At 65.0% G+C, this 57671-nt stretch carries 44 protein-coding genes and 6 tRNA genes (1 of these 50 running past the window's edge); 43 read left to right on the forward strand and 7 right to left on the reverse strand.

Features of this window, described 5'->3' with window-relative positions:
* Positions 1 to 145: 145 nt before the first annotated feature.
* From prmB to miaE, 12 genes are all read left to right on the forward strand, one after another.
* A complete protein-coding gene (gene prmB, locus ACJMKZ_RS16025; RefSeq protein ID WP_405234233.1) occupies positions 146 to 1084 on the forward strand; it encodes a 50S ribosomal protein L3 N(5)-glutamine methyltransferase in 939 nt (312 codons plus the stop codon).
* 7 nt (positions 1085 to 1091) lie between these two features.
* On the forward strand, positions 1092 to 2195 hold the full coding sequence (aroC, locus tag ACJMKZ_RS16030; RefSeq protein ID WP_405234234.1) for a chorismate synthase: 1104 nt from the start codon (positions 1092 to 1094) through the stop codon (positions 2193 to 2195).
* Between the two features lie 59 nt (positions 2196 to 2254).
* Positions 2255 to 3277: an aspartate-semialdehyde dehydrogenase gene (locus ACJMKZ_RS16035; RefSeq protein ID WP_405234235.1), complete on the forward strand. Its 1023-nt coding sequence runs from the start codon at positions 2255 to 2257 to the stop codon at positions 3275 to 3277.
* 105 nt (positions 3278 to 3382) lie between these two features.
* Entirely contained in the window at positions 3383 to 6679 is a 3297-nt protein-coding gene (locus ACJMKZ_RS16040; RefSeq protein WP_405234236.1) for a FimV/HubP family polar landmark protein, read from the forward strand.
* 48 nt (positions 6680 to 6727) lie between these two features.
* Positions 6728 to 7513 (forward strand): tRNA pseudouridine(38-40) synthase TruA, encoded by a 786-nt coding sequence (gene truA, locus ACJMKZ_RS16045; RefSeq protein ID WP_405234565.1) that lies wholly within the window; start codon positions 6728 to 6730, stop codon positions 7511 to 7513.
* A gap of 31 nt (positions 7514 to 7544) precedes the next feature.
* The gene (gene accD, locus ACJMKZ_RS16050; RefSeq protein WP_405234237.1) at positions 7545 to 8417 is read left to right on the forward strand and encodes an acetyl-CoA carboxylase, carboxyltransferase subunit beta; all 873 of its coding nucleotides are present in this window, start codon (positions 7545 to 7547) and stop codon (positions 8415 to 8417) included.
* A gap of 31 nt (positions 8418 to 8448) precedes the next feature.
* Positions 8449 to 9822 carry a bifunctional folylpolyglutamate synthase/dihydrofolate synthase gene (locus ACJMKZ_RS16055; protein ID WP_405234238.1) on the forward strand — a complete coding sequence of 458 codons (1374 nt, stop codon included), beginning with the start codon at positions 8449 to 8451 and terminating at the stop codon, positions 9820 to 9822.
* 70 nt (positions 9823 to 9892) lie between these two features.
* Positions 9893 to 10606, forward strand: coding sequence for an SPOR domain-containing protein (locus ACJMKZ_RS16060; protein ID WP_405234239.1), 714 nt, complete (start codon positions 9893 to 9895; stop codon positions 10604 to 10606).
* Positions 10607 to 10692: 86 nt separating this feature from the next.
* Positions 10693 to 11301 carry a CvpA family protein gene (locus tag ACJMKZ_RS16065; RefSeq protein ID WP_405234240.1) on the forward strand — a complete coding sequence of 203 codons (609 nt, stop codon included), beginning with the start codon at positions 10693 to 10695 and terminating at the stop codon, positions 11299 to 11301.
* A complete protein-coding gene (gene purF / locus ACJMKZ_RS16070) occupies positions 11289 to 12848 on the forward strand; it encodes an amidophosphoribosyltransferase (protein ID WP_405234241.1) in 1560 nt (519 codons plus the stop codon). Before ACJMKZ_RS16065 ends, purF begins: the two co-directional genes overlap by 13 nt.
* Before the next feature lie 77 nt (positions 12849 to 12925).
* Positions 12926 to 14158: a serine/threonine-protein kinase gene (locus tag ACJMKZ_RS16075; protein WP_405234242.1), complete on the forward strand. Its 1233-nt coding sequence runs from the start codon at positions 12926 to 12928 to the stop codon at positions 14156 to 14158.
* A complete protein-coding gene (gene miaE / locus ACJMKZ_RS16080; RefSeq protein WP_405234243.1) occupies positions 14146 to 14811 on the forward strand; it encodes a tRNA-(ms[2]io[6]A)-hydroxylase in 666 nt (221 codons plus the stop codon). Before ACJMKZ_RS16075 ends, miaE begins: the two co-directional genes overlap by 13 nt.
* Before the next feature lie 239 nt (positions 14812 to 15050).
* On the opposite strand, the gene ACJMKZ_RS16085 is transcribed toward miaE, so the two are convergent.
* From ACJMKZ_RS16085 to folD, 3 genes are all read right to left on the reverse strand, one after another.
* The gene (locus ACJMKZ_RS16085; RefSeq protein ID WP_405234244.1) at positions 15051 to 15773 is read right to left on the reverse strand and encodes a UDP-2,3-diacylglucosamine diphosphatase; all 723 of its coding nucleotides are present in this window, start codon (positions 15771 to 15773) and stop codon (positions 15051 to 15053) included.
* Between the two features lie 16 nt (positions 15774 to 15789).
* Positions 15790 to 16386, reverse strand: a complete 597-nt coding sequence (locus ACJMKZ_RS16090) for a peptidylprolyl isomerase (protein ID WP_405234245.1) — start codon at positions 16384 to 16386, stop codon at positions 15790 to 15792.
* A gap of 82 nt (positions 16387 to 16468) precedes the next feature.
* Positions 16469 to 17323 (reverse strand): bifunctional methylenetetrahydrofolate dehydrogenase/methenyltetrahydrofolate cyclohydrolase FolD, encoded by an 855-nt coding sequence (gene folD, locus ACJMKZ_RS16095; protein ID WP_405234246.1) that lies wholly within the window; start codon positions 17321 to 17323, stop codon positions 16469 to 16471.
* Positions 17324 to 17405: 82 nt separating this feature from the next.
* On the opposite strand from folD, the gene ACJMKZ_RS16100 reads away from it, so the two are divergent.
* The 4 genes from ACJMKZ_RS16100 (at position 17406) to ACJMKZ_RS16115 (ending at position 18458) form a co-directional block, all read left to right on the forward strand.
* A tRNA-Pro gene (locus ACJMKZ_RS16100) sits at positions 17406 to 17482 on the forward strand.
* Between the two features lie 209 nt (positions 17483 to 17691).
* Positions 17692 to 18111, forward strand: coding sequence for a group I intron-associated PD-(D/E)XK endonuclease (locus ACJMKZ_RS16105; protein WP_405234247.1), 420 nt, complete (start codon positions 17692 to 17694; stop codon positions 18109 to 18111).
* Positions 18112 to 18281: 170 nt separating this feature from the next.
* Positions 18282 to 18357: transfer RNA gene (locus ACJMKZ_RS16110), tRNA-His, on the forward strand.
* A 25-nt stretch (positions 18358 to 18382) separates the two neighbouring features.
* A tRNA-Lys gene (locus ACJMKZ_RS16115) sits at positions 18383 to 18458 on the forward strand.
* Positions 18459 to 19032: 574 nt separating this feature from the next.
* Here ACJMKZ_RS16115 and ACJMKZ_RS16120 read toward each other — a convergent pair.
* Positions 19033 to 21684: an ATP-binding protein gene (locus ACJMKZ_RS16120; RefSeq protein ID WP_405234248.1), complete on the reverse strand. Its 2652-nt coding sequence runs from the start codon at positions 21682 to 21684 to the stop codon at positions 19033 to 19035.
* A gap of 713 nt (positions 21685 to 22397) precedes the next feature.
* Here ACJMKZ_RS16120 and ACJMKZ_RS16125 point away from each other — a divergent pair.
* From ACJMKZ_RS16125 to ACJMKZ_RS16170, 10 genes are all read left to right on the forward strand, one after another.
* Positions 22398 to 22482 (forward strand) — tRNA-Leu (locus ACJMKZ_RS16125).
* A gap of 87 nt (positions 22483 to 22569) precedes the next feature.
* On the forward strand, positions 22570 to 23871 hold the full coding sequence (tig, locus tag ACJMKZ_RS16130; RefSeq protein WP_405234249.1) for a trigger factor: 1302 nt from the start codon (positions 22570 to 22572) through the stop codon (positions 23869 to 23871).
* A gap of 130 nt (positions 23872 to 24001) precedes the next feature.
* Entirely contained in the window at positions 24002 to 24637 is a 636-nt protein-coding gene (gene clpP, locus ACJMKZ_RS16135; protein WP_405234250.1) for an ATP-dependent Clp endopeptidase proteolytic subunit ClpP, read from the forward strand.
* Between the two features lie 123 nt (positions 24638 to 24760).
* Complete coding sequence (clpX, locus tag ACJMKZ_RS16140) at positions 24761 to 26080, forward strand: ATP-dependent Clp protease ATP-binding subunit ClpX (RefSeq protein WP_405223988.1); 1320 nt, start codon at positions 24761 to 24763, stop codon at positions 26078 to 26080.
* A 191-nt stretch (positions 26081 to 26271) separates the two neighbouring features.
* Positions 26272 to 28707 (forward strand): endopeptidase La, encoded by a 2436-nt coding sequence (gene lon, locus ACJMKZ_RS16145; RefSeq protein WP_405234251.1) that lies wholly within the window; start codon positions 26272 to 26274, stop codon positions 28705 to 28707.
* A 131-nt stretch (positions 28708 to 28838) separates the two neighbouring features.
* A complete protein-coding gene (locus tag ACJMKZ_RS16150) occupies positions 28839 to 29111 on the forward strand; it encodes an HU family DNA-binding protein (protein WP_405234252.1) in 273 nt (90 codons plus the stop codon).
* 81 nt (positions 29112 to 29192) lie between these two features.
* Positions 29193 to 29268 (forward strand) — tRNA-Val (locus ACJMKZ_RS16155).
* 5 nt (positions 29269 to 29273) lie between these two features.
* Positions 29274 to 29350: transfer RNA gene (locus ACJMKZ_RS16160), tRNA-Asp, on the forward strand.
* Between the two features lie 64 nt (positions 29351 to 29414).
* The gene (locus ACJMKZ_RS16165; RefSeq protein WP_405234253.1) at positions 29415 to 31310 is read left to right on the forward strand and encodes a SurA N-terminal domain-containing protein; all 1896 of its coding nucleotides are present in this window, start codon (positions 29415 to 29417) and stop codon (positions 31308 to 31310) included.
* A 148-nt stretch (positions 31311 to 31458) separates the two neighbouring features.
* Positions 31459 to 32754, forward strand: coding sequence for a dicarboxylate/amino acid:cation symporter (locus tag ACJMKZ_RS16170; protein WP_405234254.1), 1296 nt, complete (start codon positions 31459 to 31461; stop codon positions 32752 to 32754).
* Between the two features lie 98 nt (positions 32755 to 32852).
* Here ACJMKZ_RS16170 and ACJMKZ_RS16175 read toward each other — a convergent pair whose 3' ends face one another.
* Complete coding sequence (locus ACJMKZ_RS16175; RefSeq protein WP_405234255.1) at positions 32853 to 33629, reverse strand: ion channel; 777 nt, start codon at positions 33627 to 33629, stop codon at positions 32853 to 32855.
* A 90-nt stretch (positions 33630 to 33719) separates the two neighbouring features.
* Positions 33720 to 34988, reverse strand: coding sequence for a DUF2254 domain-containing protein (locus ACJMKZ_RS16180; RefSeq protein WP_405234256.1), 1269 nt, complete (start codon positions 34986 to 34988; stop codon positions 33720 to 33722).
* A 155-nt stretch (positions 34989 to 35143) separates the two neighbouring features.
* Between ACJMKZ_RS16180 and ACJMKZ_RS16185 the strand changes: the two genes are divergently transcribed.
* The gene (locus tag ACJMKZ_RS16185; RefSeq protein ID WP_405234257.1) at positions 35144 to 35929 is read left to right on the forward strand and encodes an enoyl-ACP reductase FabI; all 786 of its coding nucleotides are present in this window, start codon (positions 35144 to 35146) and stop codon (positions 35927 to 35929) included.
* 402 nt (positions 35930 to 36331) lie between these two features.
* On the opposite strand, the gene ACJMKZ_RS16190 is transcribed toward ACJMKZ_RS16185, so the two are convergent.
* Positions 36332 to 37738, reverse strand: a complete 1407-nt coding sequence (locus ACJMKZ_RS16190; RefSeq protein WP_405234258.1) for a LysM peptidoglycan-binding domain-containing protein — start codon at positions 37736 to 37738, stop codon at positions 36332 to 36334.
* 349 nt (positions 37739 to 38087) lie between these two features.
* Here ACJMKZ_RS16190 and ACJMKZ_RS16195 point away from each other — a divergent pair, with 349 nt between their 5' ends.
* The 16 genes from ACJMKZ_RS16195 to ACJMKZ_RS16270 form a co-directional block, all read left to right on the forward strand.
* Positions 38088 to 38849, forward strand: a complete 762-nt coding sequence (locus tag ACJMKZ_RS16195) for a class I SAM-dependent methyltransferase (protein ID WP_405234259.1) — start codon at positions 38088 to 38090, stop codon at positions 38847 to 38849.
* Positions 38846 to 39286 (forward strand): ribonuclease HI, encoded by a 441-nt coding sequence (rnhA, locus tag ACJMKZ_RS16200; protein ID WP_405223970.1) that lies wholly within the window; start codon positions 38846 to 38848, stop codon positions 39284 to 39286. Before ACJMKZ_RS16195 ends, rnhA begins: the two co-directional genes overlap by 4 nt.
* Before the next feature lie 53 nt (positions 39287 to 39339).
* Positions 39340 to 40053: a DNA polymerase III subunit epsilon gene (dnaQ, locus tag ACJMKZ_RS16205; protein ID WP_405234260.1), complete on the forward strand. Its 714-nt coding sequence runs from the start codon at positions 39340 to 39342 to the stop codon at positions 40051 to 40053.
* 123 nt (positions 40054 to 40176) lie between these two features.
* Positions 40177 to 41454, forward strand: coding sequence for a Vi polysaccharide biosynthesis UDP-N-acetylglucosamine C-6 dehydrogenase TviB (tviB, locus tag ACJMKZ_RS16210; RefSeq protein ID WP_405234261.1), 1278 nt, complete (start codon positions 40177 to 40179; stop codon positions 41452 to 41454).
* A 37-nt stretch (positions 41455 to 41491) separates the two neighbouring features.
* Complete coding sequence (locus ACJMKZ_RS16215; protein WP_405234262.1) at positions 41492 to 42523, forward strand: NAD-dependent epimerase; 1032 nt, start codon at positions 41492 to 41494, stop codon at positions 42521 to 42523.
* Between the two features lie 4 nt (positions 42524 to 42527).
* A complete protein-coding gene (pgi, locus tag ACJMKZ_RS16220) occupies positions 42528 to 44186 on the forward strand; it encodes a glucose-6-phosphate isomerase (protein WP_405234263.1) in 1659 nt (552 codons plus the stop codon).
* Positions 44187 to 44319: 133 nt separating this feature from the next.
* Positions 44320 to 45846, forward strand: coding sequence for a capsule assembly Wzi family protein (locus ACJMKZ_RS16225; RefSeq protein ID WP_405234264.1), 1527 nt, complete (start codon positions 44320 to 44322; stop codon positions 45844 to 45846).
* 38 nt (positions 45847 to 45884) lie between these two features.
* Positions 45885 to 48587 carry an SLBB domain-containing protein gene (locus tag ACJMKZ_RS16230; protein ID WP_405234265.1) on the forward strand — a complete coding sequence of 901 codons (2703 nt, stop codon included), beginning with the start codon at positions 45885 to 45887 and terminating at the stop codon, positions 48585 to 48587.
* Positions 48588 to 48718: 131 nt separating this feature from the next.
* Positions 48719 to 49558 (forward strand): GNVR domain-containing protein, encoded by an 840-nt coding sequence (locus ACJMKZ_RS16235; protein WP_405234266.1) that lies wholly within the window; start codon positions 48719 to 48721, stop codon positions 49556 to 49558.
* 81 nt (positions 49559 to 49639) lie between these two features.
* On the forward strand, positions 49640 to 50716 hold the full coding sequence (gene rfbB, locus ACJMKZ_RS16240) for a dTDP-glucose 4,6-dehydratase (RefSeq protein WP_405234267.1): 1077 nt from the start codon (positions 49640 to 49642) through the stop codon (positions 50714 to 50716).
* Positions 50713 to 51594, forward strand: coding sequence for a glucose-1-phosphate thymidylyltransferase RfbA (gene rfbA / locus ACJMKZ_RS16245; protein ID WP_405234268.1), 882 nt, complete (start codon positions 50713 to 50715; stop codon positions 51592 to 51594). The genes rfbB and rfbA overlap by 4 nt, the downstream gene beginning before the upstream one ends.
* Positions 51584 to 52693, forward strand: a complete 1110-nt coding sequence (locus ACJMKZ_RS16250; protein WP_405234269.1) for a DegT/DnrJ/EryC1/StrS family aminotransferase — start codon at positions 51584 to 51586, stop codon at positions 52691 to 52693. The genes rfbA and ACJMKZ_RS16250 overlap by 11 nt, the downstream gene beginning before the upstream one ends.
* Before the next feature lie 425 nt (positions 52694 to 53118).
* Entirely contained in the window at positions 53119 to 53985 is an 867-nt protein-coding gene (locus ACJMKZ_RS16255; protein WP_405234270.1) for a TDP-N-acetylfucosamine:lipid II N-acetylfucosaminyltransferase, read from the forward strand.
* 78 nt (positions 53986 to 54063) lie between these two features.
* The gene (locus tag ACJMKZ_RS16260; RefSeq protein WP_405234271.1) at positions 54064 to 54894 is read left to right on the forward strand and encodes a sulfotransferase family protein; all 831 of its coding nucleotides are present in this window, start codon (positions 54064 to 54066) and stop codon (positions 54892 to 54894) included.
* A 42-nt stretch (positions 54895 to 54936) separates the two neighbouring features.
* Positions 54937 to 56424, forward strand: coding sequence for an MOP flippase family protein (locus tag ACJMKZ_RS16265; protein ID WP_405234272.1), 1488 nt, complete (start codon positions 54937 to 54939; stop codon positions 56422 to 56424).
* 125 nt (positions 56425 to 56549) lie between these two features.
* On the forward strand, positions 56550 to 57671 hold the 5' portion of the coding sequence (locus tag ACJMKZ_RS16270; protein ID WP_405234273.1) for an O-antigen polymerase. 351 nt of this gene lie beyond the right edge of the window; only the first 1122 of its 1473 coding nucleotides appear in the window; it begins with the start codon at positions 56550 to 56552; the stop codon falls past the right edge of the window.

Genomic DNA, 57671 nt, shown 5'->3' on the forward strand with positions numbered 1-57671 from the left:
TGATGCAGGGGTTTGACGCTTGAATTCGTTCGGGGTTCGGCCGCGGATTCTACCGTGTTCCCGGTCCCGCTTCGCGTTATCATCGCGGGTTACCGGTCGTCACCCGAAACGCCCACGCGCCAGCCACGTTCCAGGTCCACGTCAGATGAGCCCCGCCACCACGGCCGGCACCCCGGCCCTTGCCGCCGCCCGCATCCCGCGCAGGGTCGCCGACGCCATCCCTTGGCTGGCCGACTGGTTCGACGCGGCGGACCTCTGCTACGGCCACGGCACCGACAATTCCCTGGACGAGGCCGCCTGGCTGGTGCTGGCGGTGGCCGGGGTCGACTTCGACGACCCGTCCGCGCCGGAACGGCTGCTCGGCGATGCCGAGCGCGAGCGCATCGCCGAATTGGCCACGCGCCGGCGGCGCGACCGCGTCCCGCTGGCCTATCTGCTGGGCGAGGCCTGGTTCGCCGGACGCCGCTATTACGTGGACGAGAGCGTGCTGGTGCCTCGCTCGCCCCTGGCGGAGCTGATCCTGGAGCGCTTCGCGCCGTGGGTGCGGCCGGAGCAGGTGCGGCGCATCCTCGATATCGGCACCGGCAGCGGCTGCATCGCCTGCGCCCTGGCCCACGCGTTCCCCGACGCCCGCGTCGATGCGGTGGACGTCTCGCCCGACGCCCTCGCCGTTGCCCGCCGCAACGTGCGCGAGCACGGTCTCGGCGATCGGGTGGAGCTCCTGGAGGGCGACCTGTTCGCCCCCGCGGCCGGGCGGCGCTACGACCTCATCGTCAGCAACCCGCCCTACGTGGACGCCGACGCCATGGCCGCCATGCCGGCGGAGTACCGACGCGAGCCCGCCATCGGCCTGGCGGCGGGCGAGGACGGTCTGGCATCGGTGCGGACTATCCTGAATAATGCGGGCGCATATCTCGCGCGGGACGGGGTGCTGGTGGTCGAGGTGGGGGACAGCCAGCGGGCGCTGGAGCAGGCGCGGCCGGATCTGCCGTTCGTCTGGCTCGAGTTCGAGCACGGCGGCAGCGGTGTCTTCCTCCTGACCGCCGGGGATCTGGAGAGCGCCGGCGGCGCCACGACAACCTGAGCAGAGCATGTCCGGAAACACATTCGGCCGGCTATTCACGGTCACCACCTTCGGCGAGAGTCACGGCCGCGCGCTGGGCTGCGTGGTGGACGGCTGCCCGCCGGGCATGGCGCTCGCGGAAGCCGATATCCAGCACGATCTCGAGCGCCGCCGCCCGGGCAAGAGCCGTCACGTGAGCCCCCGCCGCGAGCCGGACCAGGTGCAGATCCTCTCCGGCGTGTTCGAGGGGGTGACCACCGGCACGCCCATCGGGCTCGTGATCGAGAACACCGACCAGAAGTCGAAGGACTACTCCGAGATCAAGGGCAAGTTCCGGCCCGGCCACGCGGACTACACCTACCAGCAGAAATACGGCATCCGGGACTACCGGGGCGGCGGCCGGGCGTCTGCGCGGGAGACCACCATGCGGGTGGCCGCCGGCGCCATCGCCAGGAAGTACCTGGCCGAACGGCTCGGTGTCGCCATCCACGGCTATGTCTCCCAGCTCGGCCCCCACGTGATCGAGGCGAAGGACCCGGCGGCGGCCGAGGACAATCCCTTCTTCTGCCCGGACCCGGACCGCGTGCCGGAGTTCGAGGCCTACATGGACGCGCTCAGGAAGGAGGGCAATTCCATCGGCGCACGGGTGACCGTGCGCGCCAGCGGCGTGCCCGTGGGCCTGGGCGAACCCGTGTTCGACAAGCTGGAGGCGGACCTGGCTCACGGTTTGATGAGCATAAACGCGGTAAAAGGGGTGGAATTCGGAGCGGGTTTCGCCGTGGTGGGGCAGAAGGGCAGCGAGCATCGGGACGAGATCGACGCCGGCGGTTTCCGCAGCAACCGGGCCGGCGGCACGCTGGGCGGCATCTCCAGCGGCCAGGACATCCTGGTGAGCATCGCGCTTAAACCGACCTCCAGCATCCGCATCCCGGGCCGCACGGTCGACCGGAGCGGGGCGGAGACGGACATCGTGACCAAGGGCCGTCACGATCCCTGCGTGGGGCTCCGCGCCACGCCCATCGCCGAGGCCATGGTGGCGCTGGTGCTCATGGATCATTACCTGCGGCACCGCGGCCAGAACGCGGATGTGACAAACAACGTAGGAGGGCCTTCAGGCCCGATTGGCGAATAATGGATCGGGCCTGAAGGCCCTCCTACACAGTCAGAAAGCAAAGGAGATAACCGAAACCCATGTCGAACACGTATGACGTCGCAGTCGTCGGGGCCACCGGCCTCGTGGGCGAAAACATGATCGGGATACTGGAGAGCCGGGGCTTTCCGGTGGGGCGGCTCTATCCGCTCGCCAGTGCCCGCTCGGTCGGCCGCACCGTGACCTTCCGCGGCGAGGAGGTCGACGTGGAGGACCTGGCCGAGTTCGATTTCTCCCGGGCGCAGATCGCGCTGTTCTCCGCCGGCGGCTCGGTCTCCGAGGTGCACGCCCCCCGGGCCTGGGATTCCGGCTGCGTCGTGGTCGACAACACCTCGTTCTTCCGCTACGACGACGACATCCCGCTGGTGGTGGCGGAGGTGAACCCCGAGGCCATCGCCGGCTACACCACCCGCGGCATCATCGCCAATCCCAACTGCTCCACCATGCAGATGCTGGTGGCGCTGAAGCCCATCCACGACCGCGCCCGCATCCTGCGTATCAACGTCGCCACCTACCAGGCGGTCTCCGGCGCGGGGCGCAGCGCCGTCGAGAAACTGGCGAAGGACTCCGCGGCGATGCTGAGCGGCAACCCGCCCGACGAGGAAGGGCCGGAGAAGCGGGTGGCTTTCAACGCCGTGCCCCACATCGACGTCTTCCTGGATAACGGCTACACCAAGGAAGAGATGAAGATGGTGTGGGAGACCCGCAAGATCTTCGACGACGACACCATCGAGGTGAATCCGACGGCCGTGCGGGTGCCGGTGTTCTACGGTCATTCCGAGGCCGTGCACATCGAGACCGAGGTGAAGCTGAGCGCCGACGACGTGCGCTCGCTGCTGGCGGATGCGCCGGGCGTGAAGGTGATCGACGGCCACGAGGCCGGCGCCTATCCGACGGCCGTCACCGAGGGTGCGGGCACCGACGAGGTCTACGTCGGCCGCATCCGCGAGGACATCAGCCACCCGTCCGGCATCGACCTCTGGGTGGTGTCCGACAACGTACGTAAGGGCGCGGCTCTAAATAGCGTGCAAATAGCTGAAATATTGGTCAAAAATTATTTATAGGCTATAGTTGGCCACGGATTAATGTTAAACGAGCTTGCTAATCTGACCCCGCAGCCTGCCCCCGTTGGACGGCTGCGGGTCAGTTTTATGAGCCGGAGAAGACTTATGCTCGGAAGACTCGCTGGCGCCACGCTGATTCTGCTCCTGGCGTGGTCGGGGACGGCTCAGGCCCTGGGCCTCGGGGACATCAGGCTCGAGTCCGCTCTGAACGAGCCTTTCCGGGCCGAGATCGAGCTCCTGTCGGTGACGCCGGAAGAACTCGAGGGCCTCACCGTCCAGCTGGCGCCGACCGAGACATTCCGCCGCTACGGCATCGACCGTCCTTCGTTCCTGAGCGGGTTCCGGTTCGAGATCCGGCAGCTGTCCGGCGACCGGGGCGTGGTCCGCATCACTTCCCGCGATCCGGTCACCGAACCGTTCGTGACCTTCCTGGCGGAGGCGGTCTGGCCACGGGGTCGCCTGCTGCGTGAGTACACCGTTCTGCTGGATCCGCCGACCTTCGCGAGCGAGGAGACGGCGGAACAGCCCGCCCCGGTGCGGGCGCCGGCGGCGCCGGCGCAGCGCAGCCCGGATGCGGGCAGTATCCGGCGTGCACCGGAGCCCCGGCAGACCTCGGCCGGGCTCGGCGCCGGCGACACCTACCGGGTGCCGCGCAACGAGACGCTGTGGGGCATCGCCCAGCGCGTGCGGCCGAGCGGCCTGACCATCAACCAGGTCATGGTGGCGCTGTACGAGAACAACCCGGACGCCTTCGACGGCAACATCAACCGGTTGCGCGAGGGCGCCGTCCTGCGTATCCCGTCCGACGATGCGATGTACGGCATCAACCGCTCCGAGGCGGTGGCCGAGGTCAGCCGACAGAACCAGGCCTGGCAGGGCGGCGAGTCCGGCAGCCTGCGCCTGGTACCCCCCGACGAGGCGCCGGAGACGGCACCGACGGTGGGCACCGCGGCCGGCACGACGGCTGCCGGGGCCGCGGGCGGCGCCAGTGCGGCGGAGGCCGAGCGGCTGCGCCGGCTCGAGGCGGAACTGGCCGAACGCGAGCGCCTGCTGGCCATCAAGGATCAGGAACTCGCCCGGCTGCGCGAGCAGCTGGCGAGCCGTGAGGAGGCAGCGGAAGCGCCGCCCGCGGCGGCCGAGGACGAGACCGCCACCGCGGCGCCTGGCGTCGATCTGGAGGCCGAGGGCGAGGCGGCTGCCGATGCCGGCGGCGACGAGATCTTCGCCGAGGCCGACCCCGAGTCCGATCTCGAGGGCGAGCCCGGCGCCACCACGGAAGCCGGGGAGACGACGGCGGAGGACGAGCAGCCGGCGGCGCAGGAGCCCGCACCCGCCCGCACGACGCCGGCGGTCGTGACGACCGGCCGCGAGGACGAGGGCGGCATCATGGGACTGCTGGGCGGCCTGCTCGGCAGCATCTGGACCTACGTGGGTCTGGGCGTCGTCGTCATCGCTCTGCTGTTGCTCGTGCTCGCACGGCGCCGGGGCGGCGAGGCCGTCGAGGACAGCACCGGCACCTGGGAGGCGCTGGACGACGACTTCCAGGACGACGAGGAGCGCGAGGCCACCGAGCGCCTGCGTGCGCTCGCGAGCGACGATGACTCCATCCTGGTGGTGGAGAAAGAAGAGCGGCCCTCGGGCACCGGCGCCGCGGCGGCGGCAGCAGGCGCCGGAGCCGCAGCGGCGGCAGGCGCGGCGGCCAGGGCCGACGAGCAGCCGGATACGGGGGCGAGCGGCAGCTATTCGCTGGAGGATACCTTCAGCAGCGAGACGGCGATCAATCTGGACCAGACGGATCCGCTGGCCGAGGCCGACTTCCACATGGCCTACGGACTCTACGACCAGGCGGCGGACCTGATGCGCAATGCCATCGCGGCGGACCCGGACCGCACGGACCTGAAGGCCAAGCTCGCCGAGGTGTACTTCGTCTGGGGCAACAAGGACGCGTTCGTGGACGCGGCCGAGAACCTGCATGACGCGCTCGGCGGCGACGCCGGCGAGAAGGATGCCGACTGGGACAAGATCGTGATCATGGGCCAGCAGATTGCGCCCGACCACGAACTGTTCGCGGGCGCCGCCGCGGCCGGCGGGGGCGACGTCGACCTGTCCTTCGACGAGGAGAGCGGCGTGGGCACGCTGGATGTCGATTTCGGCTCCGACGAGGAAAGCGACGTCGATCTGGCATTCGGCGGGGACGAGGACAGCGGCGAGGCCGACCTGGGGGGCACCTCGGGCGGCCTGGATTTCGTGCTCGACGAGACCGGTGAGCGCACCGGTACCAACGAGATGCTGCTGGATCCGGCGGATCTGGCCGAGACGGGCGAGTATGGCCAGCATGGGGCGTCGGACGAGAGCCTCGGCGGCGAGGAGCCCACCCAGGAATCGCCGACGCTGGAGACCCCGTTCGAGGAGGACACCCAGGAGTCGCCGACGCTGGAGACGCCGTTCGAGGAAGAGGATACCCGGGAGTCGCCGACGGTGGAGACGCCGGCCGGCGCCTCGGCGGACGAAGCGGCGGACGACGAGATCACTCAGGAGACCCCGACCATCGAGACCTGGGGCCTGGGCGAGGACGAGACCACCGAGTTGCCGGCAGGCGGCGAGGAAGAGCAGCGCCGCTCCGAGCAGACGGCCGAGATCGATCTGGACGACCTGGGACTGGATCTGGACGGCCTCGAGGAGTCCGGCGAGCGTTCGGCCACCGTGCTGCAGTTCCACGACGACGACAGCGAATCCGACGACGACCTGCTGGACCGCACCGGCGAGACCCAGGTGCTGGGCGACGACGACGTGACGATGCTCGCGCCGGGCGGTGCCGGCGCGGACGAGCCCATCGGTCATGAGTCCGGGGACGAGGAGTCCGGCGACGACGACGCGACCACCCTGGCGCCCGCGGCGGACAGGGACTTCGCCGAGACCGAGGCGCTGGACGAGCGCGACGATGACGACGACACGGGTGCCACGGGCCGCATGCCCCGCCTGGCCGCGGAAGACGTGGACGTCGACCTGGACGATCTCACGGCCGCCATCAAGCAGAGCGACCTCGGCGACCTCGAGACCCCGCGGGACGAGGACGACACCGTCGAACAGCCCGCCTCGGCCGACGCCTCCGGCCGCTTCAGCAGCGATGTGTTCGACGACGACGAGCTGGACTCCATCCTCGACCTCGACGTGGGCGAGGACCTGTCCGACGAGGACGATGCGCCCACCGAGACGGGCATGCAGGAGGCCGGCGAGGGCCGCACCCAGACCGAGGTGGGCACCAAGCTGGACCTGGCTCGGGCCTACGTGGACATGGGCGACCCGGAGGGTGCCCGCAGCATCCTGCAGGAGGTGCTCGAGGAGGGCGACGAAGGCCAGCGCCAGGAGGCCAACCGGCTGCTGGACGCGCTGCCCGATTGAGTGGCTGACCGGGACCGCCCGGCCGAACTTGTGGCCGAGCGCGTGGCCATGGGCGTCGAGTACGACGGCACCGCGTTCCACGGCTGGCAGCGCCAGTCTCACGGCCGCGCCATCCAGAACGCCTTCGAGGCCGCGCTGTCGGCGGTGGCCGACGGGCCAGTGGAAGCGGTCTGCGCCGGCCGTACCGACTCCGGCGTCCACGCCACCGGCCAGGTGATCCACTTCGAGCCGCCGGTGCGGCGCCGGCTGCGCAGCTGGCTGCTGGGCACCAACAGCAATCTGCCCGCCGACGTCAGCGCGAGCTGGGTGCGCACCGTCAGCCCCGACTTCCACGCCCGCTATTCGGCCGTGTCGCGCAGCTACCGCTATCTCATACTGAATCGGCCGGTGCGCTCGGCGCTGCACCGCCACCGCGCGTGCTGGGTGCACCAGCCCCTGGACGAGGGACGCATGGGCGAGGCGGCACGCCATCTCATCGGCGAACACGATTTCTCCGCCTTCCGCGCGGCCGGCTGCCAGTCCCGCTCGCCGGTGCGTAATGTCACCAGCATCATCGTGTCCCGGCGGGGCGAGTGGGTCGCCATCGACGTGAGCGCGAATGCGTTCCTGCAGCACATGGTACGCAACATCGCCGGTCTGCTGATCACGGTGGGCCGGGGCGAGCGCGAGCCGGCCTGGGCGGCGGAGCTGCTGGCCGGGAGGGACCGCACCGCCGGCGCCTTCGCCGCGCCGGCAGCCGGCCTGACGCTGATCGCCGTGGATTATCCGCCGGAGTTCGGTCTGCCGGACGGCCGTGATTTCGCGGGCCTGCCGGCAGCGCTGCCGCCGGTCTGACAGGGAAAGGACGAGGGGGTATCATCGCCGCATGAGCTGGTTCTCGAAAATCATGCCGTCTCGCATCAGCACGGAGGGACGCACCCGCTCGGTGCCGCGGGGCATCTGGATCAAGTGCCAGGCCTGCGACGCGCAGCTCTACCGCGCCGAGGTGGAGCGCAACCTGCACGTCTGCCCGAAGTGCGACTACCACATGCGCATCGGCGCGCGGCAGCGGCTGGAGTCCTTTCTGGACAAGGACTCCATCAACGAGCTCGACGCGGGCATACAGCCCCGCGACCCGCTGAAGTTCCGCGACAGCAAGCGCTACCGCGACCGCCTCTCCCAGGCCCAGAAGCAGACCGGCGAGAAGGACGCGCTGGTCACCGTCACCGGCGCGCTGCACAGCCGCCCGGTGGTCTGCTCGGCGTTCGAGTTCCGCTTCATGGGCGGCTCCATGGGCTCCGTGGTCGGCGAACGCTTCGCCCGCGCCGCGGAGCATGCGCGCGAGACCAGTATGCCGCTCATCAATTTCTCGGCCAGCGGCGGCGCACGCATGCAGGAGGCGCTGTTCTCGCTCATGCAGATGGCCAAGACCAGCGCCGCGCTGGCGGCATTGGCCCGGGCGAGGGTGCCGTTCGTCTCCGTCATGACCGACCCCACCACCGGCGGGGTCTCGGCCAGCCTGGCGATGCTGGGCGACGTGAACATCGCCGAGCCGCGGGCGCTGATCGGTTTCGCCGGACCGCGGGTCATAGAGCAGACCGTGCGCCAGACGCTGCCGGAGGGCTTCCAGCGCAGCGAGTTCCTGCTCGAACACGGCGCGCTGGATATGATCGTCGACCGGCGGCAGATGCGCGATACCATCGCCGACCTCATCGCGATGCTGGAGCGCCGCCCCTCGCCGCTGCCGGCCTCTTCCTGATCCGGCACCTGCCCGCGTGGACGCTCCCCTCGTGAACAGGAGGGATTTCGACACCCTCGACGAATGGCTGGACTGGCAATCCGGGCTCAGCGCCACCGAGATCGAACTCGGCCTGGAGCGCGTGGCCCGGGTGCTCGGCGACATGGAGCTCGCGCGCCCGCCGCTGGTGATCACCGTCGGCGGCACTAACGGCAAGGGCTCGGCCGTGGCCCTGCTGGAGCATCTCGCCCGTCAGGCCGGCCGCCGGCCCGGCGTCTATACCTCGCCCCACCTCGCGCGCTACAACGAGCGCATCCGGCTCGACGGCCGCGAGGCGGACGACGCCGAGATCATCGCGGCCTTCCGGCGGGTGGAGGCGGTCCGGGGCGACGTACCGCTGACCTATTTCGAGTACGGCACGCTGGCCGCGCTGGCCGCCTTCGAGGCGGCCGGCACGGACTGCGTGTTGCTGGAGGTGGGCCTCGGCGGCCGGCTGGATGCCACCAACGCCGTGGATGCCGACGGCGTGATCATCACCAGCGTCTCCCTGGATCACGAGGAGTGGCTGGGCAGCGACCTCGAGTCGATCGGCCGGGAGAAGGCCGGCATCATGCGCCATTGTCGCCCGGCCGTCTTCGGCGGCCGGCAGCCGCCGGCCTCGGTGGCAGAGCATGCAGCGGCGGTCGGCGCCGATCTGCGGCTGGCCGGCCGGGATTTCCGCGCCGTGACCATGGATGATGATCCGCCCGATCAGGCCCCGCCGGACCGCTGGGACTGGGAAGGGCGGCGCACCACGCTGGCCGGACTGCCGCGGCCGGTCTTCGGCGGGCCGGAGCAGATCGAGAATGCCGCCGCGGTGTTCGCGCTGCTGGAGGCGCTCGATCTGGACGCCTGGCTGCAGCCGGACGCCGTCGCGCGCGCCCTCGTCGTGCCGGGTCCCGCGGGACGCCAGCAACGGCTGCGGGCCGGCGCGGACTGGTGGCTCGACGTGGCCCACAACGGCGCCGCTGCCCGGGCACTCGCCGACCGTCTGGCCGCAGAACCGGCTTCCGGCACCACTTTCGCGCTGGTCGGGTTGCTGGCGGACAAGGATGCGGCGGAATTTGCCACGGCCCTGGCCGGCGTCGTGGACGAGTGGCTGGCGGTGCCGCTGGAATCGCCTCGCGGCACCCCGGTCACTGCGCTCGCGGCCGCCATCGCGAACGCCACCGGCCGGGCATGCCGCATCGAGCCTTCGGTGGCCTCGGCGGTGGCAACGGCGCAGGCGCTCGCCGGTCCGGCCGACCGGGTCGTGGCGGCGGGCTCGTTCTATGTCGTCGGACCGGCTCTCGAGGCGCTTCGGCTATACTCGCCGCCGGAGCGCGAACAGCGCCCGCAGCCGCCGGCCGGCCGGACCCGGCAATCCGTGTCGGAAAACCGGCGCTGATGGAACTCGAACGGAAACACGAATACACACACGAATAGATGCACGGATGGGGGTATAGCTGCCTGTCGCCATGGATCGATCGACCAAAGAACGCCTGACCGGGGCCATCGTGCTCGTCGCCGTCGCCTGGCTCGTCATCCCGGTGTTCCTGGACGGCCCGGAGGAAGAGACCGGGACGGTCCGCCAGAGCGTGGACCTGCCGGGACAGGAGGGCCAGCCGACGCGCACCCGGCGCATCGTGCTGGACCCCCGGTCCGAGACCGTCCGCGGCGAGGAGGCCGGCGAGAAGATCACCGACCCGCCGCCCGCCACCCGGCGGCTGCCGGCGCCGGCGAGCGGCAGCGGATCGGCGGCGACGCCGGGCGATACGGCTGCAGCGGGTGAGGAAGCATCGTCGGCTGATGCTGCGGCGGACCCCGAGCCGACCGGCGCCGCTCAGGAGAACGCGGCCGATCGGGCATCGCAGGCCGCGCGTGAACCCGAGCCCGGACCCGAGCCGCAGCCCAGGCCTGCCGCCGCGTCGGCGCAGCAGTCATCGGCCACCGCGGCGGAGTCCCTGTGGGCGGTGCAGCTCGGCAGCTTCTCCAACGAGGAGAACGCGGAGGGCCTGGCGGCCGATCTGCGCGACCAGGGGTTCCCGGCCTTTCTCAGCCGGGTGCAGAGCGGCGGGCGCACGCTGCATCGGGTGCGCGTCGGGCCGCAGGGCAGCCGCGACGAGGCGGAGAAGGTGGCCGCGGCCCTCGCGAAGGCCGGGCAGAAGGGGCAGGTCGTCACCCATCCGTGAGGACCATTGTAAGTCTGATAAACTGACTGCCCGCCGACGCAGCGCCGTCCCCGTCCCATACTGACGATACTGAGCGAACACACGCCATGGTCCCGGTCGCAGATATCGCCATCGCCGTGCTGGTCCTGATCTCCATGATCGTCGGGGCCTGGCGCGGGTTCTTCAAGGAGGCCGTTTCCGTCATCTCCCTCGTCGTCGCCATCTGGCTAGCCTTCCAGCTCGCCCCGCTGGGCGCGGGCGTGGTGGAGACGGTGGCCGGCGACTGGATCGGCTCCGAGGGGCTGCAGGCCTGGATCGGCCGCGGCCTGATCTTCGTGGCGGTGCTGCTGATCGGCGGCCTCGTAGGCTGGCTGATTTCGATGGTCGTGGAGGCGAGCGGCCTGAGCGGTACGGACCGCTTCCTCGGTCTCGGCTTCGGCTTCGGCCGTGGCGCGCTGCTGGCCGGCGTGCTCGCGCTCGCGGGCGGCTATCTCGGCTTCTCCCAGGACCAGTGGTGGCAGGAGTCCCGCCTGATGCCCTACGCCGAGCGCATCGGCGACGGCATCCGCGTGCTGGCGCCGCGGGCCCTGGAGGCGATCGACGACATCAACGGCGCGGGCGGCGACACCCTGGAGGGGCCCGATGATGGCCCGGATGGCCCGATAGCGATGCGACCCGCCTCCGAATCGACCGGGAGGATCTCATGTGCGGCGTAGTCGGCATCGCGGGCACGAGCCCGGTCAACCAGGCCATCTACGACGCCCTGACCGTGCTGCAGCACCGGGGCCAGGACGCAGCCGGCATCGTCACCTGGGACGGCCACCGCCTGCATTCGCGCAAGAGCAACGGCCTGGTCCGGGACGTCTTCCACCAGCGCCACATGCTGCGCCTGAAAGGCAACATCGGCATCGGCCACGTGCGCTATCCCACGGCCGGTTGCTCCAGCTCGTCCGAGGCCCAGCCGTTCTACGTTAACTCCCCCTACGGCATCTGCCTGGGGCACAACGGCAATCTGACCAACGCCGCCGAGCTCTCGGACCTGCTCCGCCGCGAAGACCGGCGGCACCTCAACACGGGTTCCGACTCGGAGGTGCTGCTGAACGTGTTCGCTCACGAATTGCAGCAGCGCGCCGACGGCGAACTCACGCCGGACGTCGTCTTCGACTCGGTGGCCGCCGTGCACGAGCGCTGCCGCGGCGGCTATGCGGTGACCGCGCTCATCATCGGCCAGGGCATGCTCGCCTTCCGCGACCCCTACGGCATCCGCCCGCTGGTGCTGGGCAGCCGCCGCACGCCGGCCGGCACCGAGTACATGGTGGCCTCGGAGAGCGTGGCGCTGGATGCGCTCGGCTTCCGCCTCGTTCGGGACATCCTGCCCGGCGAGGCGGTGTTCGTGGACACCGCGGGCCAGCTGCACATGCGTGCCTGCGCCGAGCAGCGCGCCTACGCGCCCTGCATTTTCGAGTTCGTGTATTTCGCCCGGCCGGATACCATCATCGACCGGCTGAGCGTGTACAAGACCCGCCTGCGCATGGGCGAGACCCTGGCCGACCAGATCCTCGCCGCCCGGCCCGACCACGACATCGACGTGGTGATCCCCATACCGGATACGAGCCGCACGTCGGCGGTGCAGGTGGCTCATCGCCTGGGCGTGAAGTACCGGGAAGGCTTCATCAAGAACCGCTACATCGGCCGGACCTTCATCATGCCGGGCCAGGCCATGCGCGAACGCTCCGTGCGGCGCAAGCTGAACGCCATCGACCTGGAGTTCCGCGGCAAGAACGTGCTGCTGGTGGACGACTCCATCGTGCGCGGCACCACCTCCCAGCAGATCATCCGCATGGCGCGGGAGGCCGGCGCACGCAAGGTCTATTTCGCCTCGGCAGCGCCGCCGGTTCGCTACCCCAATGTCTACGGCATCGACATGCCGGCGGCCAGCGAGCTCGTGGCCCACGGCCGCTCCGAGGCCGAGGTGGAGAAGCTGATCGGCGCCGACTGGCTGATCTACCAGGACCTCGACGACCTGGTGCGGGCGGTGCAGCACGACGACGCCGAGATCAACGAATTCGACACCTCCTGCTTCTCCGGCAGCTACGTCACCGGCGATGTCACCGAGGAGTATTTGCGCCAGCTCGAGAGCGCCCGCTCCGACGAGGCCAAGCAGCTGTTCCTGGGCCTCGGTGGCCAGGGCGGCGAGGGCGGCGCCGGCCAGGCGGCGGACGAGGGCACGGAAGACAGCGACGCGGCCATCAGCACGGTCTAGGGCCTCGCGGCCCTTATCGTCCACAGACCATAGACCGTAGACCATAGACCTGGCCGCCGCGGCGGGAGAGCTCCGGGATGAGCCACAGATTCATGATCATCGACGCTCATCCGGAATTCCGGACACTGCTGATGCATCACATCACCACGGTCTGGCACGATGCGGTGATCACCGAATACGACCCGCACGTCTCCGGCGCGCTCGCCGATACCTTCGGCGGCGCCGACAACGACGTCGTCCTGATCGGCCACCGGCTCGGCAGCATGGACGGGCTGCAGGCGCTGCGCCGCTACTGCGCGCGCCCCTCGTTCCCGCCGGCGATCTTCTTCACGTCCAGCCGCGACCCGGCCGACGGCGCCCGGGCGCTGCAGTACGGCGCCCAGAGCTTCTTCCACAAGTCCGACATCGGCCATGCGGCCCTCATCGCTGCGCTGCGCCGGGCGCTCAGCTCGCGCCGCAGCCTCGCCTCCACCGACAGCCTGTTCTTCGGCGAGAGCGGCCACGATGGCAAGGGAGGCAAGGGCGGCAGCGCGCGGGGCTACAGGCTGCGGCGCAAGATCGCCTCCGGTGACGGCTCGGCCGTGTACCTGACCGAACACGAAGCCAGCGGCCGGGAGGTGGTGCTGAAGATCCTGCGCGAGGTTCCGGACGCCACCGACGAGGACGAGGACGCGCTGGCCCGGTTCCTGCAGGAGTTCGAAGTCATCGCCGAGTTGGACAACCCGAACATCGTGCGCATCCACGACTTGGGCATCGGCGACGATCACGCCTACATCGCCATGGAGTATTTCCCGGCCGGCGACCTGCGCACCCGCATCCGCGCGGGCATGGATGCCGACGAGGCGCTGGACGTCGCGCGCCAGATCGCCGGCGCGCTGAAGTCCATCCACGCCGTCGGCATCCTCCACCGCGACCTGAAGCCGGGCAACATCATGCTGCGCGAGGACGGCAGCATCGCGCTCATCGACTTCGGGCTGGCCAAGCAGCTGCGGCTGCGGGCGGAGATCACCGGCACGGGCGAGATCTTCGGCACGCCCTACTACATGAGCCCGGAGCAGGGCCACGGCCGACACACCGACGAGCGCTCGGACCTCTACAGCCTGGGCGTCATCCTGTACGAGATGCTGACCGGCGAAAAACCGTACACGGCCGACTCCGCCATGGGCATCATCTACAAGCACGGCCACGCGGACATCCCGCGGCTGCCGGCGGAAACCGCTGCCCTGCAGCCCCTGGTGGACGGCCTGCTGGCGAAAGACCCGGCGGACCGTTTCCAGTGCGCGGACGAGGTGCTGGCATGGCAGCCGTGAGGCCGGGCGAACCGCCAGCCGCGTCGACGAGTGCCGCGGTCGCCGTCCCGCGTGCGATACGCGAGTTCCTGGGCGCCGCCACGCCGGCGGCCTGGGTGGACGCCGCGGCCGCGGAGCCGGGCCTGATCCTGATCGATCACGCCAACTGCGAGCTGAAGGCGGCTTCCACCGCCATGAACCTCATCTACCGCTACCCCGAGCGCACCGACATCGGCTGGCAGATGTCCCGGCTGGCCCGGGAAGAGCTGCGCCACTACGAGCAGGTGCAGCGGTTGATGAAGACCCTGGGCGTCGCCCCCCGTCCCCTGAGCGCCTCGCGCTACGCCGCCGGCCTGCGCGAGGCCGCCCGCCGCCGCGATCCCGGCCGGCTCACCGACCTGTTGTTGATCGGCGCCCTCATCGAGGCCCGCTCCTGCGAGCGCTTTGCGCTGCTGGCGCCGCGCCTGGAACGGCGCATGGCGGCCCTCTATGCCGGCCTGCTGGCCTCCGAGGCACGCCACTTCGAGAACTACCTGGCCCTGGCCGGGACGGGGGAGGAGGGCGACGCCGTCGAGGCGCGACTGGCCGACCTCCGCGCCGTGGAGAACGAACTGGCAACGGCACCGGACACCGAACTCCGCTTCCACAGCGGCCCGCCCCCGACGACCACGTAGGAGGGCCTTCAGGCCCGATTCTTCTTACCCTACCCCCTTCTTTCCTGGCCGCCCTGCGGGGGTATCCATCTTGCTCCCGACAAAAGGTCGCGGCGATGGATACCGCCGCATGACGGCCGTGCTCGCGGCGGCGTGGAGGCTCTGCCCGTCAGCTACGCTCTCTGACTGGTGCCACACTTCACGGCCAACGCCGATAGAAAGCGGCCTCCGGGCTGGCAGGATCGGGCCTGAAGGCCCTCCTACAGGACCTTCCAGCGGTAGTCGGGGCCCTCGGGGGTCCAGTGCAGCACGGTGCCCTGCTCGTACCAGTCGCCGAGGACGATGCGGGTGGCGGGGGTGCCGTCCAGGTCCAGTTCGTGCACCGCCGGGCGGTGGGTGTGGCCGTGGACGAGCGTGGTCACACCGGCCTCGCGCAGGGCGGCGGCGACGGCGTCCGCGTTCACGTCCATGATGTCCTCGGCCTTGTCCACCATGGCCGCTCGGCTCTCCTCCCGGGCCTGGCCGGCCAGCGCCCGTCGTTGTTCCACCGACATCGACAGCACCTGCTGCTGCCAGGCCGGGTCTCGCGACTGGCGGCGGAAGGCCTGGTATTCCACGTCGTCGGTGCAATACGCATCGCCGTGGCTGAGCAGCACCGGCGTGCCGTAGAAGTCGCGGACCACCGGATCGTCGAGCAGCGTGAAACCCGTGCGTTCGGCGAACGCATCGCCGATCAGGAAGTCGCGGTTGCCGCGCATGAAGTAGCCGGCGACGCCCGCGTCGGTGAGCCGGCGCATGGCCGCCTGCACCTCGCGGTTGTGCTCGTCGGGATCGTCGTCGCCGATCCAGGCCTCGAACAAATCGCCCAGGATATAGAGCGCCTCCGCCTCCGCCGCCTCGGTCTGCAGGAAGCGGAAGAAGCGCTCGGTGATGTCGGGCCGGGCGGCCTGCAGGTGCAGGTCGGAGATGAACAGTTTCGTCATCGGATCGCGTGCGCGGCTATTCCGGCGGCGTGTAGCCGGAGGGGTGATAGATCATGTCCTCGATGATCACGGGCATGGTCGGCACGTCGGCCGGGAAGGGGCCGCCGGCGCCGGTGGGCAGCGTGGCGATGGCGTCCACTACGTCCATGCCGTGGATCACCCGGCCGAACACGGCATAACCCCAGCGCTCCGGCTGCGGGTCCAGCTTCGGGCCGTTGTCCACCAGGCTGATGAAGAACTGCGTATTGGCGGAATGGGGATCGCTGGTGCGCGCCATCGCAATCGTGCCCCGCTCGTTGCTGAGGCCGTTGCCGGACTCGTTCGGGATGCTGTCGTCGGGCTCCTTCAGCTGGTACTTCGGCGTGAAGCCGCCGCCCTGGATGACGAAATCCGGCACGATGCGGTGGAAAACCAGGCCGTCGTAGAAGTCGGCTTCCACCAGCGACAGGAAGTGGGCGACGGTCAGCGGCGCGCGCCTGCCGTTCAGTTCCAGCACGAAGGTGCCCTCGGTGGTGCGCACCTCCACCTGCGGGAAAGAGGGCACGTCGGCGGCGCAGGCCGCGCCGCCGGCCAGCGCCATGCCGGCGGCCAGGGCCGCCAGGGTTGCTCTCATCGGTCTCATTGCACTCGTCGCACTCATCGGGTTCCTCGTTCTCCGTTCGATGGCAGCTCGGGACGGCCGCGCCGGGCCGTCGTCAGTGGTCGGCAGCTTCCGCGGCCGCCAGCGTGTTGTAGATCAGCATGGCCACGGTCATCGGGCCGACGCCGCCGGGCACGGGCGTGATCCACGCGGCGCGCTCCCTGGCTGCGTCGAACTGGACGTCGCCCACCAGCCTGCCGTCCTGCTGGCGGTTGATGCCCACGTCGATCACGATCGAGTCCTCGGGCACCCAGTCGCCCGGGATCAGGCCGGGTTTGCCGACGGCGACCACCAGGATTTCGGCGCGCTCCACGTGCTCGCGCAGGTTGCGGGTGAAGCGGTGGCAGACCGTGGTGGTGGAGCCCATCAGCAGGAACTCGAGCGCCAGCGGCCGGCCCACGTGGTTCGAAGCGCCCACGATCACCACGTGCTTGCCCTTCGGGTCCACGCCGATGCGCCCCAGCAGCGTCACGATGCCGAAGGGCGTGCACGGGCGCAGCGTCGGGATGCGCTGGGCGAGCCGGCCGACGGTATACGGGTGGAAGCCGTCCACGTCCTTGGCCGGGTCGATGCGTTCGATCACCTTTACCGCGTCGATCTGATGGGGCAGGGGCAACTGCACCAGGATGCCGTGGACGCTCTCGTCGGCGTTCAGCTCGTCGATCAGCTCCAGCAGCGCGGCCTCGGTGGTGGTCGAGGGCAGGTCGAAGTCCACCGAGCGCATGCCGGCGGCGTCGCAGGCCTTGCGCTTGTTGCGCACGTAGATCTGGGAGGCGGCGTCGTGGCCCACCAGGATCATGGCCAGCGACGGCTGGGCCTTGCCCCGCGCCATCCGCTTCTCGACCCGCTGCCGGACTTCCTCGCGGATCTCCTCCGCGATGCCCTTGCCGTCGATTATCTTCGCCGTCATGGCGCGCAGTTTAACGCGAAATTGACGCATCTCCGCGGCGCCACGTATTATTTCGGCCCCCGGCGAGCCGGGGTGTTCGCGGCGGGGCATGGCGCAGTCTGGTAGCGCATCTGCTTTGGGAGCAGAGGGTCGGCGGTTCGAATCCGTCTGCCCCGACCAAGTGATCGTGGTTCGGAGAATGTCTATCGAGTAAACGACGCGCCCGTAGCTCAATCGGATAGAGCATCGGCCTTTGAGTGAGGAGCCTGCAGCGGGAAACGGAACCGCTGCAGTGGACCGCACCGTAACGGGGAAACCTTAACAGGTAGTGCTGATGGCAATCCCGTGGAAACCTGCCGATTACCCATACGATGGTGTAGGATTTGACGATGGGCGGTGCTCATCACACCAAGGAAAAGGGTGATCTTGGCGTTCTAAAGGCTCAGATCGATCTTTTCGAGCAAGGATTCACGATCTTCGTGCCGCTGACCGAACATAGTCCGTTCGATCTCGTTGCATATCGTGATAAGGAATTTCGTCGAGTCCAGGTCAAGTACAGAGCGGTCGACCGGTACGGCAAGATTGAGGTGAAGTTTTCCACCTGCTGGGCGGATAAGAACGGAACCCACACCAGCCCTATCGACAAGAGTGAGATCGACCTTTTTTGTATTTATTGTCCGGACACCGACGAGTGTTATTACCTTGATCCACGTGAATTCGGCTCGAATGTATCGTTGAGGGTAAGAGCGCCGAAGAACAGTCAGCTGCAGGGGGTAAACTTCGCAGCGGACTTTCGCAGGGCTCCGTAGAGACTATACGTGCGGCGCCTGAGACGGCGAAGAGATAGTCCAGACCACAAACCCGCGTTGCGGGGCCGCGAAAGCGGTAGCTGGTAAGCTAAGCCGAGGGTTGCAGGTTCGAGTCCTGCCGGGCGCGCCAAGTCGGAAATTACGGGTTATAATGCCCGGCTGGAACAATGGTGGACGTAGCTCAGTTGGTAGAGCCCCGGGTTGTGATCCCGGTCGTCGTGGGTTCGAGTCCCATCGTCCACCCCAGTTCTTTCAAGCGCTCTAATCGGAAGGGCCGTTAGCTCAATTGGCAGAGCAGTGGACTCTTAATCCATTGGTTGTAGGTTCGATTCCTACACGGCCCACCATCCTCCCGAATCCCCCCCTCCTCTCGTAGGAGGCCCTTCAGGCCCGACCCGGCTCTTCCTGACCGGTATCACCTTCTCTTGATGTTGGCACGCCAGCGGGNGCAGTGGACTCTTAATCCATTGGTTGTAGGTTCGATTCCTACACGGCCCACCATCCTCCCGAATCCCCCCCTCCTCTCGTAGGAGGCCCTTCAGGCCCGACCCGGCTCTTCCTGACCGGTATCACCTTCTCTTGATGTTGGCACGCCAGCGGGCGGACACGGGTTGCGGGGACGCTCAGTCGGACGTCCTGTCCTCCTTCGCTTCGGCCGGGCCTCCTTCCCGCCGTCATGGCTCCAGTCGGCCCGGACGACCCCGCAACCCGTGTCCGCCCGCTGACGAGCCCGTAGCCCTGAGGGTTGCTGCCAATCAGCAGACGTTACTGACTGTCAGCCCCTTCACGCCACCGCGAGCACGGCCGTCATGCGGGGGTATCCATCGCTGCGACCTTTTGTCGGGAGCAAGATGGATACCCCCGCAGGGCGGCCACAAGAGAAGGGGATAGGGTAGGAAGAGATCGGGCCTGAAGGCCCTCCTACGGTCTTGGCATCAGCCAGGGTTCGTTGTGGATGCGCAGCGTCGCCTCCATCCGGTTCTGCACGTTAAGCTTGGTCAGTATCGACGAGACGTGGTGCTCGATCGTGCGCTTCGAGCGCGAGAGCTGCTCCGAGATCTCGGCATTGCTCGCCCCCTGCACCATCAGCGCCAGAATGTCCTGCTCGCGGCGGGTCAGTCCCAGCGGATGGTTGCGCGCGGCCTTGTAGGGGCCGCGACGGGTGCGCGGCAGCCGGTTGGCGACGCCCAGGGCCTTCGCGACCCGGTTGGTCTTCTCCAGCGCCGCGCCCGCTTCGATGCGGCGGAAGATTTTCGCGGCGCTGGCGAGGGCCTCGCCGGCCTTCTCGCCTTCCACCTGCAGCCAGGCGAGACCGGCGGAGTAGGGGGCGCCGAGAGCGAGCCATAGTTTCGCCGCGCCGGCCGGGTCGCCAGCGATCTCGGCCGCGTAGGGCGCCGCCGAGTCGGCGGTGAAATCCTCCGGCGCCCCCAGGCCCTCGATGCCCAGTCGGCGGGCCCAGGCCGCCGCGTCGCCCGCGCTCCACTGGTTCATGCGCTCGGCGCCCATCGACCACAGTGCCTCCAGGTGCGGTATCGCCGCCTCCGGGTCGTCGCGCAGCCAGGCGGCCTCCACGAAGCCGAGACGTACCGGGATCATGTACTGGAGCTCGTCGGTGGCGATCGCGTCCTGCATCGCCCGGTCCAGCAGCTCGTCGGCGTCCGGCTCGCCCAGGCGCAGGCGGGCGCGGGCGAGGACGATCAGCGCCGGCAGGCGCATCAGCAGCGTAAGCCGGTCGAGGTTCTGTACGCCCTCGGCGATGGTCTCCGCGTCCCTGAGCCGGCCCTGCTCGAGCCGCAGCTGGGCCTGGCGTCCGACCAGGTAGTGGGTCCAGGCGTCGAGGTCGTGCTGGGTGTCGAAGGCGATGCCCTCGGATATGATCCGCTCGGCCAGGGTGAAGTCCCGGAAGTCGACACCGTACTCGGCCAGGTTGGTGTAAACCCGCGCGGCATGCTCGTGCAGGCCGTGGCGAGAGGCCAGCGCCAGGCTCTCCTCCAGCTGGCCAATGCCTTCCTTATTGCCCCGGAACGCCCGGGCGGTGCCCACGTTGTTCAGCGCGTGCACCTTCACCTCCACCGCGTCCAGCTCGTCCGCCAGTTCGATGGCGCGTTCGCCCCAGCGGACGGCCTCGTCCATGCGGTCGTTCAGCATGTGCAGCTGGGAGCGCAGGCTGTAGGCCATAGCCCGCTCGGCGGACGGCGGCGCGCTCTCCAGCACCCGGATGGCCTCGTCGGCGAAGCGGTCCGCCTCGCCGGCCTCGCCCCGGTACCAGTGCATGCGGGAGAGCCAGCGCAGGTTCTCGCCCACCTTGTCCATGCGGTCCAGCGCCCGCCACAGGGTGATGGCGTAGCGGCGCGCCTCGATCACGTCATCGTCGATACCTAGCGCGAGCCCCGCCTCGTAGGCCCAGCCCTCGTACAGGGTGGCGGCCAGCTCCGGTGTGGCCTCGTCCACGAAGCGCAGCGCGGTGGCCAGGTGCGCGGCGGCTTCCCGGTGCCCGCCTACCTGCGCCGCCACCTCCGCCGCCCGCGGCGCGAACTCGAGCACCTTCGCCGCATCCAGCGCGCCTGCGGCGTGGAAAACCAGCTGATCGAGGCTGGGCGGCACCGGCAACTCCAGGTACGCGGCCAGGATGCGCCCGTGCGCCGCTTTCTGCCGGCTCGCGGACAGCCGTTCCAGCGTGGCGAGCCGGGCCAGCTCGTGGCGGAAGTGCAGGCCATCGGCCTCCCCGTGCACCAGCAGATTGCGGCCGACGGCGGCCATGGCGAGGGTCTCGCCGGCCTCCCCGAACAGCGGCTCCAGCAGCGCCGCCGGGATGCCGCCGGGGATGAGGCTGACGGTCTCCAGGAACTCCCGTTCCGCCGGCGCCAGTCGATTCAGCCGGGCGTTGACGGCGTCGCGCACCGAGGCGGGGATGGCCCGTTCGCCGGGGCTGCCGTAGGCGAGCAGCTCGGAGACGAAGAACGGATTGCCTTCCGTGATCTCGAACAGTTCGTCGGCGCTGTAGCCGGAGTCCGCGCACAGCTGCTCGACGCCCGCCGGCGTCAGCGGCTGCAGGTCGACGCGCCACGTGAAAGAGGGCGGGAGCTCGCCCAGCACGTGGGTGAGCGGGTGGTCGTGGTCGATCTCGTCATTGCGATACGTGACCACCAGCAGGGTGCGCATCATCGCCACGCGGCGGCCGAGGAATTTCAGGAAGTCCAGCGTCGCATGGTCCGCCCAGTGGACGTCCTCCATGATGAGTACGCTGGTGGAGGGGTTCTTCTCCAGCTCTTCGACCACGGCCTGGAACAGCTGGATGGGTGGCGCGCCCTCGTCGAGCAGCTCGCGTATCCGGGAACCGAGCCCGAGCGCCATGTCGTGCACCGGTCCCAGCGGGCGAGGCGTGAACAGGGAGTCGCAGCCGCCCCACACCACGTTGCTGTCCGGCTCGAGCCGCCGGCGCAGCTCCTCGGTGAGCGTGGTCTTGCCGATGCCCGCCTCGCCGCCCACCAGTGCGATGGCGCCCTGGCCGCCGTCGGCGCGCTCCCTGAGCGCCAGCAGTGTCGAGAGCGGCTCTTCTCTCTCTACGAGCAAATGTCCATCCTCCGCCCGGACTCGTTAAGGCCGAACAGTCGCGTTTGTCCCAAATATGAGTACCAAGTATCCGAAAATTAGGTACCGGATGGCAAAAAGCAGGGGCACGCACGGAAGTCATCGCGAAGGCGACGTGCTGAAATTCAAGACACTCATGCAGTGTTCCGCAACACAGTCGATATTATCCCGAAAGGCAGACCGCCTCATGCATATCAGGCCTGCGTTCAGGGCGCTGGTCTTCCTCTTCCTGCTGCTATTGCTGAGCGTCGGTCTGGCCTGACAGCGGGGCCGGTTCCCCTTCTATTGTGGCCGCCCTACGGGGGTATCCATCTTGCTCCCGACAAAAGGTCGCGGCGATGGATACCCCCGCATGACGGCCGTGCTCGCGGTGGCCGGGAGGATCCGCCAGTCAGCGGCGCCTGCTGACTGGTGCCGAGACCTCGCGGCTACGGGTCCGTCAGCGGCTGGGGCGGGCTGCGGGGGTCGTCCGGGCCGACTGGAGCCAAGACGGCGGGAAGGAGGCCCGGCCGAAGGGAGGGAGAACAGGACGTCCGACCGAGCGTCCCCCGTAGCCCGCCCCAGCCGATGGCGGGCCAAAGCCGATAGAAGGATGCCGCAGCCAGAAGAGCCGGATCGGGCCTGAAGGCCCTCCTACACGCGTATCGTCGCTTGCGTTACAATTGTCTGTTCGGTGAGCGCGCTCCCGAGACCGGGCGAAAGTGGCGGAATTGGTAGACGCGCAGGATTTAGGTTCCTGTGGGGCAACCCGTGAGAGTTCGAGTCTCTCCTTTCGCACCACTCGACCCGGGCGAGTCCCGGGCCGATCCCGGGTCTGCAGGGAGCGGGCCGCTTTTTTTTTATCCACGGTTCAGAAAGTAAGTACGGATGTCCGAGAACATGCAGGTTTCAGTGGAAGCCACCGGTAATCTGGAGCGACGCCTGCGCGTCGAGGTGCCGGCTGAGCGCATCAACAAAGAGGTCGAGAACCGGCTGCGCCGGGTCGGCAAGACCGCCAAGATCAAGGGATTCCGGCCGGGCAAGGTGCCCGCCAAGGTGATCCGCCAGCGCTACGGCGACCAGGTGCGCCAGGAAGTGCTCTCGGAGATGATGCAGACCAGCTACTCCGAGGCCCTGCAGCGCGAGAGCCTCGTGCCCGCCGGCGGCCCGCAGATCCAGCCGGAGAAGGCCGGCGACGAGGGTCTGGTCTACACGGCCACCTTCGAGGTCTACCCGGAGGTGGAGCTCAAGGACCTGGACAAGATCTCGGTCACCCGCCCCGTGGTGGAGATCACCGCGGCCGACGTGGACGAGATGATGGAGAATCTGCGCCGGCAGAAGGCCGAATGGGAGAACGTGGACCGGCCGGCCGCCGAGGGTGACAAGGTAATTGTCGATTTCGAGGGCTCCATCAAGGGCGAGCCCATCGAGAACGGCAAGGGCGAGAAGATTCCGGTCATCCTGGGCGAGGGCCGCATGATCGAGGACTTCGAGAAGGCACTCACCGGCGTGGCCCCCGGCGACGAGAAAACGTTCAAGGTCAAGTATCCCAAGGACTATCCGGCCGAGGACCTGGCCGGCAAGAAGGCGGAATTCAAGGCCGTGGTCCACGAGGTGCAGGCCCAGGTGCTGCCGCCGCTGGACGAGGAACTGGCGAAGGCCTACGGCGTCGCAGAAGGCGGCGTCGAGCAGCTGCGCGCGGACGTCGAGGACAACATGCGCCAGGAACTCGAGGGCCGCATCAAGGCGGACATGAAGGAGCAGGCCATGGAAGGGCTCCTCGGCAATAACCCGCTGGAGGTACCGGAAGCCCTGGTGCAGCAGGAGTCGCAGACGCTGCAGCGAGACGCCATGCAGCGCATGGGGATCGAAGATCCCGAACAGGCACTGCCGCTGGAGAATTTCCGCGAGACGGCGGAGCGCCGGGTGCGCCTCGGCCTGCTGGTGCAGCAGCTCATCAACGACAAGGACATCCAGCTCGATACGGACCGGCTGCGCAGCAAGGTGGAGGAGATGTTCGCCGGCTACGACCAGTCCGAGCAGCTCATCTCCGCCTATCTGAGCAACCAGGACTTCATCTCCCGGCTGGGCCCGGTGGTGCTGGAGGAACAAGCCGTCGACTGGCTGATAGACAACGGCCAGTCGGACGAGAAGAAGGTGGCCTTCAAGGACTACATGCAGACCCCGTAGCAGCGCTGGTAGGAGCGGCTTCAGCCGCGATTCCCCAGAACCATGTAGGAGGGGCTTCAGCCCCGATTCCCCAGCCAACCGAATCTGATCGCCACAAATTCACGAATTAACATTGGAATCAACAGAACCCATGAACGAAACTGCAATGAACCTGGTGCCGATGGTGGTCGAGCAGACCGCCCGGGGCGAGCGCGCCTACGATATATTCTCGCGGCTGCTGAAAGAGCGCGTGGTGTTCGCCGTGGGCCCGGTCGAGGACGGCATGGCGAACCTCATCGTCGCCCAGCTTCTGTTCCTGGAGTCGGAGAACCCGGACAAGGACATCCACCTCTATATCAACTCGCCGGGCGGCGTGGTGACGGCGGGGCTCTCCGTGTACGACACGATGCAGTTCGTGAAATGTGACGTGAGTACCATCTGCGTGGGCCAGGCGGCCAGCATGGGCGCCCTGCTGCTGGCGGGCGGCGCGGCCGGCAAGCGTTTCGCGCTGCCCCATTCGCGCATCATGGTCCATCAGCCCAGCGCGGGCTTCCAGGGCCAGGCGACGGATATCGACATCCACGCCCGCGAGATCCTGGAGATGAAGCGCCGGTTGAATCACATCCTGGCCCACCACACCAAGCAGAGCGTGGAGAAGATCGAGCACGACACCGAGCGCGACAATTTCATGAGCAGCCAGGCGGCCGTGGACTACGGGCTCATCGATACCGTGCTGGAGCGTCGCACCGAACTGGCTACGCCGGAGGGGTCTCCGGTCAAGAAATAGCCGCTGGTTATAAGGCTGCGAGACGAGACATTCGTCTTTGCACGCCCGCACTTGCGCATGTTATATAAATCGGGTCTAAATGAGGCGTTCTGCGCGTAAAGACGCGGCCGGGAAGGAAATATTATGAGTGACGACACCCGCGGCAAGAACGACGAAGGCAAGCTCCTTTACTGTTCGTTCTGCGGCAAGAGCCAGCACGAAGTGCGCAAGCTCATCGCCGGCCCGTCCGTGTTCATCTGCGACGAGTGCGTCGAGCTCTGCAACGACATCATCCGCGAGGAACTCGAGGAGCATGCCGAGCAGGGCCGCACCAAGCTGCCGAAGCCCCACGAGATCAAGGCGGTGCTGGACGAATACGTCATCGGCCAGCAGCGCGCCAAGAAGGTGCTGTCGGTGGCGGTGTATAACCACTACAAGCGCCTCGAGAACAAGGGCAGTGCCAAGGGCGGCAAGGACGAGATCGAGCTCGCCAAGTCGAACATCCTGCTGATCGGCCCCACCGGCTGCGGCAAGACGCTGCTGGCCGAGACGCTGGCGCGGCTCCTGAACGTGCCGTTCACCATCGCCGACGCCACGACGCTCACCGAGGCGGGCTACGTCGGCGAGGACGTCGAGAACATCATCCAGAAGCTCCTGCAGAAGTGCGACTACGACGTGGACAAGGCCCAGACGGGCATCGTCTACATCGACGAGATCGACAAGATCTCCAGGAAGTCGGATAACCCGTCCATTACCCGGGACGTCTCCGGCGAGGGCGTGCAGCAGGCGCTGCTGAAGCTCATCGAGGGCACGGTGGCCTCGGTGCCGCCCCAGGGCGGTCGCAAGCATCCCCAGCAGGAGTTCCTGCAGGTGGACACCGGCAACATCCTGTTCATCTGCGGCGGCGCGTTCGCGGGTCTGGAGAAGATCATCCAGAACCGCTCGGCGAAGAGCGGCATCGGCTTCGTCGCCGAGGTGAAGAGCGTGGACGACGTGATGAACGTCGGCGAGGTGCTGCATGACGTGGAGCCGGAAGACCTCATCAAGTACGGCCTCATCCCGGAGTTCGTCGGCCGCCTGCCGGTGGTCGCCACCCTGGAGGAGCTGGACGAGGACGCGCTGGTCACTATCCTGGTGGAGCCGCGCAACGCCCTCACCAAGCAGTACCATCGTCTCTTCGACATGGAGAACGTGGAGCTCGAGTTCCGCGACGACGCGCTGCGGGCCGTCGCCCGCAAGGCCATGGCGCGCAAGACCGGCGCGCGGGGTCTGAGGACCATCCTCGAGAACGTGCTGCTCGACACCATGTACGACCTGCCTTCCGCGGCGAACGCCCGCAAGGTGGTCGTCGACGAGGCCGTGGTGACCGGGGAGACCAAGCCCTACGTCATCTACGAGTCGGACGAGCCGGCGCCGGTGGCCGTCGAGGAAGAGCGCCGGCCCACGGGCTCCGATCGGCACTGAACCTGCCGCCGGGCGGCGTCAGCCGGCCCTTCGACGGGGCTTGATCGGCCGTCTCCCGGCCCCATATCCCGTGTCAATCCGGCTGTGAAACCGGGTATCCTGTGCAGGTGATACGGCAACGGGTATTCGCTGGATCCGCATATTCCCCGTCTCCCGCGCGCCGGGAGACTACAAGCCACGAGGTCTGATCAGTGTCCAACGAAGATCTTCTAACGACCGAATCCGGCCGGGAACGCCACGGTATCCCGGTGCTGCCGCTGCGCGACGTGGTCGTGTACCCCCACATGGTGATTCCGCTGTTCGTGGGACGGGAGAAGTCCAAGGTGGCCCTGGATCTGGCCATGGAGGAGACCAAGCAGATCCTGCTGGTGGCCCAGCGCGAGGCCGAGACCGACGAACCCGCCGCTCGCGACCTATACGACATCGGCACCGTCGCCACCATCCTGCAGCTGCTGAAGATGCCCGACGGCACCGTGAAGGTGCTGGTGGAGGGCGGCGAGCGCGCGCACATCGACGCGCTGCACGAGGCCGAGCACTTCTCCGCCGACGTCACCCTGCTGCCCGACGATGACCGCTACGACGAGCGCGAGATCGACGTGCTCACGCGCTCGATCGTCGCCCAGTTCGAGCATTACGTGAAACTGAACAAGAAGGTGCCGCCGGAGATCCTGACCTCGCTGTCCGGCATCGACCAGGCCGGGCGCCTCGCCGACACCGTCGCCGCCCACATGGCGCTGAAGCTCTCCGAGAAGCAGCGCATCCTCGAGATCGAGGACGTGAAGACGCGGCTGGAGCAGGTGCTCGCGCTCATCGAGGGCGAGATCGACGTGCTGCAGATCGAGAAGCGCATCCGCGGTCGCGTGAAGCAGCAGATGGAGAAGAGCCAGCGCGAGTACTACCTCAACGAGCAGATGAAGGCCATCCAGAAGGAACTGGGCGAGATGGAGGACGCGCCCAACGAGCTTCAGGATCTCGAGAACAAGATCGAGAAGGCCGGCATGCCGAAGGAGGTCAAGGACAAGGCCACCGCCGAGCTGAACAAGCTGAAGCTGATGTCGCCCATGTCGGCGGAAGCCACCGTGGTTCGCAACTACATCGACTGGCTGGTGAAGGTGCCGTGGAAGAAGTCCACGAAGATCCTGCGCGACCTCACGAAGGCCGAGGACGTGCTGGAAGCCGACCACTACGGGCTGGAAAAGGTGAAGGAGCGCATCCTCGAGTACCTGGCCGTCCAGCACCGGGTGAAGAAGCTGAAGGGCCCCATCCTGTGTCTGGTGGGACCGCCGGGTGTCGGCAAGACCTCGCTGGGCCAGTCGATCGCCCGGGCCACCAACCGCAAGTTCGTGCGCATGTCGCTGGGCGGCGTGCGCGACGAGGCCGAGATCCGCGGCCACCGGCGCACCTACATCGGCTCGCTGCCGGGCAAGATCGTGCAGAACCTGGCCAAGGCGGAATCGCGTAACCCGCTGTTCCTGCTGGACGAGATCGACAAGATGGCGATGGACTTCCGCGGCGACCCGTCGTCGGCGCTGCTGGAGGTGCTCGACCCGGAGCAGAACTCCACCTTCAACGACCATTATCTCGAGGTGGACTTCGACCTCTCCGACGTGATGTTCGTGTGCACGGCCAACAGCCTGAACATCCCGCCGCCGCTGCTCGACCGCATGGAGGTCATCCGGCTGCCCGGTTATACCGAGGACGAGAAGGCGAGCATCGCCGAGCGCTACCTCATCCCGAAACAGCTGGAGGCGAACGGTCTCAAGGACCAGGAGCTGCACATCACCCGGCCGGCCATCTACCAGATCATCCGGCTCTACACGCGGGAGGCGGGCGTGCGTAATCTCGAGCGCGAGATCGCCAAGATCTGCCGCAAGGTGGTGAAGGAGCTGCTGCTGAAGAAGCAGAAGAAGCGGGTGACGATCCGGCCGAAGAGCGTCAGCCGTTATCTCGGCGTCGAGCGGTTCCGCTACGGCCGCGCCGAGGAGAAGGACCAGGTCGGTCAGGTCACCGGTCTCGCCTGGACCGAGGTGGGGGGAGAGCTCCTCACCATCGAGGCCGCCGTCGTGCCCGGCAAGGGCAAGCTGACCCACACCGGCCAGCTGGGCGAGGTGATGACCGAGTCCATCCAGGCGGCCATGACCATCGTGCGTGGCCGCAGCAAGCTGCTCGGCATCGACCCGGACTTCCACCAGAAGTCCGACGTCCACATCCACGTGCCGGAGGGCGCGACGCCCAAGGACGGCCCCAGCGCGGGCGTCGGCATGTGCACGGCGCTGGTCTCTGCATTGACCGACATCCCGGTGAAATCCGACGTCGCCATGACCGGCGAGATCACGCTCCGCGGCGAGGTGTTGCCCATCGGCGGGCTGAAGGAGAAGCTGCTGGCGGCGCACCGGGGCAACATCACGACGGTGCTGATACCGGAAGAGAACGCAAAGGACCTTGTTGAAATACCAAAGAACATCAAGGACAAGCTAAATATTCTTCCAGTGAAGTGGATTGACCAGGTGCTCGAGGTGGCGCTGCAGCACATGCCTGCGCCGGCCACCGATGAGGACGCCGCCGCCGACAAGGAAGCGGCGAAACCCGCCGAGGACAAGGGCGGCGACGCCGTGCGGGCGCACTGATCGGACGAGGCGTGCGTGCGGTGCCGCAATTGCAGTCATGGGCGCTTTAGGAGTAGTCTGCCCCTTGAAACAGGGGGGTCGCGGAACGTCCGTGCCTGAAATTTCTTGAAGAAGTCATCCGAGGGTGAGTAATGAACAAAGCTGATCTGATCGAAGCCGTTGCCGATTCAGCCGACCTTTCCAAGGCGGACGCGACGCGTGCCGTGGACGCTGTCCTGGACAGCATCACCGGTGCCCTGAAGCAGGGCAATACTGTCTCGCTGGTAGGCTTCGGAACCTTCTCGGTGAAGCACCGCGCAGCACGCCAGGGACGCAATCCGCGTACCGGCGAGACCATCCAAATCAGTGCCAGCAATGTGCCCGGATTCAAGGCTGGCAAAGGCCTGAAGGATGCCGTAAACTAGCCGGCCTTTCGGCACCGGGCTCGCCCGGTGTCGTGCTGCAGGGAGGTCGAAAGACCGCCTGATCGAACCGTCGGAACGCCCGGGTGCTTAGCTCAGCTGGGAGAGCGTCGCCCTTACAAGGCGAAGGTCGGGGGTTCGATCCCCTCAGCACCCACCAGCAATGGAGTGGTAGTTCAGCTGGTTAGAATACCGGCCTGTCACGCCGGGGGTCGCGGGTTCGAGTCCCGTCCACTCCGCCATAAGAAGAAGGGCCTCCACGCGGAGGCCCTTCGTTTATGAGGGTAGCGCTTTAGAGTTCACGCCATGCTCCAGAACATCAGACAGAAGATCACCGGTCCGATGGCGCTCGTCGTCCTGGCCCTCCTGTGCATCCCGTTCATATTCGTCGGCTACAACTACGGCGGCATGGCGCAGGGCGGGTTCGCGGTCAAGGTCAACGGCCAGGAGATCCCGCCCCAGCAGATCCGCGTGGCCTACCAGAACCAGGCGGCCCGCATCCGCGAGCAGCTGGACGAGATTCCGCCGGTGCTCGAGGACCAGCTCCGCCAGGCCGCATACGAGGGTGTCATCCGCTCGACGCTGCTCACCCAGTATCTGCGCGAGCAGGGCTACCGGGTGAGCGACGCCGCCATCCAGCAGTCCATCCGCGAGATACCGGCCTTCCAGGAGAACGGCCAGTTCTCCTTCGAGCTGTATCGCGGCCTGCTCGCCGCCCGCGGCATCGTGCCCGCCCGCTTCGAGGCCGACCAGCGCCGCGCGCTGCAGATCGACCAGCTGCAGAGCGCCGTCGAGGCCACCGCCTTCTCCACGCCCTCGGAGCTGCGCCGCTACATCGAGCTGGACCGCGAGACCCGCACCATCAGCTATCTCGAGTTCGGCATCGAGGACTTCATGGACGCCGTCGAGATCGGCGACGAGGAACTGCAGGCCTACTACGACAGCCATCCGGAGCTGTTCCAGACCCCGGCCAGCGTCACCTTCGACTACATCGAGATTTCGCGTGACACCATCGCCGAGCGCATCACGCCCTCCGAGGAAGAGCTGCGTGCCTACTTCGAGGACGTGCAGGACTCCTATACGCGGGATCAGGAACGGAACCCGAGTCACATCCTCATCACCACCGACGAGCGCAGCGAGGACGAAGCCCGCGCGCTGGCGGCAGAGCTGACCGAGCGTGCGAAGACGGGTGAGGACTTCGCTGAACTCGCGGCCGAGTACTCCGACGACACGCTGAGTGCGGAGCAGGGCGGCGACCTGGGCTGGGTGGCCCGCGGCCAGTTCGTAGAGCCGGTGGAAGAGGCCGTCTTCGACATGGAGGAGGGCGAGATCCGCGGCCCGGTGGAGAGCGAATTCGGCTTCCACGTGCTGCGCCTGGACGGCGTGCGCGGCGGCGGCTCGCCGAGCCTCGACGAGGTCCGCGACGAAATCGTGGCCGCCTACCGGGCCGAGCGCATCGGCGAGCAGTATCTCGAACTCAGCAACGCGCTCGCCGACCAGCTCTTCGACACGCCGAACCTGACAGAGGCGGCGGCGGCCCTGGACATGCCGATGCGCACGGCCGAGGACTACACCCGCAGCGGCAGCGCGGAGCTCGCGCCCGCTCCGACGCTGCTGGACACCCTGTTCGGGGAGAACGCCGTGCCGGAAGGCGCCACCAGCGACCTCCTGAACCTGGCCGAAGACCGGGTCATGGTGGTACAGGTGACCGAGCGCCGGGAGGCCTCCCGTCAGCCGCTGGCCGATGTGCGCGACGAGGTCGAGCGCCGGGCCCGCCGCGAGGCGGCCGCCGTCATGGCGCGGGCGAAGCTCGAGGAGCTGCGCGCGAACGTCGAGGGCGGCACGCCGCTCGAGGAAGCCGCCGCCGAGGTGGAAGCCGAGGCGGTCGCCGACCGCCAGATCAACCGCAATGCGCCGGACCTGCCCCAGGCACTGGTCGCCGCCGTATTCTCGGCCGAGATGCCGGCAGACGGCGCGAAGGTGGGCAGCGTCGCCACCGCCGACGGCGGCTACGTGCTCTACCGCCTCACGAACATATCGCCGGGCCGGCCCGAGACCATCCCGCCGGACCAGCGCGAGCAGGCCCGCCGGGGCCTGGCCCGCCAGGCCGGCGTCTCGGATCTGAGCGCGTTCATCGACCAGCTGGTCGAAGAGGCGGAGATCGTGCGCGGCACGGCCCAGCCGTTCGACGACAGATTCTAGATTGGGGGAATGTAGGAGGGCCTTCAGGCCCGACCGGCGCCTGCGTTTGTTAGAGCTGATCGGGGCTAAAGCCCCTCCCACATTTCTATTGATGTAGGAGGGCCTTCAGGCCCGACCTGCCAATAAGAACAGAATCCGCGGGGGATTCATGCTCAGATTGAAACTCCACTGGCAGATCGCCATCGCCATCGCGCTGGCGCTCATCGCGGGCATCTCCACCGGCCTGCTGCCGGCGGAGTCGGAAGGCCGCGGCTTCCTCACCGCCAGCTACGGGTTCATCGGCGACCTCTTCGTCAACGCCCTGAAGATGCTGATCGTGCCCCTGATCACCTCGTCGATCATCGTGGGCGTGGCCGGCATGGGCAAGGGCAGCGCGATCGGCCGCCTGGGCGCGCGCACGCTGCTCTTCTACGCCACCACCGGTCTCGCCGCCATCCTGGTCGGGCTGATCCTCGTCAACATCTTCCAGCCGGGCATCTACAACGGCGAGCCGGCCAAGCAGCTGCTGGCGCTGGAGGCGAGCACCGAGGACGTGGAGGACCGGGTCGGCGGCCGCGACGCCAGCGACATCGTCGAGATCTTCATCCGGATGGTCCCGCCCAACATCATCGCCGCCGCGGCGAACGGCGAGATGCTCGGGCTGATCTTCTTCAGCCTGCTGTTCGGCTACTTCATGACCCGCCTGGACGACGCCTACGCCGGCACGCTGTACCGGTTCTGGGAGGCGGTCTTCGAGGTCATGATGCGCATGACCGACCTCATCATGCGTTTCGCCCCCATCGGCGTGTTCGGGCTGATCGCCGGCGTCATCGCCACCCTGGATTTCAGCGAGGTCAGGGACTTCCTCACAATCCTGACCAAGTACGCCCTCATCGTCGCCGGGGCGCTTGCCATCCACACCTTCGTGACCCTGCCGGCATTCCTGCGCTACGTCGCCCGGGTGCGCTCGCGGGCCATGTTCAACGCGACGGCGCCGGCGCTCCTGACCGCCTTCTCCACCGCCTCGTCCTCGGCGACGCTGCCGGTGACCATGGAATGCGTGGAGGACAACGTGGGCGTCTCGAAGAAGATCGCGAGCTTCGTGCTGCCGCTCGGCGCCACCGTCAACATGAACGGTACGGCGCTGTACGAATGCGTCGCCGCCATGTTCATCGCCCAGGCCTACGGTCTGGAGATCACCCTCGGCGTGCAGTTCATCATCGTGCTCACGGCGCTGGTGACCTCCATCGGCGTCGCCGGCGTGCCCCAGGCCTCGCTGGTGGCGATCGCCATCATCCTGCAGACCATCGGACTGCCGCTGGAGGCCATCGGCGTGCTGTTCGTCTTCGACCGCATCCTCGACATGGCCCGCACCGCGGTGAACGTCTTCGGCGATGCCTGCTGCGCGACCATCGTGGCGCGGCTCGAAGGCGAGGAGACGAACATCGCCATCGACCGCGCCTGATTTGTAGGAGGGCCTTCAGGCCCGATCCCCGCTTTCTGTCAGCGTAGGCCCTCCCGCAGGACGGCCACAAAAGAAAGGAATCGGGCCTGAAGGCCCTCCTACCCCTCGCTGCCTTCGGTCTCGATCTTCAGCGACTCGCCGCAGTGCTTGCAGTGGATCGCGTCCGGATCGTGCCGGGTCAGGCCGCACTCCGGGCACTTGTAGTGCACCTTCGAGGGCTGGAAGATCGCTCGCGCGAGCTGGATGAACAGCGCCACACCGACGACCATGATGAACACCGAGACCAGCTTGCCGCCGGGTGTAGTCATGGTGATGTCGCCGAACCCCGTCGTGGTCAGCGTCGCCACGGTGAAGTAGAGCGCGTCGATATAGGCTTCCGTGCCGGTACGCTCGTCGAAGGCGAATACGAACACGAACGACGTCGTCACGAACATGAAGACGAAAAGGTTCACTGCGGCGTAGATTGCGTCCTCGTGCAGGCGGAAGAACCGGCTCTCGCGCCGCAGGTCGCGGATCAGGTGATAGGAGTGGATCAGCCGCAGACCACGCAGGATGCGCAGGAAGGCGACGGCATCCGTGAAGAACGGCGCCAGCAACAGCGAGGCGACCACCAGGATGTCGGCCAGCGTATAGATCCTGCGCAATTCCCTGCGCCGATCCTCGGAAATCCACAGCCGGGCTGCCAGATCCACGAGTATCAGGATACCGAGTGCCGCGTTGATGCCGTACATCAGCGGCGTGTGAGTCAGAGGCGCCGTCAGGATGAAGTAGATGATCGACACCGCATCGAACGTGATCAGCCCGTAGCGGAACCGGCGAGCTCTGCGGCTGCGCCCGGTGTAGAGCAACCGGATCTGGCGATGCAGTTCCTTCATGGCAGTGCGGCGGGTGCCGGGAGCCGTCCGGGAGAGCGTTCCGGCCTGCGGACTGCGCAACCGTCTCCGGAGACCAGGGTACGGGCCGGCCTACTCATGGGCGTTCACCGCGATGGCAGCTCTCTCGAGTTCGTCGAGTTCGCCGGGCCGGAGGCCGGTGGCCGCCGAGCGCTCCAGGGCCGCCCGGGATGCGGCCTCCAACGTGTCCCCGAATACCGGGTGCACCGTTTGCTGCAACGCGCGGAAGGCAGCCTGCAGGCGCAGCTGCACTTCGATCAGCATCGCGCCATCCCGTGCGATCGGGCGAAAAGCATCCTCGAGTACCTCCTGCGGCGTGATCGGCGGGACGAAAACGTGAGGATAAAGGACGTCGATGTCGTCCGCCGGCCGCCAGACCGCGAGGATCCTGACGAGCCTGCCGATGACCGAGATCGCCGTGCCGGGATCGTTCACTGCGGGTGACAGGGCCCGGGAGGCGATCTCCGAGAGCACGATGAGGCCGAAGCGCGGGTCCTCCTCGAAGGTGCGATCCGAGCCGAGCGAGAAGACGGCGCGGAGGCGCTCCGCGTTCTCCGCATCGACGCCGGTCGTCGGCAACCGCAGCAGCGGCGCACCGGGATGCACGAAGCTGCCGGGCAGCGCGGTGACATAGATCAGGGTGTCGAGATCGACCGCGCACTCCTCGAGCGCCTGTACGTCGATGTGCTGCACATAGCCGATTTCGTCGGCATGAATGGCCATGGTGTGCGCAGGCATCGCGTCCGGCATGGGGTTCGCACCGAGGCAGGGACGCTCGACCCGGCGCTCGAAGGATGCCGTGGCGGCCGCCTCCACGCGGTCCAGCGTGTCGTTCATCCGCCCGAAATCGGCGAGATGTCCGATCCAGTGGATCAGGGCGACGACGACCAGCGTGACGACCAGGACGGAGAAGAAAAACAGGATGACCTGGCCCGAGTCGCTGTAGAGGTCTGCCTGCAGCCCGATGAGTCCGAGCAGGCTGAAGAGGAACGCGCCGAGAAAGGTCGCGAGCACGTTCTGCGTGGTGTTGTCTTGCTGCAGCAGGGCGGTTGCGCGGGGCGTCGCCGTGCTGGCAGCTGCGGCGAAGGCCGAGACGGCGATCGAGAGCGAGAAGGTGGTCACCGCGAGCATCGATGACGCGAGTATGGTGAGTATCTGCCCGACGGATTCCGCCCCCAGCCGGGGTGCGAGCTGGGCGGGCACGAAAGGCGACAGGAGCCGGGCCAGTACGGCCGAGGCGATGGCGAGGATAGCGAAGCCGGCGACCCGCACCCAGAGCTGGCGCAGCGTCCGTCGCAGCCAGAAGCTCATGCGCGCCCAGGGGAAACGGCCGTCGTTCACCGCTGCCGCCCTGCGCCGTGACGGCGCCTCCCCAGATCATTCATGCGCATCCCGCATCCACCGCTCCACCGCCTGGCTGCATTGCCAGACCCTGGGTAGTATAGGTTAACGGCGTTACAATGCCGGCATCGTCAGGCAGGCACCGGAAGGTCACAATGGGATTTCTCGCCGGCAAGAAAGGGCTCATCGTCGGGCTCGCCAGTAACCGCTCCATCGCCTGGGGCATCGCCCAGGCCATGCATCGCGAGGGCGCGGAGCTCGCCTTCACCTATCAGAACGAGAAACTGAAGAGCCGTGTGGTGGACATGGCGGCGGAAGTCGGCTCCGAGCTCTGCTACCCGCTGGACGTCGCCTCGGACGAAGAGATCGGCAACGTCTTCGCCGAACTCGGCAAGGCCTGGGACGGGCTGGACATCCTCGTCCACTCGGTGGGTTTCGCGCCCCGGGACCAGCTCGCCGGCGGCTACCTCGAAAGCGTCACCCGCGAGGGCTTCCAGATCGCCCACGACATCTCCAGCTACAGCCTGGCCGGCCTCACCAAGGCCGCGCTGCCCATGATGGAAGGCCGCGACGCCTCGGTCCTCACACTGACTTACCTGGGCGCCGTGCGCGCCGTGCCCAACTACAACGTCATGGGCCTCGCCAAGGCGAGCCTGGAGGCCAACGTGCGCTTCCTCGCCGCCGACCTGGGCGAGAAGGGCATCCGCGTGAACGGTATCTCGGCAGGCCCCATCAAGACCCTGGCCGCGGCCGGCATCGGCGGTTTCCGCAAGATGCTGAAGCACGTGGAGCAGGTCTCGCCGCTGAAGCGCAACATCACCGCCATGGACGTGGGCAACACGGCGGCGTTCCTGTGCTCGGACCTGGCCGCGGGCATCACCGGCGAGATCGTCTACGTGGACGGCGGGTACCACAACATCGGGATGTCGCTGGACGACTGACGAACCCCCTGTAGGAGGGCCTTCAGGCCCGACCTGCTTCCCGACCAATCCCCTTCTTTTGTGGCCGCCCTGCGGGGGTATTCATCTTGCTCCCGACAAAAGGTCGCGGCGATGGATACCCCCGCATGACGGCCGTACTCGCGGTGGCGTGACGGAGCTGCCAGTCAGAGACGCTCACTGTCAGGCGCCAGACCTCTCGGCTACGGGCTCGTCAGCGGCTGGGGTGGGCTGCGGGGGTCGTCCGGGCCGACTGGAGCCATGACGGCGGGAAGGAGGCCTGGCCGAAGCGAAGGAGGACAGGACGTCCGACTGAGCGTCCCCAGCAATCCACCCCAGTCGATGACGGGCCAACGCCAGAAGAAAGCGGGATCGGGCCTGAAGGCCCTCCTACGTGTCAGGCGGTCAGCTCGACTGGGCGGTCACATCCACATACATCGTGATCTTGTCGCCCGGCCGCAGGATCTTCGACGCATCGATCCCGTTCCAGCGGGTGATGTCGCGCACGCTGACGCGGAACCGGCTTGCGATCAGCGACAGCGAATCGCCCCGCCGAACCGTGTAGCGCACCTTGCGCACCTTGCCTTCGATGGACGCCGTCGGCGTCGGCGCCTCGCGCACCGAGGCGTTGTGCACCACCAGCTTGCGGCCAACGGAGAGCGTGTCGCCCGGCGCCATGGCGTTCCACTTGGCCAGTTCGCGCACGCCCACGCCGTACTTGCGGCTGATGGTCCAGAAGCTCTCGCCGCCGCGCACCACGTGCTCGACGGTGCCGGCGCCGCTCTGGCGCTCCTGCAGCTTCGCGAGCCGCGCATCCGCGCTGAGGGAATACGCCGACAGCGGCTTCGTCGCGGACGGGATCAGCAGGTAGCTGCCCGCCCGGATCAGGTTGCCGTTCAGGTTATTGCTGCGGCGGATGGCGCCCATGGTCGTGCCGTGCAGCTCGGCGATCTCGGACAGCGTCTGGCCGCTCGCCACCTTGTGCCGCTTCCAGCGCACCCGTTCGGCCGCGGGCACCCCCGCCAGCCGGTCGCGGAACAGCTCCGCCGTCTCGATGGGCACCGTCAGCCGGTGCGGCCCGGTGGGGTCCGTGGCCCAGCGGTTCAAACCCGGGTTGTAGGCGTAGAGCTCGTCGATGTCGATGCCCGCGAGTTCCGCCGCCAGCGCCAGGTCCAGCTGGCTGCCGATCTCCACCACCTCGAAGCGAGGCTCGTCCGGCACCGCGGGCAGAGCGATGCCGTGCGTGGCCGGCTCCGCCACCAGTTTCGACAGCGCCAGCAGCCGCGGCACGTAGGCGCTGGTCTCCCGCGGCAGGCGCAGGTTCCAGAAGTCGACGGGTTTGCCCGCGGCCTTATTGCGGCGGATGGCGCGGCCCACGTTACCCTCGCCGGAGTTGTAGGCGGCGATGGCGTGCTCCCAGTCGCCGTCGAAGAGTTCGTGCAGGTACTCGACGTAGTCGAGCGCCGCGCGGGTGGACTCCACCACGTCCCGGCGGCCGTCGTACCACCAGTTCTGCTTCAGGCCGAAGCGCCGGCCGGTGCCCGGGATGATCTGCCACAACCCGGCGGCGCGGCCGTGGGAATAGGCGAAGGGGTCGTAGGCGCTCTCCACCACCGGCAGCAGCGCGAGTTCCATCGGCAGCCCGCGGCGGTCGATCTCCGCCACGATGTGGGGCAGGTAGGCCGAGGCCCGGGTCAGCACCCGGTCCAGGTAATCCGGATGACGCGAATACCAGGCCAGTTCCTGGCGCACCCGCCGCTCGTCGGGCACCGGCAGCGACATGCCGTCCCGGATGCGGTCGATCAGGTTCACCGGCCCCGCCGGCTTGGGCTCGCCTAGGGGGCGAAGGACGTCGCGGTGCAGAGCCGGGTGGAGCGATGGGTGGGTTTCCGGGGCTGGATTGAATGTAGGAGGGGATTTATCCCCGATTCCGGTGCCGATTCCGAATCCGATCGGGCCTGAAGGCCCTCCTACATGGCCATCGAGCGCTGCAGGAGCGGCCTCAGCCGCGACCATCGCCCCCACACCCAGGGCGACCACAAACAACATCAGGCTTCTGGTGACGACGCGCATTCGGCTATCCTACCCACCAGGCGGGCCGGCGCAAGCACACGGCTCACATCTTCGCACTTGGACCGTTTTCCGGGGACCCGGCAGGCTCATGGCACCGATCGCGACCACCACATTTACCGATCCGCTGCAGGAGTGGCTGGATACCCCCATCGGCAGCTCGCTGCTGGAGGTGGAGACCCGCCTCGCCCGCGAGATGCTGGACGGGCTGTTCGGCGAGCAGCTGCTGCAGATCGGGCTGTGGGGCAGCCGCGACCTGTTCCTGCCGTCCGCGCGCACCCAGTCGGCCTGGATCACCACGATGCCCGGCGCGCCTGAGACAGGCGACGTCATCGCCGATCCTGCCCGTCTGCCGGTGGAGAGCGACTCCATCGATGTCGTCTTCATGCCGCACACCCTCGACCTCACCGACCACCCCCACGCGGTGCTGCGTGAGGTCTACCGCGTGCTCCGCGCCGACGGCCAGCTGGTGGTCATGGGCTTCCGCCCCGGCGGGCTGTGGGGGCTGCGCCGGCTCCTGACGTGGGGCAGCTATCCCCCGGGCCGCCCCACCATGATCTCGGATCGCCAGCTCTCGGACTGGCTGCGGCTCCTGGACATGAAGATCCACGGCGTGCGCCGCTACTTCTTCCGCTGGCCCGTCGGCGGCAACCGCAAGCTCGCCGTCCGGCGCTGGGAGGCCATTGGAGACCGCTGGTGGCCGGAACTGGCCAGCTGCTACGCCCTCACGGCGAAGAAGCAGCTCTATACCCTGACCCCGGTCCGCCAGCGCTGGCGCCGGCCGGTCGCGGCGGTCGGCGGCCTCGCCCGGCCGACGGCCCGCACCGTGCACGAGCTCCGCGAAGAGAATTGAGCCTCCCCCGGGTCGACATCTATACGGACGGCGCCTGCCGCGGCAACCCCGGCGTGGGCGGCTGGGGCGCGCTGCTCCTCTCCGGCAGCCGCCGCAAGGAACTCTGGGGCGGCGAGCGCCATACCACCAACAACCGCATGGAGCTGACCGCGGCCGTCGAGGCGCTGAACGCGCTGAAGAAGCCCTGCCACGTGGTCCTGCATACGGACTCCATCTATCTGCGCGACGGTATCAAGTCCTGGCTCGCCAACTGGAAGCGCAAGGGCTGGAAGACGGCGGCGAAGAAGCCGGTGAAGAACAAGGACCTGTGGCAAGCCCTGGACCTGGCCCAGGAGCGCCATGAGGTAGACTGGCGCTGGGTGAAGGGCCACTCCGGCGATCCCGGCAACGAGAAGGCGGACGAACTCGCCAACCGGGGCATAGACGAATTGGGCTGACGAACCGGGCTGAGCGCGAACCGACGGACGATAAGAGAGGAGGGCAGACAGGCGTGCGGCAGATCGTACTGGACACCGAGACCACCGGCCTGGACCCGGAGCAGGGCCATCGCATCATCGAGATCGGCTGCATCGAGCTGGTGAACCGCCGGCTCACCGGCAAGCACTTCCACCGCTACCTGAACCCGGAGCGGGAGATCGAGGAGGGCGCGATTGCGGTGCACGGCATCCGCAACGAGGATCTGGCCGACAAGCCCCGCTTCGCCGAGGTCGCCGAGGAACTGCTCGAGTTCCTGGCCGGCTCAGAGCTCGTCATCCACAATGCCCCCTTCGACGTGGGCTTCCTGGAGCACGAGCTGAAGCTCATTGGCCACGCCATCTGCCGGCTGGACGGCCACTGCGGCATCCTGGATACGCTGGCGATGTCCCGGAAGATGCACCCGGGTCAGCGCCACAGCCTTGACGCGCTCTGCAAGCGCTACGAGGTGGACAACTCGCAGCGCGACCTCCACGGCGCGCTCCTCGACGCCCGCCTGCTGGCCGACGTCTACCTGGCCATGACCGGCGGCCAGGGCGCACTGTCGCTGGATGCCGCCGAGGGCGGCGACGGCAAGGCCGTGGACACGGTGGTCAGCATCGACCGCGGCAACGCCCGCCTGCGCGTCATCGAGGCCTCGGAGGAAGAGGTGGCGGCCCACGAGGCATTCCTGAAGCGCATAGAGGAGGCGAGTGGCGGCGCCATCTGGAGGATGGGGGATCGGGGCTAAAGCCCCTCCCACATACCCATCACCCTGCTACATGTGATCCGCATCCATGCCAGACCTCCAAACCCGCGCTAGAATCCCCCCAATTTGAACCACCACCGCCGGCTAACCGGCACTGGAAGGACCGTGTTCGACATCGACAAGATCCGCATCGGCGTGGTCGGCCTCGGCTACGTCGGCCTGCCGCTGGCCGTGGAGTTCGGCCGCCATTATCCCACCGTGGGCTTCGACCTGAAGGCCGAGCGCATCGCCGAGCTGCAGTCCGGCGAGGACTCCACGCTGGAGACCACCCCGGAGGAGCTGGCCGCGGCCGCGCACCTCAGCTACACCACGGACCCGGACAAGCTTGCGGAGTGCAACTTGTACATCGTGACCGTGCCCACCCCCATCGGCCAGTCGAAGCGCCCGGTGCTGACGCCGCTGAAATCGGCCAGCGAGACCCTGGCGCGGGTGCTCTCGCCCGGCGACACGGTGGTCTACGAGTCCACCGTCTATCCCGGCGCGACCGAAGAGGTCTGCGTCCCGATCCTCGAGGAAGGCTCCGGCCTGAAGATGAACAAGGACTTCTACGTAGGCTACAGCCCGGAGCGCATCAACCCGGGCGACAAGCAGCACCGCCTGCCGAACATCCTGAAGGTGACCTCCGGCTCCACGCCCGAGGCGGCTGAGTACATCGACTCCGTCTACAAGACGATTATCACGGCCGGGACCCACCTCGCCTCCAGCATCAAGGTGGCGGAGGCCGCCAAGGTCATCGAGAACACCCAGCGCGACCTCAACATCGCGCTCATCAACGAGCTGGCGCTCATCTTCGACCGCATCGGCATCGACACCGAGGAGGTGCTCATCGCCGCCGGCACCAAGTGGAACTTCCTGCCGTTCCGCCCGGGCCTGGTGGGCGGCCACTGCATCGGCGTGGATCCTTACTACCTCACCCACAAGGCCGAGGACGTGGGCTACAACCCCACGGTGATACTGGCCGGACGCCGCATCAACGACTCCATGGGCTACTTCGTCGCCGGCAAGGTCATCAAGCTCATGATCCAGCGGGGCATGCAGCCGAAGGACGGCAAGGTGCTGATCATGGGCCTCACCTTCAAGGAAGACTGCCCGGACGTGCGCAACACCCGGGTGGTGGACATCGTCGCGGAGCTCGAATCCTACGGCCTGCATGTCGACGTGCACGATCCCTGGGTGGACCCCACCGAGGCGCGCCACGAATACGGCATCGACCTGGTGGAAAACCCGAAGAAAGGCGACTACGACGGTATCATCGTCGCCGTCGGCCACCGCCAGTTCAAGGAGATGGGGGCCGAGGGCATCCGCGCGTTCGGCAAGCAGCAGTCCGTGCTGTACGATATCAAGTACGTCCTGCCCGCCGACGCGGTGGACGACCGGCTCTGACCCGGCCGCGGACCAGGGATCGACCTAAGGCATTGACATGAAAGTACTCGTCACGGGCGCCGCCGGCTTCATCGGCTACTACACCGCCAAATATCTCCTGGACCGGGGCGATACGGTCGTCGGCCTCGACAACCTGAACGAGTACTACGACGTCAACCTGAAGCTCGCGCGTCTCGCCAACCTGGAAGGCCGCGAGGGCTTCCGCTTCGTCAAGATCAGCCTGGAAGACCGCCCGGCCATGGACAAGCTCTTCGCCGAGGAGGGCTTCGACCGGGTGGTGCACCTCGCCGCCCAGGCCGGCGTGCGCTACTCTCTGGAGAACCCGCACTCCTACATCGACTCCAACATCGTCGGCACCCTGCACGTGCTGGAAGGCTGCCGCCACAACAATGTGGAGCACCTGGTGTACGCCTCCTCCAGCTCCGTCTACGGCGCCAACACCGAGATGCCGTTCTCCATCCATCACAACGTGGACCATCCGCTGGCCCTCTACGGCGCCACCAAGAAGGCGAACGAGCTGATGGCCCACACCTACTCGAACCTCTACGATCTGCCAACCACGGGCCTGCGCTTCTTCACCGTCTACGGCCCCTTCGGCCGGCCGGACATGGCGCTGTTCATGTTCACCAAGAACGTCATCGAGGGTAAGCCCATCGACGTGTTCAACTACGGCAACCACCGCCGGGACTTCACCTTCGTGGACGACATCGTCGAGGGCGTCATCCGCACCCTCGACCACGTGGCCGAGCCCAACGAGGAGTGGAACCCGGCCAATCCCGATCCCGGCACCAGCCGCGCGCCGTACCGCATCTACAACATCGGCAACAGCCAGCCGGTGGAGCTGATGCGCTACATCCAGGTGATCGAGCAGTGTGTCGGCCGCGAGGCCGAGAAGAACCTGCTGCCCATGCAGCCCGGCGACGTGCCGGATACCTGGGCGGACGTGGCCGACCTCGTCGCCGATGTCGACTACCAGCCCGCCACCACGGTGGAGGAGGGCGTACGCCGCTTCGTGGAGTGGTACGTGGACTTCTACGAGGTGGACCTGCCCGCCCGCGCGGCCTCCTGAGCCCATGGCGGACCCGCGCAAGCTCTCCGCCCGCTATCCCACCGACCTGCCGGCCTGGCGCCGGCTGAAAGACCACCGCAAGAAACTGCGGGACACCCACCTGGTCGAGCTGTTCCGCAAGGACAAGCGCCGCGCCAACCGTTTCTCCGTGGAAGCCGGCGACCTCCTGCTGGATTACTCCAAGAACCTCATCACCGCCGAGACCCTGAAGCTCCTCACCGCGCTCGCGCGGGAGGCCGGCGTGCCGAAACTCAGGAACGCCATGTTCGCCGGCCAGCACATCAACCGCACCGAGGACCGCGCCGTCCTGCACGCCGCCCTGCGCGCGCCCCGGGACGAGGCCTATCGCGACGGCGAACAGGACGCGAGCCACGACGTCCACGAGGTGCTGGAGCAGATGGCCGCCTTCGTCGACGGCGTGCACGCGGGCGGCATCCGCGGTAGCGGCGGCCAGCGCTTCACCGACGTCGTCAACATCGGCATCGGCGGCTCGGACCTGGGCATCGTCATGGCCGCCACAGCGCTCCATCACCACCGCGTGAAGAGCATCCGCCTGCACTGCGTCTCCAACATCGACGGCACCCAGCTCGCCGACCTCACGGAGACCCTGGACCCGGCCACCACCCTGTTCGTCGTCTGCTCCAAGACCTTCACGACCCTGGAGACCGTGACCAATGCCAAAGCCGCCCGGCGCTGGGTGGCCAAACAGCTGGGCGAGGAGGCGGTGCCGGACCACTTCGCCGCCGCCAGCACCAACCACGAGGCCATGGACGCATTCGGCCTGCACCCGGACTACCGCTTCGCCTTCTGGGACTGGGTGGGCGGCCGCTACTCGCTGTGGTCCGCCGTGGGGCTCTCCATCGCGCTGGCCATCGGCACGGATAACTTCCGCGAGCTGCTGGCCGGCGGCCACGCCATGGACCGCCACTTCCGCGAGGCCAAACTCGGCGAGAACATGCCGGTGATCCTCGCGCTGCTGGCGGTCTGGTACAACAACTTCTTCGACGCGGAAACCCAGGCGATCCTGCCCTACGACAACCGCCTGGAGCGCTTCCCGGCCTTCCTGCAGCAGCTGCAGATGGAGTCCAACGGCAAACGCGTGCGCATCGACGGCAAGCCCGCACGCTGCGCCACCGGCATGGTCATCTGGGGCGAGGCCGGCTCCAACGCTCAGCACTCCTTCTACCAGCTCCTGCACCAGGGCACCCGCTTCATCCCGGTGGACTTCCTGCTGCCGGCGAAGTCCTCGGGCGGGAGCCAGCACCAGCAGGATCTGGCCATCGCCAACTGCCTGGCCCAGGCCGAGGCGCTGATGGAGGGCCAGTCCGAGGACGACGTCCGCGCGGATCTGGAGGCGAAGGGGCTGCATTCGGACGAGATCGAGGCATTGGTGCCCCACAAGGTCCACCCGGGTAACCGGCCCAGCAACCTGATCCTGTTCGAGGCGCTGACGCCGAGGGCTCTCGGTCAGCTGGTGGCCCTCTACGAGCACAAGGTGTTCGTGGAGAGCGTCATCTGGGGCATCAATGCCTTCGACCAGTGGGGCGTGGAGCTGGGCAAGAAGCTGGCCACCGGATTGGTGCCGGCGGTGGAGAACCCGTCCAGGTACGAAGGCGAGAACAGGTCCACCAGAGCATTGCTGAAGCGGATCAAGAAGATGTAGGAGGGCCTTCAGGCCCGAGTGGTCAATTAATCGGGCCTGAAGGCCCTCCTACAGACTATTCAGGCTGCCATAAGTTGCGACTCCCGCCCCGCCTCTCTAGAATTCCGTCTTTCGGGCTTGGGCGACTGAATCGGTGGGATTTCTCCAGGGACACAGGAGTGACCACGGCGGGGACCGTGGGCTGAGGCGGCTCGGGCCGTTCGCTGCCGCCCTGACTCTGCTCTTCCCGGCTTTCGTCTTTGCCGAACCCTGGATCGCTCCCGGCGATCCCTGGCTCAAGGCCGACATCCAGCGCCTGGCCGACGAGGGCGTCATCACCAGCCCCATCTCCGCCTGGCCGCTATCCATGGGCGACATCGCCGAGGACGTCAACCGTTTCCGCGGTGACACCGAACTCTCCACGTCCGCCACCTCCGCCTTGGCCCGCATGAGGGACTTCACCAAGCAGGAGACCCGGACCAAGGTCTGGCGCACCGAGGGCGAGATCGGCTTCGCCGAGAAACCGCTTCTCATCCGGGGCTTCGAGGACGTGCCCCGGGGAGACGAGGAGGGCTGGGCCTCCACCGACTGGACCGGCGATCGCTTCGCGATCAAGGTGCGCGCCGGCTTCTCCGACGACCCGGTGGACGAGCAGGACTTCCGCATGGACGGGTCCTACGCCACTCTGGCGCTCGGCAACTGGATGGTAGGCGCCGCCGTCGTCGACCGGTGGTGGGGTCCCGGCTGGGGCGGCAGCCTCATACTCTCCAACAACGCGCGGCCGATCCCGGCGCTGGTGCTGGAGCGGAATTTCTCAATGCCATTCGAGAGCCCTTGGCTGTCCTGGATCGGGCCGTGGTCCACCAGCGTCATCTGGGGTCAGCTCGAGAGTGGCCGTGAGGTGCCGAACGCGCGCTTTTTCGGCTGGCGGGTGAATTTCCGGCCGTTGCAGTCACTGGAGATCGGACTGTTGCGGACGGCGCAGTGGTGCGGCTCCGGGCGGAACTGTGATGTCGATGCCTTTCTCAAGGTGCTTGCCGGCGACACGAATGTGGAAGACAGAAACGAGAATCCGGACCAAGCCAACCAGCTCGCCGGCTACGATGCACGTTGGCTGTCCCCGATTGGCGATCTGCCCTACGCGCTTTATGGTCAGCTCATCGGTGAGGATGAGGCGGGTGGATTCCCGAGCCGTTACATGGGCATGGGTGGCATCGAATTCTGGGGGCGCAGCGAAGCACTGAAGGCCGACTGGCATGCCTACGTGGAAGTCTCCGATACGACCTGCCAGTTCTACGAAGATTCGAAGATCTTCAACTGCGCCTACAACAACGGCTCTTACCCGACCGGCTACCGCTACAAGGGCCGCTCCATCGGCCATTCCACGGATAACGATGCACGCACCGTCACCGCCGGCGTGCTCGCGCGGCACGACAAGTACGGCAAGTGGCACGTCACGGCGAAGTTCGCCGAGCTGAATCGCGGCGGTGCGCCGGACGAGCGCAACACCGTGACGTCCACGCCGAAGGATCTGCTGGACGTCAGTATTACCCACAGCCGCGACACGAACCTCGGCAAGCTCGATGTGGGCGTCGGCGTGCAGCAGCTGGATGACAAGATCGCGAACACCGACTCTACCGATGTGCGCGTATTCGTAAGACTCACACAGCAGTTCGGATGACCGTGCAAAGTTCTCTTACGCTTCCTGTCAGATTCCTCATGCTGCTGGTGGTTGCCGGTGTACTGATGACTCTGGCGCCCGCGGGCTACGGCCAGTCCGTCTCCCTGACTCCGGAACAGCAGCGCATGCTGAACCAGCTGCCGCCATCCCAGCGCCAGGCGGCGCTGGAGCAACTGAGGAATCTGCGGACGCCCTCCAACGGGCAGAAGCAGGCCAGCAGCAACGGCGAGGATCAGGCGATGCCGGCCATGCCGATGCCGGTGCCGGAGGACGAGGAGCCGGAAGGCCCGCCGGTTTTTGCATCTGGCGATACGCTGGTGCTCAACGTCACGGCCCGGGAAACGGAGGGTCAGGCATTACCTCCAGCGGAGGAGCAATCGCGGGATGTGCTGATGCAGCGCCTGCTCAATGGAAATCCGTATAAGCTGGACGCGCTGGGCCGCCTCGTTCTGGCGGGCGTCGGTGAGATTCCACTCTCGGGTCTCACGGAGGAGCAGGCGACGATGCGTCTGGCCGCCGACGCCTCGTTATCCCAGCTGAGCATCAGCGTGAACAGGCTGCCGCTGGACGCCGTTGGCGTAGAAGCTCTGGAGCCCTTCGGCTACGAACTTTTCGAGCGGGACTCTTCGCGGCTGCATCCGAACCAAGCAGTACCGGTGGCCGCGGACTACGTTGTGGGTCCGGGCGACACACTGCGCATCCAGCTTTTCGGTAATCAGAACGCGGACTACGAGTTGCCCGTGGAGCGTAACGGCATGGTCCGCTTCCCGCAGATCGGACCCATCTCCGTGGCAGGCCGCAGCTACGCCAGCGTACAGCAACTCATCGGCGAGCGGGTTCGCGAGCAGTTCATCGGTACGCAGGTGAGCGTGACGCTGGGCGAACTGCGTGCCCTGCAGGTATTCGTAGTCGGGGACGTCAAATTCCCCGGCTCTTATTCCGTAGATCCGATGTCGACCATAACGTCCGCGCTGGCACTGAGCGGCGGTGTGGCGCCGCAAGGCAGTCTCCGCCGCATACAGTTGAAACGCCAGGGCGAGGTCGTTCAGACACTTGATGTCTACGATGTTCTGCTTCGGGGGGATACCCGGAGTGACATCAGGCTGCAGTCCGGCGACGTCGTGTTCGTGCCGCCAGTAGGTACCCGGGTAACGGTGGCCGGCGAGGTCAACCGGCCGGCCATATACGAGTACCGCGGCGCTGCCAATATTCAGGATGTGATCGGCTTGGCCGGAGGGCTGAAGCCCACTGCCTACAAGCCAGGCGTGAAGATCGAGCGGCTAGAGCCCGGCGCCGGCTTTCTCGTGCTGGAGGCGAATCAGAATAGTGCTGCCGGCCGCACCCTCAAGGTCGCCGACGGCGACACCGTGGTCGTGCCGAAAGGCGTCGGTCAGCTTGAGCGCGCGGTACGACTGGTGGGCAATGTGCAGCGCCCTGGTGACTACCAGTGGCGGGATGGCCTGCGTATCACTGATCTCCTACGCAGCAGTCGCGATCTCAAGGAGAACAGCGATCTTAACTACGTGCTGATCCGGCGTGAGGTCGTACCGAATGCTGAGCTCGCTGTCGTATCTGTGGATCTCCAGGCTGCCTGGCGGTCGTCGGACCGCGCAGCCGATGTACTGTTGAAACCGCGCGATACGGTCTACGTGTTCGATCTCGAAGTCGGGCGCGAGCATATCGTTTCGCCGCTTATCGATGAGCTGCGGCTACGGTCGTCACGGGCTCAGCCCTTGCCTGTGGCGAGAATAGGTGGTCGGGTCAATGCGGACGGTGAATACCCTCTTGAAAGCGGAATGCGCATCGCGGACCTGGTGAGAGCGGGCGGTGGGCTGGACGAGTCCGCCTATCTCGGGGAGGCTGAACTCACTCGCTACGAATTAGTCGATGGCGAAGCCAGAAAGACCGAGTTGATCGAGATCGACCTCGAGGCCGCGCTCGCCGGCGACCCTGCGCATAACGTGACGGTGCAGTCCTTCGACTATCTCAACATCAAGGAAATACCTCGCTGGCGGGATCAGGAGTTCGTAGAGATTCTGGGCGAGGTCGCTTTCCCCGGGCGCTATCCGATCAAGCAAGGTGAGACACTTAAGCACGTCCTTGAGCGCGCCGGTGGGTTGACCGATATGGCCTTCGCGGAAGGTAGTGTCTTCACGCGGCAGGCGCTGAAGGAGCGTGAGCGTGAGCAACTTGACGTTTTGGCAAACCGGTTAGAGAGTGATCTTGCCTCGATGTCACTCTCGGACCCGGGGCAGTCGGAGGCGGTGAGCACGGGCCGCGCGTTGTTGGAGCAATTACGGAGTGCGCAGCCTGTCGGTCGGCTGGTGATAGATCTTCCCTCGGTTGTTGCCGGTACGATTGATGATTTGATTCTTCGAGATGGAGATCGACTGATCGTGCCTGTGCAGGCGCAGGAAGTGACAGTGATCGGCGAGGTGCAGTACACGACCTCGCACTTGCATGATCCTGGATTGAGCCGAGAGGACTACATTGATAAGAGTGGCGGATACACAAGAAAGGCGGATAAGGAGCGCACGTACGTTGTGCGGGCGAATGGTGAGGTAGTCGTAGGACGTCAGTCGAAGTTCTTTGCCCGTTCATCTGATCTGAATATTCGTCCCGGGGATACGATTGTTGCGCCATTGCATGCGGATAAGGTCAAGCCGATTACGCTTTGGAGTAATGCCACGCAAATCGTTTATAACTTGGCAATTGCGGCGGCGGCAGTCAACTCTTTCTGACGACGGGAGGTTTCGTGTCAGCAGGTCAATCGCCCACAGGTCAGTCCGACAAGGAGGCCGAGCAGCCGTCCGGAGGCTCTCCAGTGTATATTCTTGCTCGGTCCCCGGACGAGGGTGAAGATTCGCGTTATGTGAGCCTGCTGGATGTCGTCGGGATTCTGTGGGATGCGCGACGCTTGGTTATCGGCTTAACGGCGTTTATTGTATTAGCCGCAGTAGTTTATGCGCTCTTGGCTACTGAGTGGTACCGGGCAGAAGTGCTGGCGGCGCCGGCCGAAGAGCGATCCAACTCCGTTCTATCCGGGCAGCTTGGGAATCTTGCCGCTCTTGCGGGTGTCAAGGTGGGGGGTGGCGATGCGGAAGCTGTTGCATTTCTTCGATCGCGTACCTTAGTTCGCGATTTCATTGAGAAGAATGACCTGCTTCCTGTTCTCTTCCATGAAGAGTGGGATGCCGCGAAGAATCAGTGGACGTCGACAGGGGGCGAGCCGCCAGATATCCGGGAAGGAGTCAGGTTTTTCCGCGAGACTGTCCTTAATGTACGCGAGGACCCGATCACACAACTGATCACTGTGTCAGTCCTTTGGACCGATCCGGTGGTCGCTGCCGGCTGGGCAAATTCTTTAGTCAAGGAGGCCAATGAGCAAATGCGCCAACGAGCGCTTTCGGAAGCGAACGTTAATCTGGGGTACTTGGAAAGTGAACTGTCGAAGACCAGCATAGTCACGTTACAACAGTCTTTAGGTCGACTCCTTGAGTCAGAATTGCAGAAGCTGATGCTCGCCCGTGGAAGTGAGGAATTTTCGTTTCGCGTAATTGACAAAGCTGTGCCACCAGATCAAAGGGTGAAACCGAGGCGTACATTAATTGTGTTGGCTGCAGGGGTGCTCGGCGGCTTTTTCTCAATTGCCGTGGTCTTGATAAGGCATGGTCTCAGGGGGTTAAAGCGCGACGGAACAACGGCCGACTAACCGTGCGACGGTTTCAACACAGGGGCCGGCGGCGCAGAATTGCTTTAGCTCCATTAACAGATCGATCACTCAAGAGTTCCTATGAAAATAATGGTGACTGGCGGTGCCGGTTTCATTGGCTCTGCGTTTATCAGGTATATGTTGCGCGACCCGAAGGTATCTGTTGTTAATGTCGACAAGCTGACCTACGCGGCGAACCTGGAATCCCTGCAAGCTGTATCGGGCATGAGTCGCTACATGCTGGAGAAAGTCGATATCGCGGATCGGCATATGCTCCACAGTGTCTTCGAGCGTCACAAGCCTGATGCCGTCGTTCATCTGGCGGCAGAGAGCCACGTGGACAGGTCGATAGATGGCTCGGAAGAGTTCATCACCACGAATATCGTCGGTACTTATACACTCCTTGAGGTATCGAGGCACTATTGGCGCTCCATGCCCATGAATCGCGCGAGTAGGTTTCGATTGCATCACGTTTCGACAGACGAGGTTTTCGGCGATCTGAGTTCGACGGCGGACGCGTTGTTCAGGGAGAACACACCATATGCCCCCAGCTCACCTTATGCTGCAAGCAAGGCTAGTTCAGATCATCTCGTACGCGCATGGCACCGGACCTACGGTCTGCCGGTGGTTGTCACGAATTGCTCAAACAATTATGGACCATATCAATATCCTGAGAAATTGATTCCGTTGATGATCCTGAATGCTGTCGAGGGCAAACGGTTGCCGGTATACGGTGACGGCAAACAAAGTCGAGATTGGTTGTACGTTGATGATCACGCGGAGGCGCTTCGTATAGTCCTAGAGGAGGGCTCCACAGGGGAGACTTATCTTATCGGGGGCGTAAACGAAAAAAGGAACATCGACGTGGTTTGCGAGATATGCGATCTCATGGATGAACTCGCGCCCCGAAAGCCTTCTGGGATCGTCACCTATCGCGACCTGATCAAGTATGTGCCGGATCGGCCTGGGCACGATGTCCGCTATGCGGTAGACACACGGAAGATTGCGGATGAACTTGGCTGGGTACCGCGGGAGTCGTTCTCAAACGGGTTGCGAAAGACAGTGAATTGGTACCTGAAGAACGCTGGCTGGTGTCGCAGGGCCTTGGAAGGCATCTATGGTAGAGAGAGGCTTGGCCTTGGGGAGCATGCTCCGTGAAAGGGATAATCCTCGCGGGAGGCTCCGGGACACGACTGTTCCCTATAACCCAAGGCTTATCTAAACAACTCCTGCCGGTTTACGATAAGCCATTGATTTACTATCCCTTATCGGTCCTGATGCTTGCGGGAATAAGGGATATTCTCATCATCACGACTCCCCACGATCAGGCGACTTTCAAACGACTGCTAAGTGATGGTCGGCAGTTCGGGGTTAGCTTGGAGTATGCGGTTCAGCCGCAGCCGAAAGGGCTCGCGCAGGCGTTCACTATCGGCGAGCAGTTTATCGGGAGTGACCCAGTCTGCCTTGTACTGGGAGACAACGTCTTTTATGGACAGGGGTTCACTCCCGTACTCCGTAACGCAATGATGGAACCGGAGGGTGCCACGATATTCGCTTATCGCGTCAAGAATCCGGAGAGATTCGGTGTTGTTGAGTTCGATCAGTCCGGAGCGCCAATATCTATTGAGGAAAAGCCGGCAACACCAAAGTCCCGATACGCGGTGACCGGTCTGTACTTCTACGACAATGAGGTCGTACAGATAGCCAGAGCGATAGAGCCATCACCGAGGGGGGAACTTGAAATATCCGCAGTCAATGACATCTACTTGAAGCGTGGCCGTCTCCGAGTGGAGCGGTTGGGGCGAGGATTTGCATGGCTCGATACTGGAACTCAGGACAGCCTTCTCGACGCAGCCAGTTTCGTCGCTACGATTGAAAAGAGGCAGGGTTATAAGATCGCGTGCTTGGAAGAGATCGCTTATGGGAATGGCTGGCTCACGAACACCGAACTGCGATCACGGGGACAGTCGCTGTCAAATAGCGAGTATGGCCAGTATCTACTAGCGATCGCGGAGGAGGGGCCGAGTGGCCGATAACGGGATCTATGTAACGCGACCGCGCCTGCCGCCGCTAAATGAACTGGTGCTGCTACTTGAGGAAGTTTGGGAGCGCCAGATCGTCACTAACGAAGGACCGTTACTCAAGCAATTCGAACGAATGCTAAGCGAGTATCTGGACCTTCCGCACATCGCTATCGTAAACAACGGGACAACAGCCCTAATACTTGCCCTCCAAGCTCTGGAGCTAAGCGGTGAAGTGATTACCACACCGTTCTCCTTTGTTGCGACCTCGCACGCACTACGATGGGCTGGGCTAGATCCAGTGTTCATTGATATTGCGCCCGGATCGCCGAATCTCGACCCTGCTCTCATCGAGGCCGCAATCACTCCCCGCACCAGTGCCATTCTTGCCGTTCATTGTTACGGGTATCCGTGCGCGAGCGAGGCGATTGACGAAGTAGGCGCCAAGTACGGTCTGAAGGTCATCTACGATGCGGCGCATGCGTTTGGCGTGACGGACAGAGAAGGGAGCATTTTGCGCTACGGTGATCTCTCTGTGCTGAGTCTACATGCGACCAAGGTCTTTAATTCGATCGAGGGTGGAGCGGTTGTGTGCAAATCGTCCGAAATGAAGGAGCGGATAGATCAGCTAAAAAATTTTGGTATAGCAGACGAGGTTAGCGTGCCCGACGTCGGGCTCAACGGTAAGCTCAGCGAACTGCATGCGGCGGTCGGAGTGCTGCAGCTGAAGTCTATCAATGCTGACATAGAGCGACGAAGGCGCATCGCTGCACGATACAGACAGTTGTTAAAGGGTGCTGCGGGAATTAGATTGCTGGATGCGGGTCCGGGCGTATCGTCGAATGGTGCCTATTTCCCTATTTTCCTTGATTGCGATTTTCCGTTGAGTCGAGATGAGCTTCATGATCTTCTAAAAGCTAACGATATCGGAACCAGAAGATATTTCTTCCCCCTCATCTCCTCTTTGCCGTCTTATCGGAGCTATCGCCCAGCCGACCCGAAACGATTACCAGTGGCTGAGACCGCGGCGGCACAGGTCTTGTGTCTTCCGATCTATCCGTCGTTGGCTCTGAAGGATGTTGACCGGATTGTGAGCCTAATCGTGTCTGCCTGACACTACAATGCTGTGCTGGTCAACGCGAGCATCCCCAATTCACCAAACCCATTGTATCTCGGTGGGGGCGTCCTTTTGCCGGTAGCCTTCGGCCTGTGTGTAGTCGACTCTAGTTCGGAGAATGTCCACGGCAGGGTGTATACGCTTCGTTCATGAACGTTCTACACATTTTCAGCAATGACCGATTCGTTAGCGTGATTGACGACGTTTTCGATAGGCTGTCAGGTGTCGCCAATCGTTACCGTCTTATCTATCCGCGACCGGACCATGCAATGCCTCCCCGTTCTGGGCTAGGGCAGGAGGTGGGCTATCGGTACCTTCTATCCAGCGAAAAACAGGACGATTTCAAGTGGGCTGATTGTCTTCTCGTGCACGGTCTATCGGTGGCCTCGGCGCCGTTGGTTTTAGGTTCGCGCAGAGGCCTAGTGAAAGTCTGGAGTGGTTGGGGTGCAGATTACTACAGGCTTTTTCCTGCCGGTTTGGATAGTGTGTATGGTGCTAAAACGAGGGAGTTGGTCGCCGAGTTGGACGGCCGGCGATCATTCGCTTTCCTCAGAGCGGCTCGTCGCGCAATTGAAGAGCAGTTCCTGCTTGCACCGGCCGCGCGTCGTTTCCACATTTTCTCCGCGCCCGTGCCCCAGGACTACCTTGCTCTCAGGGCAGCATTTGGGGACAGAGCGCCGCCGAACTATGCGCAAATCAACTATGTGACCGCAGAAGATAGTTTTGCCGCACAAGCCGAAGCGCCGACCAGTGACGATATCTTGGTTGGGAACTCGGCAAGCCCGACTAATAATCACCTTGAGGTCCTCGAAATTCTGGCAAATCTGCAGCTTGGTCACAGACGTGTCGTGGTTCCCCTGAGCTATGGGAGGTCGGACTACCGAGAAGCAATTGTGGCGGCGGGCGAGCGGTTGCTCGGAGAGAACTTCATTCCAATCGTTAAATACATGCCGCTTGAGCATTATCGGGCGTTATTGGGGCGATGTTCGATCGCAATAATGAATCATTATCGACAGCAAGCGGTGGGTAACATCGGTGCGCTTATCTACAGCGGCGCAAAGGTCTTCATGGACCAGCGCAGCACCGTCTATCAATTCCTGAGAGAGCGCGGTGCCGCAGTATTTACCATCGAGCAGATTCAGCGTGAAGGGATAGCGAGGGCCTTCGAGCCGTTAAAGGCATCCCAGGTCGCGACTAACCATAAAGTCTTAGAGGAATTCTGGTCGCGGAAAAAGGTCTTTGAGAACGCCGAATTGCTAATCGATGCAATCAGGCGCCAGTTGGGGTAGTGCGATTCGCCGGCTGGAGCTGAGCAAGACACATGGATGCTGGCACGTGCGTGTCACAATGAACACGTCGGACTTCTCATGAATATCACGGATCGCATTTCGCGCAGGATTCGCTCGGCCTACAAGTTGCGTTCGAAACGTACGGCGTCCCGTGCACTGAACAAGCTAGCGTCGTCTCGTCCAGTTTTTGTTCTCGGCTCTCAAAAGTCTGGTTCTACGGTGATTGCAGCATCGCTTGCGAAGGCAACGGGTTGCTCAGTGACGTTGGATATTCGCCGCGCCATACCAGATCTCTCGTGGCAGCCTCTCACGGCATTGGGTGTGTCTCCTTTGTCGGACTTCGTTTATCGCTATCGACGAGAATTTTCCCGAGAGATTGTGAAGGAGCCCGCCCTGAGTTTCTTCTTCGACGGCTTATACAAACTTTTCCCGAATGCCGCATTCGTGATGATTCAAAGACATCCCGGCGAGACGATTCGAAGCATTTTGAATCGTCTTAATATTCAGGGGGATCTTGAGAATATCTGTTTCGACGACTGGCCAGCTTTGCGGCAGTCGCCCGTCTGGCGACTCGCGCTTGATAGTGCGTGGCTTGATCGCCCGTCGACCAACTACGTGGAGGCGCTTGCTATAAGATGGGATTATATTGCGAAGACGTATCTGGCGGCGGCAGATCGTTTCACGTTGATCAGATATGAGGATTTCTTGAAGGACAAGAAAGGCGAAATTCGAGATCTGGCTCGACGGCTTGGATTGCCTGTGCAGCACAATATTGACCAAGAACTTCAGCGCCAGTACCAGCCACGGGGGCAATCCGTGGATCTGCGAGAGTTCTTCGGCGCCGCTAACTATGATCGAATCCGGTCCGTTTGCGAGACCCGAGCCCGTTATTTCGGATATGAACTCTAGGCGAGTGCTCTGGAATTCTGTGCGGGACGATTCAGGGACATCGTGAGCAACCATCGAGTTCGCGCATCCAGAGAGGCGATCACGGCGATACGGTGGTCGGCGGTCGATATCGTGGTGTCGCGAATGGCTGGCCTCCTTTTGTACATTCTCGTTGCACGCGTTGTCGGGCCTCAGGAGATGGGCGTAGTAGCCCTGGTGTTGGTGACGATTGAGGTAACGAGAGTCATATCCGAGTTTGGCTTGTCCAACGCGGTCATTTTCCATGATGACCTTTCCGGGCGGCAGCTGTCGACACTGTACTCCGTGAATTGGCTGCTGGGGCTAAGCGCGTTTGTGTGCGTCTGGTTTATGAGCCCTGTCATGGCGAACATTTTTGGAGACGTTCGGCTGACAGATCTGCTACGCATGGCGGCGCTGGTCTTTCTTATCGGCTCCGTTGGGCAGCAGGTCCGAGCGCTTTTACAGAAGGAATTGGACTTTCGAGCGCTCGCAAAGATTTCGGTGGCTTCGGCCACGTCGAATCTTGCGGTGGGCCTAGTAGGGTTGGCGGCGGGATTGGGGGTTTGGGCGCTCATCTACTCCTACCTTGTTGCTGAGCTTGTGCGAAATCTCTTTTTCATAATCGTCGGAGTCCCTCGCGGATTGTTCAATAAGCCCGGTCTGATTGTGGCCGGCATGAAAGAGCCTTTAAAATTCGCTGCGTTCCGCGCCGGCGCTAACGGAGTCAACCTCGTTGCCTCGAGAGCTGATCAATTCATCATTTCGGCTCTTCTTGGGAACGGGGCGTTAGGGTTGTACAGCATGGCGATGAACTGGACATTGATGCCGATGCAGCAGCTGAACGCGATCGCAACCCGAGTGGCGTTTCCTGTCATAGCATCTCGGCGACGTCAGGGTGACCGAGTTCGCGATGCATACTTCCGGTTGATTAATAGGGCTACGACGGTCAATGCGGCGTTTCTGCTTGGGATTGCAGCCCTTTCGGAACCGCTTGTGTCGGTACTCCTTGGAGATGGCTGGTCGCGCTTGGCGGAAATCCTTCCTTACGTCTCAGTTTACGTGCTGTTTCGGTCTCTAGGGAGCCTCAACGGACCTCTGGTAGTTGGGCTCGGAAAGGCCAACTGGGCCTTCTACTGGAATTTGGGCCTCTTGGTTGTAATGCCGTCTATAATCTATTTTATTGCACTTGGTGGCGACTTGGTGGCAATTATTCAAGTGATCGCACTAGCGCAGGTAATTGTAGCGCTGGCTTCGTACCGATTCTGGATCGTTCGATTACTTGGACCGTGTGGGCGGCGTTATAGTCGCGCCATTGCCACTGCGCTCATGCCTGCGGCCTGTGCCGCCATAGGAATGTTTTTGATCCTCGATCTGACCTCAACGCTATCTAGGACAGGCCAGTTGGCTCTGGCGCTGGTAAGCGGCGCTGTCATTTTCATTGCAGTCTCTCGAATTGTGAACAGGGCCGCCTATACCGAAATGCTCTCATTCTGGCGGACGCGTCGCATCGCTCGATACACTGCCAAGTGAACTGCGATCCAATGACGCGCATTGCAAAGTGTGGGTCTTTTCTGTGTGGAGAGCGATATATCAGGCAAGAGCCACCCATCGCGAGTTAACGGTGATTCTTTGCTGTCGTATCAACCTTAGACAGTATGCTTGAGATTTCCAAAATCCGGCTCTTTCTTTATCTCGCGATATCGTTAGTCACGACGATGGCATTTGTGGTGACGCTGCAAACTCATCCATTCCCAAGTTACACAGGGGCTCTCACGCTGGCGTACATCCTGGCGCTCCTTGTTCCGTTTTGTCTGATCTTTGGGGCCGAGCTGGACCCTATCGAGCCGATTCTGTGGTTTTCGTTGTTGTACTTTCTGATCGTTCCCGGCGCAGTGTACTTTGCCTGGACTGATTTCGAGACATCCGAGCATCTACTGTCGATGACGCATTCCCAGAAAGCACGTGCGCTCGAAAAGGCGCTCTTGGCGCAGCTTGCCGGCTATGTTGCTTTCGTCGTCGGCTACTACGTCGTAAGAGGTCGCGTCCATCGCCGGCCGATGCGATTCGGAATGGGCCACAGAATTCCGGATTCTTTCCTCCGACTCACTGCGGGCTTTGCGCTGGCGATTGGGTTGGGGAATTTTTTATATATTGCGCTGAGCTACCCCGGAGGATTGCTTGACTACCTAACGACATTCGGACTGCGTCATCACCGGTTAGCGCTGATTGGCGACAACGTCACCCAGATTGGTTATCAGTTCCTTACGGTGGGGCTGTTCCTATGGATGCTCGTGATTTTGAGAAACAGAAAGACTCTGACGCGCTCTTTCGAGATTGCAATCTTCCTGTTGATCCTCCTCGCGTGCCTGGTTGCAATTCTTAGTAACGGTAGGATGCTTCAGTTTTTGACCAGTGTACTTGTTCTTTGGGCGCTGGCGCTGGTCTATCGTGGTCGAGGGGTACGATTTCGGCAGATGATGTTCGTTGCACTTCTAATAATGGGGGCAGTACTGGCCTATACGCTGCGGGTATTTAGCGTCGAATCCGCCAGAGCGGAGGCGCCATTAGTTGCAGTAGCGTTCTTTCAAGAGTTCGGCGGACTCTTGGGGTATTGGTTGATCGACAAGGGAAACGTGCCGGATCTCGCGGTTGTGATGAATATCCTCACCTTCAGGGACTTCATAGAATTCTATCCGATGCTCGGAACATCGTTTGTGTCGTGGGTCAGCGCGTTCAGTCCGATGACTGAAGAATATCAGAACGTTGGCCGTATTCTC

This window comes from Lentisalinibacter salinarum, assembly GCF_040706555.1.
GTDB classification, from domain to species: domain Bacteria; phylum Pseudomonadota; class Gammaproteobacteria; order Steroidobacterales; family Woeseiaceae; genus Lentisalinibacter; species Lentisalinibacter salinarum.

What these genes read in the sequence shown, in the direction of transcription:
- prmB (WP_405234233.1), top strand. Translation starts at nt 146, where the DNA reads ATGAGCCCCGCCACCACGGCCGGCACCCCGGCCCTTGCCGCCGCCCGC.
- aroC (WP_405234234.1), top strand. Translation starts at nt 1,092, where the DNA reads ATGTCCGGAAACACATTCGGCCGGCTATTCACGGTCACCACCTTCGGC.
- ACJMKZ_RS16035 (WP_405234235.1), top strand. Translation starts at nt 2,255, where the DNA reads ATGTCGAACACGTATGACGTCGCAGTCGTCGGGGCCACCGGCCTCGTG.
- ACJMKZ_RS16040 (WP_405234236.1), top strand. Translation starts at nt 3,383, where the DNA reads ATGCTCGGAAGACTCGCTGGCGCCACGCTGATTCTGCTCCTGGCGTGG.
- truA (WP_405234565.1), top strand. Translation starts at nt 6,728, where the DNA reads ATGGGCGTCGAGTACGACGGCACCGCGTTCCACGGCTGGCAGCGCCAG.
- accD (WP_405234237.1), top strand. Translation starts at nt 7,545, where the DNA reads ATGAGCTGGTTCTCGAAAATCATGCCGTCTCGCATCAGCACGGAGGGA.
- ACJMKZ_RS16060 (WP_405234239.1), top strand. Translation starts at nt 9,893, where the DNA reads ATGGATCGATCGACCAAAGAACGCCTGACCGGGGCCATCGTGCTCGTC.
- ACJMKZ_RS16065 (WP_405234240.1), top strand. Translation starts at nt 10,693, where the DNA reads ATGGTCCCGGTCGCAGATATCGCCATCGCCGTGCTGGTCCTGATCTCC.
- purF (WP_405234241.1), top strand. Translation starts at nt 11,289, where the DNA reads ATGTGCGGCGTAGTCGGCATCGCGGGCACGAGCCCGGTCAACCAGGCC.
- ACJMKZ_RS16075 (WP_405234242.1), top strand. Translation starts at nt 12,926, where the DNA reads ATGAGCCACAGATTCATGATCATCGACGCTCATCCGGAATTCCGGACA.
- miaE (WP_405234243.1), top strand. Translation starts at nt 14,146, where the DNA reads ATGGCAGCCGTGAGGCCGGGCGAACCGCCAGCCGCGTCGACGAGTGCC.
- ACJMKZ_RS16085 (WP_405234244.1), bottom strand. Translation starts at nt 15,773, where the DNA reads ATGACGAAACTGTTCATCTCCGACCTGCACCTGCAGGCCGCCCGGCCC.
- ACJMKZ_RS16090 (WP_405234245.1), bottom strand. Translation starts at nt 16,386, where the DNA reads ATGAGAGCAACCCTGGCGGCCCTGGCCGCCGGCATGGCGCTGGCCGGC.
- folD (WP_405234246.1), bottom strand. Translation starts at nt 17,323, where the DNA reads ATGACGGCGAAGATAATCGACGGCAAGGGCATCGCGGAGGAGATCCGC.
- ACJMKZ_RS16105 (WP_405234247.1), top strand. Translation starts at nt 17,692, where the DNA reads ATGGGCGGTGCTCATCACACCAAGGAAAAGGGTGATCTTGGCGTTCTA.
- tig (WP_405234249.1), top strand. Translation starts at nt 22,570, where the DNA reads ATGTCCGAGAACATGCAGGTTTCAGTGGAAGCCACCGGTAATCTGGAG.
- clpP (WP_405234250.1), top strand. Translation starts at nt 24,002, where the DNA reads ATGAACGAAACTGCAATGAACCTGGTGCCGATGGTGGTCGAGCAGACC.
- clpX (WP_405223988.1), top strand. Translation starts at nt 24,761, where the DNA reads ATGAGTGACGACACCCGCGGCAAGAACGACGAAGGCAAGCTCCTTTAC.
- ACJMKZ_RS16150 (WP_405234252.1), top strand. Translation starts at nt 28,839, where the DNA reads ATGAACAAAGCTGATCTGATCGAAGCCGTTGCCGATTCAGCCGACCTT.
- ACJMKZ_RS16165 (WP_405234253.1), top strand. Translation starts at nt 29,415, where the DNA reads ATGCTCCAGAACATCAGACAGAAGATCACCGGTCCGATGGCGCTCGTC.
- ACJMKZ_RS16170 (WP_405234254.1), top strand. Translation starts at nt 31,459, where the DNA reads ATGCTCAGATTGAAACTCCACTGGCAGATCGCCATCGCCATCGCGCTG.
- ACJMKZ_RS16175 (WP_405234255.1), bottom strand. Translation starts at nt 33,629, where the DNA reads ATGAAGGAACTGCATCGCCAGATCCGGTTGCTCTACACCGGGCGCAGC.
- ACJMKZ_RS16185 (WP_405234257.1), top strand. Translation starts at nt 35,144, where the DNA reads ATGGGATTTCTCGCCGGCAAGAAAGGGCTCATCGTCGGGCTCGCCAGT.
- ACJMKZ_RS16195 (WP_405234259.1), top strand. Translation starts at nt 38,088, where the DNA reads ATGGCACCGATCGCGACCACCACATTTACCGATCCGCTGCAGGAGTGG.
- ACJMKZ_RS16215 (WP_405234262.1), top strand. Translation starts at nt 41,492, where the DNA reads ATGAAAGTACTCGTCACGGGCGCCGCCGGCTTCATCGGCTACTACACC.
- pgi (WP_405234263.1), top strand. Translation starts at nt 42,528, where the DNA reads ATGGCGGACCCGCGCAAGCTCTCCGCCCGCTATCCCACCGACCTGCCG.
- ACJMKZ_RS16230 (WP_405234265.1), top strand. Translation starts at nt 45,885, where the DNA reads ATGCTGCTGGTGGTTGCCGGTGTACTGATGACTCTGGCGCCCGCGGGC.
- rfbB (WP_405234267.1), top strand. Translation starts at nt 49,640, where the DNA reads ATGAAAATAATGGTGACTGGCGGTGCCGGTTTCATTGGCTCTGCGTTT.
- ACJMKZ_RS16260 (WP_405234271.1), top strand. Translation starts at nt 54,064, where the DNA reads ATGAATATCACGGATCGCATTTCGCGCAGGATTCGCTCGGCCTACAAG.